The organism is Rickettsiales bacterium (assembly GCA_041396965.1).
In the GTDB taxonomy this organism is placed as follows: Bacteria; Pseudomonadota; Alphaproteobacteria; order Rickettsiales; family SXRF01; genus SXRF01.
On the sequence record JAWKXN010000001.1, the window covers coordinates 1,381,136 to 1,438,806 of the forward strand.

At 38.7% G+C, this 57,671-nt stretch carries 60 protein-coding genes and 2 tRNA genes (2 of these 62 running past the window's edge); 28 read left to right on the forward strand and 34 right to left on the reverse strand.

All coding sequences use genetic code 11. The features are described 5' to 3' along the window. The 5 genes from R3D71_07195 to holA form a co-directional block, all read left to right on the forward strand. Positions 1 to 1,109: the 3' portion of a porin gene (locus tag R3D71_07195; GenBank protein ID MEZ5691433.1), read on the forward strand. 55 nt of this gene lie to the left of the window's left edge; 1,109 of the gene's 1,164 nt are visible here — the last part of the coding sequence; the start codon falls outside the window, past its left edge; the stop codon is at positions 1,107 to 1,109. A 266-nt stretch (positions 1,110 to 1,375) separates the two neighbouring features. Continuing rightward, on the forward strand, positions 1,376 to 1,876 hold the full coding sequence (locus R3D71_07200) for a DUF3576 domain-containing protein (GenBank protein MEZ5691434.1): 501 nt from the start codon (positions 1,376 to 1,378) through the stop codon (positions 1,874 to 1,876). 33 nt (positions 1,877 to 1,909) lie between these two features. Then, on the forward strand, positions 1,910 to 4,438 hold the full coding sequence (gene leuS, locus R3D71_07205; protein MEZ5691435.1) for a leucine--tRNA ligase: 2,529 nt from the start codon (positions 1,910 to 1,912) through the stop codon (positions 4,436 to 4,438). Between the two features lie 17 nt (positions 4,439 to 4,455). Next, on the forward strand, positions 4,456 to 5,076 hold the full coding sequence (locus R3D71_07210) for a hypothetical protein (GenBank protein MEZ5691436.1): 621 nt from the start codon (positions 4,456 to 4,458) through the stop codon (positions 5,074 to 5,076). Further along, the gene (gene holA / locus R3D71_07215) at positions 5,060 to 6,079 is read left to right on the forward strand and encodes a DNA polymerase III subunit delta (GenBank protein ID MEZ5691437.1); all 1,020 of its coding nucleotides are present in this window, start codon (positions 5,060 to 5,062) and stop codon (positions 6,077 to 6,079) included. The genes R3D71_07210 and holA overlap by 17 nt, the downstream gene beginning before the upstream one ends. A gap of 52 nt (positions 6,080 to 6,131) precedes the next feature. On the opposite strand, the gene lipB is transcribed toward holA, so the two are convergent. Then, positions 6,132 to 6,761 (reverse strand): lipoyl(octanoyl) transferase LipB, encoded by a 630-nt coding sequence (lipB, locus tag R3D71_07220; protein ID MEZ5691438.1) that lies wholly within the window; start codon positions 6,759 to 6,761, stop codon positions 6,132 to 6,134. A 103-nt stretch (positions 6,762 to 6,864) separates the two neighbouring features. On the opposite strand from lipB, the gene R3D71_07225 reads away from it, so the two are divergent. Then, positions 6,865 to 6,949 (forward strand) — tRNA-Leu (locus R3D71_07225). Between the two features lie 533 nt (positions 6,950 to 7,482). On the opposite strand, the gene R3D71_07230 is transcribed toward R3D71_07225, so the two are convergent. Then, complete coding sequence (locus R3D71_07230) at positions 7,483 to 7,884, reverse strand: helix-turn-helix domain-containing protein (GenBank protein MEZ5691439.1); 402 nt, start codon at positions 7,882 to 7,884, stop codon at positions 7,483 to 7,485. Positions 7,885 to 8,300: 416 nt separating this feature from the next. Between R3D71_07230 and R3D71_07235 the strand changes: the two genes are divergently transcribed. Both R3D71_07235 and R3D71_07240 read left to right on the forward strand, forming a co-directional pair. After that, on the forward strand, positions 8,301 to 9,158 hold the full coding sequence (locus tag R3D71_07235; protein MEZ5691440.1) for a hypothetical protein: 858 nt from the start codon (positions 8,301 to 8,303) through the stop codon (positions 9,156 to 9,158). A 73-nt stretch (positions 9,159 to 9,231) separates the two neighbouring features. Next, complete coding sequence (locus R3D71_07240; protein MEZ5691441.1) at positions 9,232 to 9,627, forward strand: group 1 truncated hemoglobin; 396 nt, start codon at positions 9,232 to 9,234, stop codon at positions 9,625 to 9,627. A 16-nt stretch (positions 9,628 to 9,643) separates the two neighbouring features. Here the strand turns inward: R3D71_07240 and wbaP are convergent, their stop codons facing one another. Then, positions 9,644 to 11,107 (reverse strand): undecaprenyl-phosphate galactose phosphotransferase WbaP, encoded by a 1,464-nt coding sequence (gene wbaP / locus R3D71_07245; protein MEZ5691442.1) that lies wholly within the window; start codon positions 11,105 to 11,107, stop codon positions 9,644 to 9,646. Between the two features lie 384 nt (positions 11,108 to 11,491). On the opposite strand from wbaP, the gene R3D71_07250 reads away from it, so the two are divergent. Next, positions 11,492 to 11,566 (forward strand) — tRNA-Gln (locus tag R3D71_07250). Positions 11,567 to 11,592: 26 nt separating this feature from the next. Here the strand turns inward: R3D71_07250 and R3D71_07255 are convergent. After that, positions 11,593 to 12,285: a YiiX/YebB-like N1pC/P60 family cysteine hydrolase gene (locus R3D71_07255; GenBank protein ID MEZ5691443.1), complete on the reverse strand. Its 693-nt coding sequence runs from the start codon at positions 12,283 to 12,285 to the stop codon at positions 11,593 to 11,595. Positions 12,286 to 12,427: 142 nt separating this feature from the next. Between R3D71_07255 and R3D71_07260 the strand changes: the two genes are divergently transcribed. The 5 genes from R3D71_07260 (at position 12,428) to R3D71_07280 (ending at position 16,746) form a co-directional block, all read left to right on the forward strand. After that, positions 12,428 to 12,646 carry a cation transporter gene (locus R3D71_07260; protein ID MEZ5691444.1) on the forward strand — a complete coding sequence of 73 codons (219 nt, stop codon included), beginning with the start codon at positions 12,428 to 12,430 and terminating at the stop codon, positions 12,644 to 12,646. Further along, a complete protein-coding gene (locus R3D71_07265) occupies positions 12,618 to 13,331 on the forward strand; it encodes a cation diffusion facilitator family transporter (GenBank protein ID MEZ5691445.1) in 714 nt (237 codons plus the stop codon). Before R3D71_07260 ends, R3D71_07265 begins: the two co-directional genes overlap by 29 nt. Before the next feature lie 345 nt (positions 13,332 to 13,676). Further along, positions 13,677 to 15,101 carry a sodium/proline symporter gene (locus R3D71_07270; GenBank protein ID MEZ5691446.1) on the forward strand — a complete coding sequence of 475 codons (1,425 nt, stop codon included), beginning with the start codon at positions 13,677 to 13,679 and terminating at the stop codon, positions 15,099 to 15,101. Between the two features lie 101 nt (positions 15,102 to 15,202). Next, on the forward strand, positions 15,203 to 16,033 hold the full coding sequence (locus tag R3D71_07275) for a mechanosensitive ion channel (GenBank protein MEZ5691447.1): 831 nt from the start codon (positions 15,203 to 15,205) through the stop codon (positions 16,031 to 16,033). Between the two features lie 17 nt (positions 16,034 to 16,050). Beyond that, positions 16,051 to 16,746 carry a hypothetical protein gene (locus tag R3D71_07280; GenBank protein ID MEZ5691448.1) on the forward strand — a complete coding sequence of 232 codons (696 nt, stop codon included), beginning with the start codon at positions 16,051 to 16,053 and terminating at the stop codon, positions 16,744 to 16,746. Between the two features lie 76 nt (positions 16,747 to 16,822). Here R3D71_07280 and R3D71_07285 read toward each other — a convergent pair whose 3' ends face one another. The 3 genes from R3D71_07285 to R3D71_07295 all read right to left on the reverse strand — a co-directional run bounded on the left by R3D71_07285 (position 16,823) and on the right by R3D71_07295 (position 18,889). Then, entirely contained in the window at positions 16,823 to 17,449 is a 627-nt protein-coding gene (locus R3D71_07285) for a hypothetical protein (GenBank protein ID MEZ5691449.1), read from the reverse strand. Positions 17,450 to 17,484: 35 nt separating this feature from the next. After that, the gene (locus R3D71_07290; GenBank protein ID MEZ5691450.1) at positions 17,485 to 17,712 is read right to left on the reverse strand and encodes a hypothetical protein; all 228 of its coding nucleotides are present in this window, start codon (positions 17,710 to 17,712) and stop codon (positions 17,485 to 17,487) included. A gap of 184 nt (positions 17,713 to 17,896) precedes the next feature. After that, a complete protein-coding gene (locus R3D71_07295; GenBank protein MEZ5691451.1) occupies positions 17,897 to 18,889 on the reverse strand; it encodes a hypothetical protein in 993 nt (330 codons plus the stop codon). Positions 18,890 to 19,071: 182 nt separating this feature from the next. Between R3D71_07295 and R3D71_07300 the strand changes: the two genes are divergently transcribed. The 6 genes from R3D71_07300 (at position 19,072) to R3D71_07325 (ending at position 28,468) form a co-directional block, all read left to right on the forward strand. Continuing rightward, entirely contained in the window at positions 19,072 to 20,022 is a 951-nt protein-coding gene (locus tag R3D71_07300) for a complex I NDUFA9 subunit family protein (protein MEZ5691452.1), read from the forward strand. Further along, positions 20,016 to 21,437 carry an NAD(P)-dependent oxidoreductase gene (locus R3D71_07305; GenBank protein MEZ5691453.1) on the forward strand — a complete coding sequence of 474 codons (1,422 nt, stop codon included), beginning with the start codon at positions 20,016 to 20,018 and terminating at the stop codon, positions 21,435 to 21,437. Before R3D71_07300 ends, R3D71_07305 begins: the two co-directional genes overlap by 7 nt. A 19-nt stretch (positions 21,438 to 21,456) precedes the next feature. After that, complete coding sequence (locus tag R3D71_07310; GenBank protein ID MEZ5691454.1) at positions 21,457 to 22,263, forward strand: hypothetical protein; 807 nt, start codon at positions 21,457 to 21,459, stop codon at positions 22,261 to 22,263. Positions 22,264 to 22,343: 80 nt separating this feature from the next. Continuing rightward, positions 22,344 to 26,900, forward strand: coding sequence for a glutamate synthase large subunit (gene gltB, locus R3D71_07315; protein ID MEZ5691455.1), 4,557 nt, complete (start codon positions 22,344 to 22,346; stop codon positions 26,898 to 26,900). Between the two features lie 144 nt (positions 26,901 to 27,044). Next, positions 27,045 to 28,121 (forward strand): hypothetical protein, encoded by a 1,077-nt coding sequence (locus R3D71_07320; GenBank protein ID MEZ5691456.1) that lies wholly within the window; start codon positions 27,045 to 27,047, stop codon positions 28,119 to 28,121. Between the two features lie 167 nt (positions 28,122 to 28,288). Beyond that, on the forward strand, positions 28,289 to 28,468 hold the full coding sequence (locus R3D71_07325) for a hypothetical protein (protein ID MEZ5691457.1): 180 nt from the start codon (positions 28,289 to 28,291) through the stop codon (positions 28,466 to 28,468). Positions 28,469 to 28,509: 41 nt separating this feature from the next. Here R3D71_07325 and dapD read toward each other — a convergent pair whose 3' ends face one another. From dapD to folK, 6 genes are all read right to left on the reverse strand, one after another. Continuing rightward, positions 28,510 to 29,325 (reverse strand): 2,3,4,5-tetrahydropyridine-2,6-dicarboxylate N-succinyltransferase, encoded by an 816-nt coding sequence (gene dapD, locus R3D71_07330; protein MEZ5691458.1) that lies wholly within the window; start codon positions 29,323 to 29,325, stop codon positions 28,510 to 28,512. 38 nt (positions 29,326 to 29,363) lie between these two features. After that, complete coding sequence (locus tag R3D71_07335; protein MEZ5691459.1) at positions 29,364 to 29,564, reverse strand: hypothetical protein; 201 nt, start codon at positions 29,562 to 29,564, stop codon at positions 29,364 to 29,366. Positions 29,565 to 29,573: 9 nt separating this feature from the next. After that, complete coding sequence (locus R3D71_07340) at positions 29,574 to 30,164, reverse strand: HNH endonuclease (protein ID MEZ5691460.1); 591 nt, start codon at positions 30,162 to 30,164, stop codon at positions 29,574 to 29,576. A 111-nt stretch (positions 30,165 to 30,275) separates the two neighbouring features. Beyond that, entirely contained in the window at positions 30,276 to 31,580 is a 1,305-nt protein-coding gene (locus tag R3D71_07345; GenBank protein ID MEZ5691461.1) for a folylpolyglutamate synthase/dihydrofolate synthase family protein, read from the reverse strand. Next, on the reverse strand, positions 31,577 to 32,332 hold the full coding sequence (gene folP, locus R3D71_07350) for a dihydropteroate synthase (GenBank protein ID MEZ5691462.1): 756 nt from the start codon (positions 32,330 to 32,332) through the stop codon (positions 31,577 to 31,579). The genes R3D71_07345 and folP overlap by 4 nt, the downstream gene beginning before the upstream one ends. After that, the gene (gene folK / locus R3D71_07355; protein ID MEZ5691463.1) at positions 32,325 to 32,855 is read right to left on the reverse strand and encodes a 2-amino-4-hydroxy-6-hydroxymethyldihydropteridine diphosphokinase; all 531 of its coding nucleotides are present in this window, start codon (positions 32,853 to 32,855) and stop codon (positions 32,325 to 32,327) included. The genes folP and folK overlap by 8 nt, the downstream gene beginning before the upstream one ends. Positions 32,856 to 32,916: 61 nt before the next feature. Here folK and R3D71_07360 point away from each other — a divergent pair, with 61 nt between their 5' ends. Continuing rightward, the gene (locus R3D71_07360; GenBank protein ID MEZ5691464.1) at positions 32,917 to 33,762 is read left to right on the forward strand and encodes an aminotransferase class IV; all 846 of its coding nucleotides are present in this window, start codon (positions 32,917 to 32,919) and stop codon (positions 33,760 to 33,762) included. An 80-nt stretch (positions 33,763 to 33,842) separates the two neighbouring features. Further along, positions 33,843 to 35,489: a hypothetical protein gene (locus R3D71_07365; GenBank protein MEZ5691465.1), complete on the forward strand. Its 1,647-nt coding sequence runs from the start codon at positions 33,843 to 33,845 to the stop codon at positions 35,487 to 35,489. A gap of 9 nt (positions 35,490 to 35,498) precedes the next feature. Here R3D71_07365 and R3D71_07370 read toward each other — a convergent pair whose 3' ends face one another. Then, positions 35,499 to 35,702 (reverse strand): hypothetical protein, encoded by a 204-nt coding sequence (locus tag R3D71_07370; GenBank protein ID MEZ5691466.1) that lies wholly within the window; start codon positions 35,700 to 35,702, stop codon positions 35,499 to 35,501. A gap of 41 nt (positions 35,703 to 35,743) precedes the next feature. Between R3D71_07370 and R3D71_07375 the strand changes: the two genes are divergently transcribed. Further along, a complete protein-coding gene (locus tag R3D71_07375) occupies positions 35,744 to 37,045 on the forward strand; it encodes an anthranilate synthase component I family protein (protein MEZ5691467.1) in 1,302 nt (433 codons plus the stop codon). Between the two features lie 39 nt (positions 37,046 to 37,084). Here the strand turns inward: R3D71_07375 and R3D71_07380 are convergent, their stop codons facing one another. From R3D71_07380 to R3D71_07395, 4 genes are all read right to left on the reverse strand, one after another. Next, a complete protein-coding gene (locus R3D71_07380; protein ID MEZ5691468.1) occupies positions 37,085 to 37,747 on the reverse strand; it encodes a hypothetical protein in 663 nt (220 codons plus the stop codon). Between the two features lie 157 nt (positions 37,748 to 37,904). Continuing rightward, positions 37,905 to 38,339: a lysozyme gene (locus R3D71_07385; protein MEZ5691469.1), complete on the reverse strand. Its 435-nt coding sequence runs from the start codon at positions 38,337 to 38,339 to the stop codon at positions 37,905 to 37,907. Between the two features lie 183 nt (positions 38,340 to 38,522). Then, positions 38,523 to 38,792: a hypothetical protein gene (locus R3D71_07390; protein MEZ5691470.1), complete on the reverse strand. Its 270-nt coding sequence runs from the start codon at positions 38,790 to 38,792 to the stop codon at positions 38,523 to 38,525. Next, positions 38,789 to 39,715: a DUF2793 domain-containing protein gene (locus R3D71_07395; GenBank protein ID MEZ5691471.1), complete on the reverse strand. Its 927-nt coding sequence runs from the start codon at positions 39,713 to 39,715 to the stop codon at positions 38,789 to 38,791. Before R3D71_07395 ends, R3D71_07390 begins: the two co-directional genes overlap by 4 nt. 109 nt (positions 39,716 to 39,824) lie before the next feature. On the opposite strand from R3D71_07395, the gene R3D71_07400 reads away from it, so the two are divergent. After that, entirely contained in the window at positions 39,825 to 40,370 is a 546-nt protein-coding gene (locus R3D71_07400) for a PH domain-containing protein (GenBank protein ID MEZ5691472.1), read from the forward strand. A 22-nt stretch (positions 40,371 to 40,392) separates the two neighbouring features. Here the strand turns inward: R3D71_07400 and R3D71_07405 are convergent, their stop codons facing one another. Next, positions 40,393 to 44,073: a glycoside hydrolase TIM-barrel-like domain-containing protein gene (locus R3D71_07405; protein ID MEZ5691473.1), complete on the reverse strand. Its 3,681-nt coding sequence runs from the start codon at positions 44,071 to 44,073 to the stop codon at positions 40,393 to 40,395. Positions 44,074 to 44,150: 77 nt separating this feature from the next. On the opposite strand from R3D71_07405, the gene R3D71_07410 reads away from it, so the two are divergent. Further along, complete coding sequence (locus R3D71_07410; protein MEZ5691474.1) at positions 44,151 to 44,411, forward strand: hypothetical protein; 261 nt, start codon at positions 44,151 to 44,153, stop codon at positions 44,409 to 44,411. Between the two features lie 7 nt (positions 44,412 to 44,418). Here R3D71_07410 and R3D71_07415 read toward each other — a convergent pair whose 3' ends face one another. The 9 genes from R3D71_07415 to R3D71_07455 form a co-directional block, all read right to left on the reverse strand. Further along, positions 44,419 to 44,712: a hypothetical protein gene (locus R3D71_07415; protein MEZ5691475.1), complete on the reverse strand. Its 294-nt coding sequence runs from the start codon at positions 44,710 to 44,712 to the stop codon at positions 44,419 to 44,421. A 272-nt stretch (positions 44,713 to 44,984) separates the two neighbouring features. After that, positions 44,985 to 45,482: a DUF2335 domain-containing protein gene (locus tag R3D71_07420; protein MEZ5691476.1), complete on the reverse strand. Its 498-nt coding sequence runs from the start codon at positions 45,480 to 45,482 to the stop codon at positions 44,985 to 44,987. Further along, positions 45,469 to 45,654: a hypothetical protein gene (locus R3D71_07425; protein ID MEZ5691477.1), complete on the reverse strand. Its 186-nt coding sequence runs from the start codon at positions 45,652 to 45,654 to the stop codon at positions 45,469 to 45,471. Before R3D71_07425 ends, R3D71_07420 begins: the two co-directional genes overlap by 14 nt. A gap of 101 nt (positions 45,655 to 45,755) precedes the next feature. Then, a complete protein-coding gene (locus tag R3D71_07430; GenBank protein MEZ5691478.1) occupies positions 45,756 to 46,607 on the reverse strand; it encodes a DUF2163 domain-containing protein in 852 nt (283 codons plus the stop codon). A 10-nt stretch (positions 46,608 to 46,617) separates the two neighbouring features. Next, positions 46,618 to 47,214, reverse strand: coding sequence for a DUF2460 domain-containing protein (locus R3D71_07435; GenBank protein ID MEZ5691479.1), 597 nt, complete (start codon positions 47,212 to 47,214; stop codon positions 46,618 to 46,620). Positions 47,215 to 47,557: 343 nt separating this feature from the next. Next, positions 47,558 to 48,583 (reverse strand): hypothetical protein, encoded by a 1,026-nt coding sequence (locus R3D71_07440; GenBank protein MEZ5691480.1) that lies wholly within the window; start codon positions 48,581 to 48,583, stop codon positions 47,558 to 47,560. Between the two features lie 3 nt (positions 48,584 to 48,586). Beyond that, positions 48,587 to 50,191 (reverse strand): hypothetical protein, encoded by a 1,605-nt coding sequence (locus R3D71_07445; GenBank protein ID MEZ5691481.1) that lies wholly within the window; start codon positions 50,189 to 50,191, stop codon positions 48,587 to 48,589. Between the two features lie 168 nt (positions 50,192 to 50,359). Further along, on the reverse strand, positions 50,360 to 52,246 hold the full coding sequence (locus R3D71_07450; protein MEZ5691482.1) for a hypothetical protein: 1,887 nt from the start codon (positions 52,244 to 52,246) through the stop codon (positions 50,360 to 50,362). A gap of 248 nt (positions 52,247 to 52,494) precedes the next feature. Continuing rightward, positions 52,495 to 52,854, reverse strand: a complete 360-nt coding sequence (locus R3D71_07455) for a hypothetical protein (GenBank protein MEZ5691483.1) — start codon at positions 52,852 to 52,854, stop codon at positions 52,495 to 52,497. Positions 52,855 to 52,922: 68 nt separating this feature from the next. On the opposite strand from R3D71_07455, the gene R3D71_07460 reads away from it, so the two are divergent. Further along, a complete protein-coding gene (locus R3D71_07460; GenBank protein ID MEZ5691484.1) occupies positions 52,923 to 53,408 on the forward strand; it encodes a hypothetical protein in 486 nt (161 codons plus the stop codon). 1 nt (position 53,409) lies between these two features. Then, positions 53,410 to 54,222, forward strand: coding sequence for a hypothetical protein (locus R3D71_07465; GenBank protein ID MEZ5691485.1), 813 nt, complete (start codon positions 53,410 to 53,412; stop codon positions 54,220 to 54,222). A gap of 12 nt (positions 54,223 to 54,234) precedes the next feature. Here R3D71_07465 and R3D71_07470 read toward each other — a convergent pair whose 3' ends face one another. Further along, positions 54,235 to 54,633, reverse strand: coding sequence for a DUF3168 domain-containing protein (locus R3D71_07470; protein ID MEZ5691486.1), 399 nt, complete (start codon positions 54,631 to 54,633; stop codon positions 54,235 to 54,237). A gap of 151 nt (positions 54,634 to 54,784) precedes the next feature. Between R3D71_07470 and R3D71_07475 the strand changes: the two genes are divergently transcribed. Continuing rightward, complete coding sequence (locus R3D71_07475; GenBank protein MEZ5691487.1) at positions 54,785 to 55,204, forward strand: hypothetical protein; 420 nt, start codon at positions 54,785 to 54,787, stop codon at positions 55,202 to 55,204. Positions 55,205 to 55,216: 12 nt separating this feature from the next. Here the strand turns inward: R3D71_07475 and R3D71_07480 are convergent, their stop codons facing one another. The 5 genes from R3D71_07480 to R3D71_07500 all read right to left on the reverse strand — a co-directional run. After that, positions 55,217 to 55,561, reverse strand: coding sequence for a phage head closure protein (locus R3D71_07480; protein MEZ5691488.1), 345 nt, complete (start codon positions 55,559 to 55,561; stop codon positions 55,217 to 55,219). After that, on the reverse strand, positions 55,558 to 56,109 hold the full coding sequence (locus tag R3D71_07485; protein MEZ5691489.1) for a head-tail connector protein: 552 nt from the start codon (positions 56,107 to 56,109) through the stop codon (positions 55,558 to 55,560). The genes R3D71_07480 and R3D71_07485 overlap by 4 nt, the downstream gene beginning before the upstream one ends. Positions 56,110 to 56,171: 62 nt before the next feature. Then, the gene (locus R3D71_07490; protein ID MEZ5691490.1) at positions 56,172 to 56,324 is read right to left on the reverse strand and encodes a hypothetical protein; all 153 of its coding nucleotides are present in this window, start codon (positions 56,322 to 56,324) and stop codon (positions 56,172 to 56,174) included. Positions 56,325 to 56,462: 138 nt separating this feature from the next. Next, the gene (locus R3D71_07495; GenBank protein MEZ5691491.1) at positions 56,463 to 57,284 is read right to left on the reverse strand and encodes a hypothetical protein; all 822 of its coding nucleotides are present in this window, start codon (positions 57,282 to 57,284) and stop codon (positions 56,463 to 56,465) included. Positions 57,285 to 57,427: 143 nt separating this feature from the next. Continuing rightward, positions 57,428 to 57,671 carry the 3' portion of a hypothetical protein gene (locus tag R3D71_07500; GenBank protein MEZ5691492.1) on the reverse strand. The gene runs 104 nt beyond the window's last position, so 244 of the gene's 348 nt are visible here — the last part of the coding sequence; its start codon lies off the right edge, out of view; its stop codon occupies positions 57,428 to 57,430.

The window sequence follows — 57,671 nt, forward strand, 5'->3', positions numbered from 1 at the left end:
CTTCTGCTGCGAATGCTGCTCAGACTCCAAAAATCACTCTTGGTGGTTTTTCTACCTTCCAAGCAGGATTCACTGGTGAAGATTTAGATACCAACCAACGTTCTGGTGCTTTTCGCTCTGACAATATCATCACTGTTCGTGTTGATGGTAAAAGTGACCACGGTTTCGGATACGGTGCTGGTATAGATCTACGTGCTGATACTTCAGCTTCTGCCGATGCTGCTGGTATTGATTCAGAACGTACCTACATTTATCTTGATGGTAAATGGGGTAAGCTTCAAGGTGGTTCTGATTACGGTGTAACTAAAACCATGAAAATAGACGCTTCTTCTATCGCCCGCGCTACTGGTGGTATAGATGGTGATTTCTACTATTTCATGAACACTGCTGGTACTGCTTACAGCTACTCTACCAACTCTGGTGGTACCGGTCAGGTTATCGCTACTCCTGATCTATTCTTAGATTATGGTACCGGTGTTCTTGGTAATGAAGGCTCTCAAGCAATCAATAAAATCAGCTATTACACTCCACGTTTTGCTGGTTTCCAAGCTGGTGTGAGCTATCTGTTTGACACCACAGCAGGTGATCGTGGTCAAACCCTTAGCCGTACTGATAATACTGCTGGTGAAGCTGAAAACGTATTACTTGGTGCTATCAGCTATGAAGGTCGTTACCAAAATGTTGGTATAGCTCTTGCTGCTACTGGTGAATGGGGTAATGCTGAAAGCAATACTCAGGAAGACCTACGCACTTGGCAAGTTGGTGGTAAGATTGACTTTATGGGCTTCAGCCTAGCTGGTTCATATGGTGATCTTGGTGACAGTCTTCGCCTTAAATCAGCTGGTAATCAAGATGATAACAGCTTCTGGACTGTTGGTGGCGCTTATGAAATCGGACCATTCGGTGCTAGTGTAACTTATCTTGACAGTGAGTTCGATACTGGTGCTACTCATAACGATTTCAGCAACCTATCATTTGGTGTTGATTACAAACTGGCTCCAGGTCTTACTCCGTATGCTGAAGTTAACGTAGTTCAATTTGATCCAACTGGTACAGCTAATGATAACGACGCTACAGTTGTTCTAATTGGTACTCAACTTGCTTTCTAATTTGAAAGTTAGTTAAAAAATTAAAGGGCGGTGTTATCACCGCCCTTTTTTATATGTTCATTTATTGACTACCACCTCTGGCAGTAGTTAATAACTTTCAAAAAATATAGAAATTAACCTCACAAAGAATATTTGAAAAATATACTTATAAAAATAATGTTTTCTATTGCTTGCGGATTTCTTTTTTATAATATAGCGCACATACTCGTATAACTTATCCGTCACTAATTTCTATCCAACCCTATTAAACAACTAGGAGAATACTAATGAAAAAAATATTATATATAATAACTTTTTCAATTATAATCTCATCATGCTCCAACTCCTCACTTGAGTCTCCTACTAGTACTAAGAGTGTTGAAGAAGCCCGTAGGGAATCACGTGGCAAACTAACGGGAGATGAAGGCATATCATTTGGTGGTCCTACAAAAAGTGGAGCTGGTGCCGCCTCTCCTATTGGAGTGAATAGTTTCTTATGGCGCGCTACTATAGACACTCTATCTTTTATGCCATTCATGTCCGCCGATCCTTTTGGCGGAGTAATTATTACTGACTGGTATGAAGATCCAGCCACGAAAGATATAAGATTCAAGGTAAATGCGATTATTATAGATCGGGCACTACGCTCCGATGGTATAAAGGTTACCTTATTCAAACAAAAATTAGTAAAAGGTAACTGGCGTGACATAAAGTCACCACCACAGGATGCTCACAAAATTGAGGATACAATACTTACTAGAGCCAGAGAGCTTAAAATAAAACAATAACAAGAATAAAAAAACTTATAACTGATAAATAATATGACAGATAATAGCCGCTATAATTTTCGTGAGACTGAAGAAAAATGGCAAAAATACTGGCAAGACAATCAAATTTTCAAAAGTAATTTTGAAAGCGAAAAACCTAAATATTATGTTCTGGAGATGTTCCCTTACCCATCCGGTAATATCCATATGGGACATGTCAGAAATTATACTTTGGGTGATGTAATAGCCAGAAGCAAAAGAGCGCAAGGATATAATGTACTTCATCCTATGGGCTGGGACGCTTTTGGACTTCCCGCTGAAAACGCGGCTATCGCTAATAACTCTCATCCCAAAAAATGGACTATATCTAATATAGAGAATATGAGAAAAAAGCTTAAGTCAATCGGGATCGCTTATGACTGGACGAAAGAACTCGCCACATGTTTGCCAGAATATTATGAACATGAACAACTGTTTTTTCTTAAGTTCCTAGAAAACAATATCGCCTACCGTAAAGAATCAGAGGTAAATTGGGATCCTATTGATAATACGGTACTCGCCAATGAACAAGTAATTGATGGTCGTGGTTGGCGTAGTGGCGCGCTAGTTGAAAGACGCAAGCTATCACAATGGTTTTTAAGAATATCTGACTTTTCAGAAGAGTTACTATCAAGTCTTGATTCACTGAAAGAGTGGCCAGATAAAGTCCGTCTTATGCAAGAACGCTGGATTGGAAAATCATCCGGTGCAAGACTAAAGCTTAACATTAAAGATAGCAATTTACACTCTGAAAAATATATAGAAATTTATACAACACGTCCAGAAACAATTTTTGGAATGTCGTTTTGCGCTATCGCTCCATCACACCCTATCGCTACAAAACTAGCTGAGAATAACCAACAAATCGCTGACTTTATCTCTGAATGTAATAGCTTAGGAACTAGTGAGGAAGCAATTGAAAAGGCTGAAAAAAGAGGCATTGATACGGGATTAAAAATTATCCATCCATTTAGCGAACAAGAAATTCCTGTTTATATCGCTAATTTTGTACTTATGGATTATGGAAGTGGCGCTATTTTTGGCTGTCCTGCCCATGATGAGCGTGATTTTGAGTTTGCTACCAAATACGAACTACCAATAATCAAAGTAATAGATGATAATGGTGTCATAATTAACTCGGATATAATAAATGGTCTTAAGGTAACTGAGGCAAAAGAAAAAATAATCAGTGTATTAAAAGAAAAAGACATTGGTGAGGAAAAAATAAATTACCGCCTGCGTGACTGGGGAATATCCCGTCAGCGTTATTGGGGATGTCCAATTCCAATAATATATTGTGATGATTGCGGTATAGTACCGGTACCAGAAAAAAACTTACCAGTTACCTTACCAGAAGATGTAAGCTTTGATAAGACTGGAAACCCACTGGACAACCATCCAACATGGAAACATACTAAATGCCCATCATGCGGTAAAGACGCAAGACGTGAAACCGACACTTTTGACACTTTCTTTGAGTCATCATGGTATTACCTGCGTTATGCTACCCTGCCATCCGAAAATCCTCTTAAAAACGACACTCTTGATTATTGGCTGCCGGTTGATTGCTATATTGGCGGCATAGAACACGCGGTACTTCACCTTCTTTACTCCAGATTCTTTACTAGAGCTTTGAAAAAATCCGCTCTTACCACAATAACCGAACCTTTCAAACGCTTAGAAACACAAGGTATGATCTGTCATGAAACCTATAAGAGCGCAGAAGGAAAATGGCTATCACCAGATGATATATATAAGAGTGATAACGGAGATTTCTTGGAAATAGGCAGTAATAAACCGGTTACTGTTGGTCGTATTGAGAAAATGAGCAAATCCAAGAAAAATACCATAGACCCTAATAATATAATCCAAACTTATGGTGTGGACGCCGCCCGCCTGTTCATGCTCTCCGATAGTCCACCTGAGCGCGACCTAGAATGGACTGACGCTGGTATTGAAGGCGCGTGGCGTTACATAAACCGCCTATGGAAGATAGCTCATAATCATATACAAGATAAGGAAAAATATCTAGAATCCCTAGATGACGAAACAGATGAGTCATATATAAAACTAAAAAAAGCTACCAATAAAACCATTAAAGCGGTTACTGATGATCTTGATAATTTTCACTTTAATAAAGCAATCGCCCGCATTCGTGAACTCACTAACTTGATAGAGAGTATAAAAGTTTCTGCTAAGAACATAAATGCCCAAGATGAGGCGATAAATAGCGCTATTAAACTTATAAATCCTTTCTTGCCACATATTACTGAGGAAATATGGCAGATTTTTGGCAATAAAGATCCGCTTACTAATACAAGTTGGCCGCAAGTAAGTAGTGATTGGCTGATAGAAGACAATGTAACAATAGCCATCCAAATAAACGGAAAGTTGCGTGGGACAATTGATATGGCAAAGGATTCTGATAAAGAAACCATTCAAAGCGAGGCTTTAGCTTTACCAGTCATACAAAATTTCTTACAAGACAAAACTGTAAAAAAGATTATTGTAGTGCCTAATAAAATTGTGAGTATAGTTCTATAAAGGGGGAATACGGCAATATGACCATTAAATTAAAAGCAAAATGGATTTTACCCTTAATATCTATATTACTTCTTACTAACTCATGTGGATTTAAGCCAGTATACAGTAAGAAAAACAATTCTATCCCAGAGGACTCCCCTATAAGTTCTGGCGTTGTGGTATCCGCTAGCGCTGGTGGTGTTATATCTCTTTCTAATAATTCCTCAATAGATCATAGCTCATACACCAGCATGGCAAGGCAATTTACCAATAATCTTGAAGACATGTTACCATCTGTAAACGACCCTAAATATAAATTGGAGGTTAGCATAGTACAATCACGCTCTGGTATTGGTGTCGCTAGAGACGGTACAGCTTCACGCTATAATCTTATTATAAACTCCAGCTATAATTTGATTAGAATAACAGACAATAAAATTATAGATTCAGGAAGCGTAAGCAACGTAACCAGCTACAATAACCCTAATAACCAATATTTCTCTACCTACATCTCGGAACAAGACGCTCGTAAGCGTGGGATTAAAGAACATGCCGAGCTGTACCGTCACCGAATGATGACAATGATAAAGAAACAAGATTCTGAGGATAAGTCTAGCATAGAGAAATATATCCAAAAACAAAATGAAAATAACCGCTAAGCAGATAACCTCTTTCATAGAAAATCCACAAAATAGCTGTGGTTCTGTTCTTATTTATGGCGTAGATAATGGGCTTGTACGAGACAGAAGCCGCTCTATAATAAAATCTGTTCTAGGCAGCATGGCAGAGGACTCATTCGCTAAATCAGAAATAGCCGCCAGCGATTTATCATCTGATCCAGCGAAACTATATGACGAACTATCAGCCGTTAGTATGATGTGTGACAAGAGAGTCATAGTAGTTTATGACGCTACCGATAAAATAACTAAAATAATTGAAGAAGCGGAAAATTACCTTAATAAGGATACGTTCTTAATAATAACCGCCGGAGAATTGCAAGCACGCTCATCGTTACGGGGATTTTTTGAGAAAAGCAAAACCCTCGCCTCCCTCGCATGCTATCGTGACGAAGCCAAAGACGTTCAATCGGTAATACGTCAAAAATTTCAGGAAGCGGGAATAAAATATGATAATGAAACCTTAAATTATCTAGTGAGCCAACTAGGTAATGACCGTTACGTAACCTATCAAGAGCTAGAAAAAATAGCATTATACGCGGCGGATACAAAAGAAATAAACCTAAATGACGTAAAGTTACTAGTAGATTATAACCAAACTACACAGCTTGATGACATAGTAAACTCAGTCGCCGATCGCAATCTAAAGAATCTGGAGGAAAAGCTTACTCAGCATCTAAAAGAGGGCACACAGCCAATCATGTATATACGGTCAATGCAAAGATATTTTAACAAGCTTTATTCAATACGTCTCAATATGAAAGAAAACCAGCAAACAGCTAGAACAGCCGTCGCGGCACTGCGTCCACCAGTATTTTTCAAACAACAACCAATTCTTATTCGCCACGCTGATAGTTGGACTCTTGATAATATCACAAACGCCATAAAAATACTTATAGGCGCTGAGTTAGATTGTAAAACTTCTGATATTCCAGCGATAGAGGCAAGCAGCCGTAAATTAATGAAAATAACTCAAATCAGATAGGTATAACGGGTTTCTTAATCCCTCTAATTCTTCAGTTCTCCTTAGTAAGCATCTAAAACACTTCGGCAAACTTCTTTTTAAGCACCTCATCTACCTCTTTCATTGAAGCGCTAACACCAAGATTACTCATAGAGGTAACACCAAAACCCTTTACACCACACGGTACTATCCCTTTATAATGCTCAAGTTCAGGATTCACATTAAGAGCTATTCCATGAAAAGTAACCCACTTACGAATACGTATACCGAGTGCCGCTATCTTCGCCTCAACCGAAGGGGTATTAACCCACACACCAACTCTACCTTCCCTTATTTGTCCAACAATACCAAATTCAGCAAGTGATGATATAAGCCACTCTTCAAGATTCTTTACAAAATTACGTACATCTCTCTGACCACGTTTTTTTAGATCTAACATGACATACGCTATACGTTGCCCCGGTCCGTGATAGGTTATTTGCCCCCCTCTTCCAGTTTCATATAATGGAAAATCATGAGATAATAAATCACGCATATTAGCGCTGGTACCAGCTGTATATAATGGCGGATGCTCAAGCAACCAAACCATCTCAGAGGCATTACCCGCTATTATATCCTCTACCCTTTCTTCCATAAAGGAAATAGAATCAGGATATGCTACTGGATGTTGTGATATTTTCCATTTCAGCTTGTCTGGTGACATAATTTATCAAAATTCTACGTAATTTATTATACTATACTTGCTAAAATTATAATATTTGCTAGATATTAAACCACATTTTTCTTATGTACCACCTATAATTAATGCGGTCGTGGCGGAATTGGTATACGCGCAACGTTGAGGTCGTTGTGGGGCAACCCATGGAAGTTCAAGTCTTCTCGACCGCACCAACCTATGTTCTTAGAACTTAGGCTAACTTATGTCAGACAGAAAACGAGTTTAGACCGAAAAGATACGCTACGACACCCAAATATAGCAAATCAGAAGCATCAAATTCCCCCACGCTCACTTTATATTCGAGCTAAGATAATTTAATGCAATATAAGTATCCTGATTGATTATATGCAAGAACAACTCCGCGTTATTATGTATAACCGTGCTATTACTTTCTAACTTATTATTCTTAAATTTAGAGCTAATCTTTTTATCTATTTTGGCAATATTTAGAAAATCTTCCCTAACTCTATCAACTGTTTCCATCATTATATTTAATTTTGTTATTTATATACCACATATTCCAACAAATTGTTTGATAAAAGTCAATAAATTTTTCCAATATTTCGTTGGAATATAACAACGAAGAAGAATATGATAAAACTTAAATATAGCCTAATAAAGGAAGCTGGAAGCCTGCGTAAATCTCCACCAACTTACGCTAGCAGTCTTAGGGCACGGATAAAAATCTTTTAATTCAATATGATGACTATTCTTTATTATCATCCTTATTTTTATACTCTTTAAGCAGCTTTTCCTTGAACTCATCATCCTTAATATTAGATATACCATCAAGCATAGTAGTAAAAACCGCCTTTTGAGTCTCACTAAGATTATTAAATTTCTGAATAACTTCATGAGTTTCTTTGTTTTTTATAGCATCCATAATCTCTTCATTAGAAAAATCAACCGTCTCTTCCACTATATCTATAGGACGACAATTCAATGCCTTAGCAAGTCTTACCATCCAGTCCCAAGTTAATTTGCGCTGCCCTTTTTCTAGCATAGATATTTGCTGGTTAGTAGTACCAGCCCTCTCCGCTAGCTGCTCTAACGTCAGACCATAGCTCTCACGTAAGTTTTTTATTTGATTTTTATTGTGAATTTCCATAACACATATTTTGCAACGAACTGTTGATTTATTAAACAAACAAGATGTTGGAAAACAGTTATATTTTTCCAATATTATGTTTGAAAAATAACAGGGTAAACAACTGTGAGACACAGGTAGGAAATCATAGTCAATTGACTTTATTTTTCCCCATAAAAACAAAGCTATTTCGCTCGCTTCACGGCGTAAAACCAACTCTTTCAAAGTAGATTCCCATAGTAACTTGGATAATTATCATCTCAAATTACTATAGAAATACCACAGCGGTATTTATATATACAATTAACAAAAGTCAACTTTTGAAAATATATATAAATTCAACGCAAAATTCTATAGCGACCTATTATATTTAACGGCAAATGGCATGTTAATTGCTCACAATATCTTGATAACTTCAAATCCGTCAGAGGTTCATAATGTCAGTTATACCGAATCAGACAAATTTAACCACATCAGCAAATCACATAGACAAACTGTCAAAAAAACCAACATATAAAGCTGAATCGACAACCAGCAATGCTTTTTCTGATATGCTAAAGATACAATCTGAAAACATTAATAAAACTCTTAAAGATACATCTTCGCATACTATTTATGATAAAATTCCAGATAACGAAAAAAACAATATAGCCGAAACCGAGAAGATAGAATTACATAAATGGAAAAGCGAATACATAAAACGAGGCATAAGTGAAGAACGCAGACAAGAGGTTGAAAAATACACATCGGAATTTGAAAAAATAATATATAAGGCTACCGCACAAAATGGTTATGAAAATCCACAGAAATTTATCCTATCTCTTAGCGACCAAGAGCTAGAGGTATTACAACACCTAAAAGGACTTGCCTTTACTATAAAACCAGAATCCTTAAACAAGGAAGGAGCGTTTAACCTACTAAAATCTCCGAGAAATACAAAGGATTTAGACCATGACGGCTTTGAAATGATAGGAATTGCTAAGACGTGGCATTTTCCACCAGATAATGCCCCTAAAAAAGTTCATGAATCTTGGCACAAAACAACATCTAATCTAAGCGATCGTGATAAAATGCTCCTTGAAAGCAGCTTTCTACCAATTGTGATAGAGAGTGTTCATGGAACTATAGGAACAGCTTACATAGACGATGATAGCAACTACTTAGCTATCGTTAAAAAAGCGATTGAGGCAACAATCGCCAGCAGGCCATACAATACAACAACTATCCAAAGAGAAAACCTAGAAAAAAGACTAGATGGACTTAACCAATTCTTAAATCAGTTACAAAATTATTGAATAATCTACAATAAAAATACCTTAACAATTACTTAATTGATTCCATGTAGAATATCTGTCGTAAGAATATTTTATGAACTTTATCAATCAAATACCTATGTCAAGTCTCTATGAACGTATTGGTGGTGAGAATGCCGTTGACGCGGCAGTAGAGATTTTTTACTACAAAGTCCTAAATGACAATAGAGTAAATCACTTTTTCAAAAATATTCACATATCAAGATTAATGGCAAAACAAAAAGCCTTCATTACCTTTGCTTTTGGCGGTCCTAGTAAATACACATATTGGCAAAGAGGTCTGCGCAACTCCCATAGGGAATCCGTTAAGAATGGAATGAACGACACACATTTTGACATGGTGCTAAAACACCTCACAGACTCTCTGAAAGAAATGATGTATCCTGAGGAAATAATAGATGAGGTAAGAGAAATAGTAGAAGGAACCCGCAAACACGTACTTGATAAATAAGCAGCACGTACGGCCTCTAATAGGCACCACTACGCTTTATAACAGCCGGAAATGTCTTTAACATTATTACTATATCATGCCACAATGACCAGTTCTTCACATACCAGCTATCCATCTGGACTCTCTGCCCGTAGCTTACGTCACTACGACCACTAACTTGCCATAGTCCAGTCACACCAGGGCGAACTTTCTTATAATAAGCTATAGCTTTATCATAATGCTTTATTTCATTTTTTACTATTGGGCGAGGTCCAACCAAACTCATATCGCCACGCAATACATTAATAAGCTGCGGCAATTCGTCAAGACTTGTGGCTCTTAAAAATTTTCCTATTTTCGTAACACGAGGATCATCTTTAAGCTTTTGAGTAGCCTCCCACTCAGCTCTAGCTTGCGAGCTATTCTCAAGATGTTTCTTAAGAATCTCATCACCATTTATAACCATAGAGCGAAACTTAAGACACGGAAAAACCTTACCTTCCCTACCTATACGGTTATGTCCAAAGAAAACATTGCCACCATCAAGCTTTATAAATAACGATACAACTAACATTAGCGGTGATAGTAAAATAAGAGCAAGCCCTGATATAAAAACATCCACTGCCCGCTTTATAAATTGCTGAAAATTACGTCCCGCCACTTTATCCATAGTCAAAAGCGCTGTATTATTATTGATAAAATATTGGTACGACATACCACTAACCGGAAGCCCCTGCACTGATGGAACAAACGAAAATGAAATATCTTCACGATTAAGCTTTTCCATTATCTTCTCCGTGCCAGAAAAATCATGGCTATCCATAGCTATGATTACGTGATCAACCTCATAACTCTCACAAATATTTTTCCACGAACGACCTGATTGTAAAAATACCTCAGGTAGGTTGTTTATCTGAGCGACTACCTTATATCCTAGCTCTCCAGACTGCTCTAACGCCTGCTTTATATTTTCGGCAGCCACCCCAGAACCTACAACCAAAGTAGGTATATAGAAGCTACCACGCTTTAATGAAAATTTCCTAACTAAATATCTAAAACCTATTACAAATGCCGCTGACAACAACCATCCTGATATAATAAATATCCTAGACATATCTTGTTTAGTAACGAATTGTAAAAAACCATCAAGCAACATGGCAAAGCCCAACGCCGCCACTATTTTCTGAACCTCCATCCAAAAAGGCATCGGAACTCTATAATGACCACTAGACGCAAACCATGCCACAATACCACCAGAAACAATTATAAAAGAAGCTATTTGAGAGATACTATAAGTATTAGCGAGAAAAACATCTCCCCGCTCCATAAATAAACTATTAAAAACAAGAGCTAACAAAAACGCTACCGCAAAACCAGCAAACATAGCCACAACATCTGAAATCACATAAAATCTAGCTGTTTTGTTTATATTCCCCCCATAAGAATATAAGCTCTCACCTGTGGCTATCTTATTATTTTTTATCTGTTTTTCTGCTGACATTCTAAATTCCCTAACAAATACTATATTATTTACTAAGCATTCCACCCTATTAGTTAAATTTCATTAATTTATCTCTTTTTAAGAGCCTACGCTTAACATATTTTACATATGCAGACAATGTAATTTATATTGCTTTTTTGTAATGTTGACATTTATTATTATTTTACAGCAAGATAAACATATAACATAAATTACAAAAACATTTATTAATCCAAAAAAATCTAATAATTTAACATATTTTGCTTATAGCGTTACTTAGATGATTGACAAATTGTTTGGTTTAGGCTTCTATACGCAGCCTAACATCAGGGCGTGATACTCCATGTCAATTTGTTATTATATAACAATTGATTAGACTGTCATCTCGTCATATTATTCATGCGTTGGGGCGTAGCCAAGCGGTAAGGCAGCGGATTTTGATTCCGCCATGCGGAGGTTCGAATCCTCCCGCCCCAGCCAAATAAAGACAATCAACTACAAACCACCTAAAACGGCGTGTAATTACTATAGATAAGCTCAAGCTTACTATCACGAAGCACACTAGCTGGAGTTACAAGCTCTTGGTTCATAATAACTTTATTACATTTACTAAAATCCATACCCGCTTCCTGACATAGCGGGTGTTTTTGCCAACGTTGCTTTATTAGTTTTCTGGCCGCCATATTATTTATGTTCAAATCTCCAACCTTCTCCACAACACCAAGCTCTATACCAAGCCCTTCCTTAAAAGCCTTATAAACCAACTCGCTACAATAAATCCTCTCATCATCAAACAGGAAAAAGAAATCATACGGTCTACCATAATACTTACTCGCGGCTTCAAATATACGTTCAGCCTCCTGTGGTTTTAATCCTTTATAGCGTTTTACGGTTAGAAAATTACCTATCCCCTGTTCTATCCATTTATCAATATCAATCTCACGCACAGGTCCGATAGCCTCTATAATAACTGGTTTTCCATCATCACCAATTTTTACTATTCCAACATGAGTATAAACAGTCCCAGAAGCCAACATTATAGCTAAAGTCTGAGGTGAACTTATGGTCTGAAAAACAATATCCCCATTCTTTAACTCTGGCAGCTTAGGTTTTGAATAGGCGGAAACATATACCCAGCACGACACCAAGACTATAAAAGTCAAAATCAATAATAGAGTGTATTTGAAAACTCTTTTCATAATAAAAATTATAAATGTAATTAATAACTATGAATATAGTACCCTATTATCTACCATTATCTATAGAAAAAAAGGATATATTACTATATATTCAAATCATCTCAGCAAATTAATACAAACACTAAATAAAAAACCTTACGTCATGGCATCAGGTTCTAAAAAAGTTATTTTCGCGGCTCTTGCCGGTAATACGTTAATCTCAATAGTAAAATTCATAGCGGCCGTTTACACCGGCTCTTCCGCCATGTTATCAGAAGCTATACACTCTCTGGTTGATACCGGAAATCAAGGCTTGTTGCTTTATGGAATGAAACGCTCAAAACGTCCAGCTGATGAACGTCACCCTTTTTTATGGAGCTGAGATTTACTTCTGGAGCTTCGTGGTGGCTATATTAGTATTTGCCGTTGGCTCGGGAGTTTCCCTATATGAGGGAATTCATAAACTATCCTCTCCAGAAGAAATCTCAAACCCAATGATCAATTATATCGTACTTGGAATAGCCATGATATTTGAAGCTGGAGCTTGGTGGATAGCATACCGTGAATTCAAACTAATAAGAGGAGAAATGGGAACTTTTGAGGCGGTAAGACGCTCAAAGGATCCGGCGTTATTCACCGTGTTATTTGAGGATAGCGCCGCGATGCTTGGTCTTATAGTCGCTTTCATAGGAATAGCGATCGCGCATCATACCGGCGCGGTATGGGCTGATGGAGCCGCCTCAATAGTCATTGGTCTTATACTTGCTGGAACGGCAACCATACTCGCTTATGAAACCAAAGGGTTATTAATAGGAGAAGGTGCTTCTAAAACAGTAAGAGATAGTATAATTAATATAATAAAAAGCCAAAAAGAAATTGAGGGAATAAGCGAACTTCGGACAATGCATTTAGGACCTGATGATATACTTGTGGTCGCTGGAGTTGATTTTACCGACGATATATCAGTTGAGGAAATGGAAAACACCATAAGCTTAATTGAGGTGAGTATTAAAAAAGATTTCCCAGAAATAAAACGTGTGTTTATAGAAGCGCAAAGCAAGCTGTAGGAAAAAATAAAGGTAATTTACTATAAATAAATAGAAAATAATTGACTAAAAAACCTAAATAATAGATAAAACCTTATCAAGTCATATATATGGCTTATCAGTTTTTAGTCGGATGATGTTTGGTATCATCCTGTTTATTTTAATTACACCCTGTTCTGATTCATTGTGAATCATCGTCTTAATACAGGGTTCGGTAATCACCGTTCATATACTATATGTTCTTCTCTGGATTACCGATAATCATCAGTCTTCCTTTAATAGCTTTCATGTTATTGGCTGATGGTTTTAGCTTAGTGGAGTAACCTGATCTATAGGTTTTGCCATAACTAAAGAAAGCGAAGTATTATGATAATAGCCAGTTTTGTTGCTTTTCTTTTATTTTTTACATTGGTTGGTCTTGCCTCAATAATTAAAAGTAAAAATACCACAAATGATTATTTAGTCGCTGGCAACAGTGTTAAACCATGGTTAGTTGGCATATCAGCGGTGGCTACCAATAATAGTGGCTTCATGTTCATAGCGATGATCGGCTATACTTACGCTTCTGGTCTTTCCTCTATATGGGTCATACTACCATGGATATTTGGAGATTTTCTAGCTAGCTTATTCATACATAAACGTCTTAGAGTAGCTACTGGCAAACGTCATATTACGACATTTTCTGGCTTGCTTAGCGATTGGTCAGGACGAGACTATACAATGGTTCGTAAAATAAGCGCTGTAATTATAATTCTATTTCTTGGCACTTACGCCGCGGCTCAGTTAAGCGCTGGCAGTAAAGCATTACATGTATTGTTTGGCTGGAACTATTCAATAGGAGCTATCATAGGCAGCGTAATCGTACTCGCCTATTGTTTCGCTGGTGGTATCAGAGCGTCAATATGGACAGATGCCGCGCAATCATTTGTTATGATAGCGGCTATGGCTTTACTCGCCTTCACCGCGATTAACCATGTCGGTGGGCTTAATGAATTTATCACAAAGCTTAATAATATATCACCTACTTATATGAACTGGTTTCCTGAAGACCTATTATGGGGACCTTTCATAGGCGCTATGTTACTGATAACTAGCTGGACAGTCGCTGGAATCGGAGTAATTGGTCAACCTCATATTATGATACGTTTTATGGCGATGGACAGACCACAAGATATGAAAGCTGTACGGTTTTACTATTATGGATGGTACTTATTATTCACTATATTCACCCTTACAGCCGGTTTTGCCGCGAGAATACTTCTTCCTGAAGCCACAGAAGGAATTAGCTTTGACAGTGAACTAGCTCTTCCTAATCTTGCACAAATGTTGCTTCCTGAAATTTTAATCGGAATGATATTAGCTGGACTTTTCGCCGCCACCATGTCTACCGCTGACTCACAAATTTTAAGCTGCTCAGCGGCACTTACCCAAGACTTAGAATTTGGTAAAGATAATTATATTCTTACAAAAATTGGAACCATATTTGTAACGGTAACCGCCCTTACCATAGCTCTTTACGGAGATGACAATGTATTTTCACTAGTAAAACTCGCTTGGTCAGCGCTTGGCTCCGCTTTTTCTCCGTTGCTACTGGTATATGCGCTTGGAGGAAAACCCACTGAAAAAACCGCTACTTTAATGATGATTATTGGCCTTATCTCTATGTTATTATGGAAATATCTAGGTTATAGCGCGGCGTTATATGAGATATTTCCAGGAATAGTAGCTGGGCTTATAACATATAAAATATCATTCCTTAAAAATAAAATGGCGGTAAAAAACCCAGTATGACTGATAGATTAGTACTTTATAATGCTTTACTCTTATATTTTATGTGTGTATGAAATTACATACAATACTACTAAATACATACAAAATATATGGAGGAAAACATGGATTTCTTAAACAACAAAGACATTAATACTGAACAACTAACTGCCTATATAGCTGAGTATGGTCTTAAAATATTATTAGCTCTTGCCATTTTTATAATTGGCAAATGGGTGGCTAAGAGAATTGTTAACATAGTTAAAAAATCAATGGGTAGAGCGAGTGTTGATGAAATGCTGGTGTCATTCATTGGTAATATAGCTTATGCGTTGATAATGGCGTTTGTGATAATAGCCGCGATTTCAGAGCTTGGTATTGAGACAACCTCCATAGCCGCGATTTTTGCCGCCGCTGGTCTTGCCATTGGTCTTGCCTTACAAGGCTCTCTTTCAAATTTTGCCGCTGGTGTTATGGTAGTTATTTTCCGTCCATTCAGAACTGGTGATTTCGTGGAATTAGCTGGAACATCAGGAGTAGTAAAAGATATAAATATCTTTACCACCACCCTTAAAACTGGTGATAATAAAACCATTATAATCCCTAATTCAGCTGCCACTTCTGGCAGTATAACCAATTACTCAACAGAGGAAAATAGACGTATAGACCTAGTATTTGGCTGTGGTTATAATGATGATCTGAAGAAAGTAAGAAAAGTTCTTGAAAGTGTGGTAGAGTCAAATAGCAAAGTGCTAAAAGATCCAGCCGTTACCATAGCGGTATCAGAACTTGGCGCTAGTAGTGTTGATTTTATCGTTCGTCCATGGGTAAAAACCGCTGACTATTGGGCTGCCCGCTTTGAGATCGTGGAAGCTGTAAAAGAAGCATTTGATAAAGAAGGAATTTCTATACCTTATCCACAGCAAGATGTTCACATGCATCAGGCAAAAAGCTAAATATTACTATATTTTATATGCTAAAAAATAGTAGATTATTAATATTACCATCAATCGTTTTGGTAGCGTTTTTTTCGCTACCAAAACCTGAGGTAAACGCGACCCAAAAAAACACTACCAGCTTATTTGATGGTTTGTCTATATTTGATACGACCGACAAAGTTAGCTCTCTCAAATTAAGAAAAATAAAAAGTACCGCGCAAAGATATGTGGCAGCTGTGGATGTTTTTAGAACAAGATTTAATGAATATCCCGGTGATATTAAAACAGCATCAATGTTTGGTTTGAATGGAGGAAATGGAAATGGTGATGGTAAGATTACAGGAAATGAGACCATCATGTTTTGGAAACACTTGGTGGAATCAAATATTATAATGAACTTCCAAACAGGTAAAACAAAGTCTCCTAATAACAGCGATATAGTTGTTGGATTTGATGTTCCAGAAATAGATGGAAGAGATAACGTTGGATATTTCGTTGGCTACTATACTGACGGTGAACATTCAGGAAACGGTATAGCGTTGGCTACAAAACTACCAGATGGTAACCTAAGTGGAGCGTTTACTCCTAAGGAGGCAAAAGCTATTAACCCTGCTCCAGACAAACATGTTATAACGATAAACGAGCCAAATAGTAAGGATTGTATAGCTGACTCTCAATATAACTTAGCGAGCAACAAAAAATCCTGCATATTAATATACTGGATAAACTAGCGGCAACAATCCATTCTATGCTGACTGCTCTAGCTCCTCTCCCATACAAGGCATAATTAAAAAAGTGTGATGCTTTTTAGAAAGAATTGAGGAAAGCTTTTATAGCTTTTTTCTTTCTATGGAGTTTCAACCCACGGTGGATATTTATTCTTTCCTTGAGGTGAGAGAAGAAGCCTTCTAGATGGTTGGTTGTTGGCGGAATATTCTGTTCTGGAAATTCCTTGTATGTAAATAGCCTGTGCAGATTTTCTTGCACGGAATTATATGCAGAACGCGTCCTTCCGTGCGTAAATCTTCCACCCTTTTTGGCATTCAGGAATCCTTTGTGCTGCTCTGCCAGAGCGTAAAATTGAGCCACAAAATCTTCTGGTTCGGTATTGCATAATTTTTCCATCAACTCCTTCAAATCCTTTGCAGGACGGAGCTTTGGATTATTTCCAGTATATCGCCTTACAATCGCTTTTTGATGGAAAATACACATTTGAATTGGTACTCCACCAAGTGTTTTTCTGATGTTTTCATAAAACCCTTTGCGCCCATCAATGGTCACTGATTTGAAGCAATATCCTGCCTGCACAAGCTCATGCAAAGCTTCACGCAAATGCTTCACTGATTCGGTTTTGATCTCTTGGTAATAAATGATTCTGCTGCCATCATGCGCACAGAAATAGCCATATTCTCTGCCGAAGAAAGACGCATCCATGAGCAGGTTAATCGCTTCTTTTGAGGCAGGAAAAATTAATCCTTCTGCCCACTCAAGAGCATCAAATTCTTGGTGAGCTTGGGGATGGAAATATCAAGAATGCTAGCAATTTCTGCTAGTGTTCGGCGTTTGTGCAGCCAGTCTAAATAGTAACGCTTATAGTCGGTTTTTTTGCCGCGCTTATCAACCCATTGATGTAAGCACAAGTTGCAACGATACCGTTTACGACCACGCAATTTGCCATTGCTTTTTATGCTGCTCAAACCGCATTTTACACAGCGTTTTTAGACACTTTTATAATCCTTTTTTAAAAATACAGTATATCGCATTGTTTTATAAAGCAATTATGCAGATTCTAGCATCACACTTTTTTAATTATGCCCCATACAACTATATCATTCTGGTTTAGGGAGAACAGGAAAGGAGGAGTAATAGCCTATATACCAGCTATACCTCTAAATCTTTGACTATAATTTTATGAGGTTTATTATCTATATCAATATTTATCGTAGTGTGAGTTTTTGAATTATTGAACTTGAAACTACTCACAGCTTTTCCATCAATAACAACTGATGGTTTTTTATAGATACTATCTATCGCCACACTAAAAAAATCTCTATCTTCTTGAGAAGAAACATCAAACACAATTTCTTTATTTTTAACGGACGAAATATCAGCTATATTAATGTGAGTTGGGTACAACACCTCAACCGGATTCTCACTATAGTTTACCGGAACTTCCCACATCTCAACCTCAGCGTTATAAGCGACCGCTGGCTCGCTATCAGCGCAAGAAAAATTCTCTTCTCCCTCCGGTAAAGGAGCGTGCACTATTTCCTGAGCCTGCTCTTGCCTGTCACCTTTATCGAAAGATATTGAGAAAGTTGATTTCTCAGCGTCAACAACTTTTGATTTTCTTGGTTTTCCTGGCTCTTTAACACGTACAGTGTTTACTCTTGTTTTTTGCTTAGTCTTATATTTGTAAATAGTATGGAAATCTTTTGAGCTATTAAAATTGTGATGATAATAGGTTAAAATATCACCATTCACATTGATTACTTTAGCGCCACTTGGAGAGGTAACTACTGAGGTAGTGCCATCAATAGTAAGAGATACATCGTTTATTCCCCTGAACAGCTCACATATATCAATCATCTCCTTCTTATTACCTTTGCTTATGTAAAATTGATAATTTGACATAGCAAGCCCAACTTCACACCAAGCCTCAAAATCATTACCCTTACTATCCACGACATGAACAAATAGATAATCCTCACTAAAAGCTCCACTACCAGAATCAGCCGTAAGTCCAACATTAGTCGGAGGAGGACAAGAGTACAGATAATTATTAAGTACAAGTCTGGTAGGTTTAGCTAATACGCTTCCACTAATAATAAATAAAAATGATATAAAAATAGCCGAAAAAAATCCTAATCTCATAATTCCTCCTATTATCAATGAATTAGCACAAACTCTTGACGAACTAACACAAATTAAAATAAATCTCAAACCTATAAATATTAAATATAAAAATAGTTGTGTTTTCTTACTTTTCGGTTTCTAATAATAGCAAATATTTAGTTCATTAAATATTTGGTTAATTATAGGCAGGATATAAATTTATGGAACAACGGGTAGTAACAATACTCGGTGGGGCTGGTTTTCTTGGAACTTATGTAACCCGTAGACTAGCCTCAGCAGGTTATCGGATAAGAGTTATTTCCAGAAACGCCAACAAAGCTAGTCACCTTTATAGCTGCGGTAACGTTGGTCAAATACATGTAATCTCCAGTGATATAAATTCACCAGAATCATATTCGGATATTCTGCAAGGCTCACACGCTGTAATTAACCTAGTTGGCATATTATTTGAATCGGGAAAACAAAAATTCACGAAAATACACTCTATTGCCGCTGAAAAACTGGCAATAGCCGCCAAAAACGCCGGTGTCAAAAGACTTATACATATTTCAGCTCTCGGTGTTGACCATGAATATGGCTCTGGATACGCTCGTTCAAAAATACTCGGAGAACTGGCTGTTCTTTCAGCGTTTCCTGACACGACAGTGCTAAGACCTAGCGTAATATTCGGAGCGGAAGATAATTTCTTCAACAAATTCGCCAAAATGGCCAATATATCGCCCTTCCTCCCATTAATTGGCGGCGGGAAAACCTTATTCCAGCCGGTATATGTTGATGATGTGGCACGTGCTATTGAAAAATGCCTAGCCGAACCTAACACACAAGGGGAGACTTACGAACTTGGCGGTAGTAAAATCTATAGTTTCAAACAAATTTTAGAATATATAATGGAAGTTACCAATCAAAAAAGAATATTGATGCCACTTCCTTTTAGTGTTGCCTCGTTTATCGCTGCCTTCTTTGAGTATATGCCAAATCCTCCCCTCACTAGGGATCAGGTGAAGTTACTAAAATATAACAATACAGTTAACGATAGCGCTAAGAAATTTGAGCATCTTAGTATATCTCCGACATCTGTTGAGATGATAGTGCCGAAATATCTTTCCATATATAATAAAAATATTAATAAAAATGATTATGCCATATGCTAAAATTTGTTGATACACCACAGAAAAATCCAGAAATAAGAGACGTTGATTCCCGCAAGGAGGATTTTAATGAGATATATAAAAAATTCTCTAAAGAAAAAGCGGAAGAGCAGGCTTCCCGCTGCTCGCAATGTGGTATCCCATTCTGTCAGATACACTGCCCAGTACAAAATAACATACCTGATTGGCTAAAGCTAACCGCCGAAGGCAGGCTTCAGGAAGCTTATGAGACCTCAAGCGCTACCAACACTTTCCCTGAGATATGCGGTAGAATCTGCCCACAAGATAAATTATGTGAGGGGAATTGTGTCATAGAAAAAGGCTACCAATCAGTCACTATCGGCGCGGTAGAAAAATATATAACAGAAACAGCTTTTGAAAATGGTTGGGTAAAGCCAATTTCGGTAAAAGTAGAAACCGGACTTTCAGTTGGAATAATAGGCGCTGGTCCCGCCGGACTTGCCGCCGCTGATATGCTGCGCCGTAAAGGTCACAGCGTGCATGTATATGACAGATATGATCGTATTGGTGGTTTGATGATGTATGGCATACCAGGATTTAAGATGGAAAAAGAAGTGGTTATTCGCCGTCATAAATTACTTGAGGAAGGTGGCATAATTTTTCATCTAAATACTGATATTGGCAAAGATATAAAATTCTCAGAATTACAGAAAAAACATGACGCTGTTTTAATAGCTACTGGCGTGTATAAATATAAAGAGATAGATATTCCTAATTCCAGCCTAGATAATATATCTCCGGCACTTCCTTATCTTATCGCTAGTAACCGCAAAGATCTTGGTGATAATGTTCCTGATTTTGATAGCGGACAATTAAACGCCGAAGGGAAAAAAGTAGTGGTTATTGGTGGTGGTGACACCGCTATGGACTGCGTTAGAACCGCAATTCGCCAAAAGGCGAAAAGTGTCACCTGCCTTTATCGTAGAGATAAAGCGAATATGCCAGGAAGCGCGAGAGAAGTTAAAAACGCTGAAGATGAGGGCGTAGACTTTATGTGGCTATCTTCTCCAAAAGCATTTATTGGTGATACAGAAGTAAAGCAAATATTAGTTCAACGTATGCGCTTGCTCAACAACGACGCTAGTGGTCGCCAATCAATAAAACCAGTAGAAGGTGAGACTTTTACCCTAGACGCTGATATGGTGATACAAGCTCTCGGCTTTGAAGCGGAGGATATACAAGATATATTTGATTCACCAGAACTTATGATAAATAAATATGGGAATGTAAAAATAGATAATAACAGCTTTATGACCAGTATTGATGGAGTATTTGCCGCTGGGGATATAGCGCGTGGAGCGTCTCTTGTCGTTTGGGCGATTAAAGAAGGACGTGACGCGGCAGCGGCAATACACCAATATATAACACTAAAAGCTGATAAAAAAAGCGCGGCATAAATAATATCAGGTATATTATATGAAATTACTTACAGCTCTAATAGCGTTTATTTTTATCCTAAACTTTTCAGAGCTTTCTTACGCTCAATATAATCGCTCAATGTCAGCGGAAGCTACTCAAAAGCTGTTGATAGAAGGCAGAGATGATGATCAGGATAATAAACCGAAAGCTCTTACTTATGAGGAAGCCGCTGGTCTTAACCGTGACTTAGATCTTGACCCGAACATGCAAAGACAGATGGAAAATATTAACAGACGACTATCCACCTCTGATGGTAATTCCGATATAAAGCTTCCATGGATTAATAATAATCTAAACAGTAATGCTGGTAACAATAATCCAGTAGGGTATGGTGCTACTAATAATGGCTATAGAAACCCATACAATGCTAATAACTACGTTCCCAATACCCAAAACAATTATCAAATAAGACCACAAATAGATATTGGCCATTCAATTCCTCCTCCTCCGAACACCACACACGGCACTGGCAGCGGCAAGTCGTATATGAAAAATTATATGGACTTTTTTTGTAATCTTGTGGTTAGGAAAGCTGAAGACGCTAATTTTTGTAATAATGACCAGAAAAAACAAGTATGTAAAAGATTCGTGGACTCTCCATATGAAATAAAGTCTGTTCTTAATGAATCAGTTGGTTGCCACATGAATAGGATAAGATCTATAAACTCCGATTGTCGGGATATAGATACAACGCGCCTTGATTTAATGAAACGCTATTGGCAAGATCGTGAAGCGTTATATACTATATTATTTTTACCAGATATGGCAATAAACGCCGCTATCAAATGCGCTAGTAATAATTAGTAATAAACGTAAAAATATATGGTAAAAGCTAGAAAAAATGCTAGATAATGTTTCTTTGTTATAAATAGGATGTAAAAAATATGTGGTCATGGAATGAGGATTGGAACAAACGGGCTGAATATCTTGAGCAAAAAGGTATGTATAGTTCAAAGGATGAGCATGATGCCTGTGGTGTTGGCTTCATAGCCTCTATTGATGGTCAACCACGCCGCGCCATAGTTGACGCTGGTATTGAAGCCCTCAAATCTATTTTCCACCGTGGAGCCGTTGACGCTGATGGCAAAACTGGTGATGGAGCAGGTATCAACATACAGATACCACAAGATTTTTTCCGTAACCATATAACGCATTCCGGTAGAAAACTGCGTAGTGATAAGTTGGCTGTAGGTATGATGTTTCTACCCAGAAAAAATTACGCTGATCAAGAAACATGCCGAGCTATCATTGAAAATGAGATATTAAAACTTGGCTACCATATATATGGCTGGAGACAAGTTCCCGTACATGCGGATGTGATCGGCGAGATCGCCTCTGATTCACGACCGGAAATTGAGCAAATACTTATCTCAGGCAAGGACGGTATAGATGAGGATAAGTTTGAGCTTGATCTCTATATAATCAGAAAACGTATAGAAAATTCCGTACGCTCTCATTCTATAAATGATTTTTACGTGTGCTCTCTATCCTGCCGTAGCCTCATATATAAGGGTCTGTTCAAAGCCGAACAACTAACCGCTTTCTATCCTGATTTGCTTGATGAGAAATTCATTTCCTCTTACGCTATAATCCACCAGCGCTTTTCTACCAATACCGCCCCCGCTTGGCATAGAGCTCAGCCTTTCCGTATCCTCGCTCATAATGGGGAGATAAATACCGTAAAAGGTAATACTAATTTTATGCGCAGTCACGAGACTACCTTTAGTTGCGAGAATTTTAAGGGTGTTGAGGAAGATATAATACCGGTTATACCAAATAACGCCTCTGATACCGCCGCTCTTGACTCGGTGGTTGAGGTTCTTACCCGTGCCGGACGTGAACTTCCACTTACCAAGCTAATGTTAATCCCACCTGCTTGGTCACGTACTTCTGATATGCCGCAAAAACATAAGGATATGTTTAGCTGCTTAAATGGTATATCTGAACAATGGGACGGACCAGCGGCTATCGCGGCTACCGATGGAAAGTGGATAATCGCTGGAATGGACAGGAACGGTCTACGCCCTATGCGCTACACCATAACGCAAGACAATATATTGATGGTATGTTCCGAAAGTGGCATGGTAAAGGTTGACGATTCTGATATTATTGAACGTGGCAGACTCGGTCCGGGTGATGTTATCGGTATAGATCTCAGAGAAGGAAAGCTTTACAGAGATGAAGAGCTTAAAGATCGTCTATCTGCCCAATATCCTTATAGTGACTGGGTAAGCAACATAATGTGGCTACGGGAACTTATTGAGCAGGAAGATAAAAAGCCATCAAACAATCTGCAAAGGGTAAACCCACCAATTGACCAGAAGAATCTTCGTACCCTACAAAGGGCGAATGGTTATACTCATGAGGATATAGAAGCGATAATCCATCCAATGGCGCGTGACGCTAAGGAAGCAGTCGGCTCTATGGGTGATGATACACCGATTGCCATACTCTCCGGTAAAAAGCGTGGCTTCCACCACTTCTTCCGCCAAAATTTCAGTCAAGTGACTAACCCACCGATTGATAGCTTGCGGGAAAGACGGGTAATGAGCCTATTCACTCGTTTTGGTAATGACGGTAATTATCTATCACTAGAGAAATCTCATAGTGAGATATTAATAGCCGACACCCCTCTCCTGCTTTCTAACGAGATGGATTTTATATCAAAATATTTTACCGATTGTGTCACTAAAATAGATACTTTGTTTGATGTAAATGACGGTGGAAACAGTATAAGAAAAGGTCTTGATAATGTTATAAAACAAACTGAGGAAGCTATACTTTCCGGTAAATCATACATAATACTTACCGATGAGAATGTGGATAAAGATCACGCCGCCATACCTATGATACTAGCCGTGTCAGCGGTGCAGACTCATCTTGTAAAAAGAAAATTACGCAAAAAAGCCTCTATACTCGTCCGTACCGCAGAATGTATTGACGTTCATTGCTTCGCTGTCCTTATCGGTGTTGGCGCGACCACCGTCAACCCATATCTTGCCGAAGCTACCGTTATTGAAAGACACAAAAACGGGCTATTTGAAAAACAGACTCTACAAGAAGTTCTCACTAATTTCCAAGAGGCTATGAGCGCTGGATTGCTTAAAATTATGTCTAAAATGGGTATATCCATAGTAAGCGCCTATCGTGGTGGGGTAAATTTTGAGGCTATCGGTCTATCACGCTCACTGGTCGCTGAGTTTTTCCCTGATTTACCGTCCAGAATCTCTGGTATCGGACTTGCCGGAATTGAAAAAAAGATAAATAATCAGCATAAAAACGCTTTCACGGTAGATGAGAGCGAACCTCTGCCGATAGGCGGTTTTTACCGTGACCGTATGAGTGGCGAGAAACACGCATGGAACGGCAACCAGATACATTTATTGCAAGATGCTCTTAATAAATCATCTTTTATGCTTTATAAAAAATACACTGAGGAAGTATACGCCTCCCCTCCTATATTCATTCGTGACTTACTTGATTTTAACTCACCTAATAACCCAGTTGCCATAGATGACGTTGAATCTGTTACCGAAATCCGTAAACGTTTTATCGCGCCTGCCATGTCACTCGGAGCGTTGTCAGCGGAAGCCCATGAAGTCCTCGCTATCGCCATGAACCGGATGGGGGCTAATTCCAACTCTGGTGAAGGTGGCGAAGGTGAGAATCGTTATAAACCATACGATAACGGTGATAACGCTAACTCAAATATAAAACAACTAGCTTCCGGTAGGTTTGGGGTAAACGCGAAATATCTAAACAGCGCGAATGAGTTACAAATAAAAGTGGCGCAAGGCGCTAAACCCGGTGAAGGTGGTCAACTACCTGGATTTAAGGTAAGCGTGGAAATAGCTAAGTTACGTCACTCAACACCGGGGGTTATGTTAATATCACCCCCACCACACCATGATATTTACTCAATTGAGGATCTAGCGCAGCTTATTTATGATCTTAAACAAATAAATCCTAGAGCTTTAGTATCAGTAAAACTTGTAGCGCAGTCAGGAATTGGAACTATCGCTAGCGGTGTCGCCAAAGCGATGGCTGATAAAATAGTCATCTCAGGTCACTCTGGAGGGACTGGAGCCAGCTCATGGAGCAGCGTAAAACACGCCGGTATCCCTTGGGAGATGGGACTTGCTGAAACCAACCAAGTACTTACCTTAAACCGGATGCGTCATCGTGTTAAACTACAAACTGACGGTGGACTTAAAACTGGACGTGATATTGTCATCGCCGCCATGCTTGGCGCGGAGGAATACGCTCTTGGAACAGGTTCTCTTATAGCGATGGGCTGTATCATGGTGCGTCAGTGCCACAGCAATACCTGTCCAGTTGGTATCACTACACAAAACCCTGAGCTTCGTAAAAGATTTGAGGGTACGGTTGATAAAGTTATCAATCTGTTCAGCTTTATCGCTGAGGAAGTACGTGAAATCCTAGCATCTCTTGGCTTTACCAGCCTTAATGATATTGTTGGACGTACTGACCTCCTATCACAAGTAAATAGAGGCAGCGAAGATCTGGTTGATCTTGATCTTAACAACCTTCTAGCGCAAGCTGATTGCGGAACTCACCCTCGCTATTGCGTCCTTACCTCCAGAAATGAAGTGCCAGATACGCTTGACGCGCAAATGCTTAAAGACGCGCGGGTAGCTCTGGAGCGTGGTGAGAAAATCCAGTTAGGATATACTGTACGCAACACTATGCGAAGCATCGGCGCACGCCTATCATCAATGATACAAAGTCGTTTTGATACAGCAAAACTTCTTCCTGACCATGTGACTCTTAAACTTCGTGGATCCGCCGGTCAGTCACTTGGCGCGTTCGCGGTACGTGGCCTTAGAATAGAATTATATGGTGATTCCAATGACTATGTCGGAAAAGGACTATCTGGCGCTACCATAATCATTCGCCCTCGCCCTTCCAGCAAACTAATTCCACACGAAAACACTATCATCGGAAATACCGTACTTTACGGAGCGACTGAAGGAAAATTATTCGCTTCCGGTCAGGCTGGTGAACGTTTTGCCGTACGCAACTCTGGCGCGATTACCGTTATTGAGGGCTGCGGATCAAATGCCTGTGAATATATGACTGGTGGCATTGCTGTCATACTCGGTAATGTCGGGCATAATTTTGCCGCTGGAATGACCGGTGGTATGGCGTTTGTCTATGATGAGGATGATCATTTTACCGCCCGTGTTAATGAGGATAATGTAGTTTATCAAAAAATCGCTAGTTCTCATTGGGAAAACGCCCTTAAAGAACTTATAGAGGAACATCTAAAAGAAACCGGTTCGCCAAGAGCTGACAGTATCCTCTCTGGCTGGGAGTGGGAACTACCTAAGTTCTGGCAAATCTGCCCGAAAGAAATGCTTGATAAGTTAGAATTCCCACTGAGTGATGAAATAAAAAAAAGCAAAAAGGCTAAGGGCTGACATTATAAACATATAAATCAATACGTTACAAAACATTGCACTAGTAATATAGCTGTAATTAAAATGTAACAACAATTCTGTTTATATAGGTCGTCACTACTGTTATGATACTGCATATATGTAAAAAAATAGAGTATCGTTATCGTGTCATCCAGTGATAAAAGTAGTACAGCTAATATCGCCGATGTTTGGGAAAAGCGTATGCGTGATAACCAAATATCAGGTGAGCCTTACTCATTACCAAACAAGTTTAGGAGAAATCTTACTAATTTATTCACCAAAAAAGGTTTTCATGATGTTGAGTATCTTGGTGTAGATCATTATAGTAAAAGTATTATTTTTGCTCCTAAAGACAATCCTGATGTTGTATTTAAGGTTGGAAAGCTTGACCTAGACTCGGTAAGAGAACCTATGTCTAGCGTAACACAGCCGATTGGAATGTGGGAAGTAAAAGACTATAAAACCGCTGGAACACATGCTAAAATTGAAATACTACCAAGAAAAAGCTTAGAAATAACAAGTGACGGTATAATAGATTACACTAGAAGATCAGCTGAGCAGGAGACTACTCTTTCTCATCAGGAGTTATTGTCACAAAATAATATAGAGCAATATAATAAAGCTGACCGTGCGGAACGCTCGGCACTTACTGAACAAATGAAAAGAAACCTTGGTCTAGTAAAGAAAGACTCTAGACTTACGGAGTTCGCTCCCCAGTTGGAAGCTAATAGGGTTAACTTTGAAAATGGAAAGATTTTACCCACCCTTACACCAAGAGAACAGACACTTGCAGAAAGAAAAGCCATCAGCTCACAAGCAGAAGAAACTAGACTTTTAATAGGGAAAAGGGGTAAGATAGTATCCTTTTTCAAAGGAAGTCCACAGGATAGCATAAGAGAAGCCATTGCACGGGAAATGGAACACCTAAAAGAGCTAAGGGAACAACGTGTAAATGATCTTGCCGCTGCGAAACATAGGTTAAAAGAATTAGGCTTCAAACCTGAATCAATAAAACAAACTACTCAAAAAATAGAAGAAACCGTCACTGAAGCCACAAAAACCGCTGAGGAAAGCTGGCTAAAACGTATTGGTAAAGGTGCTAAGAGCAAAGAATTCTTAATTCCTGCCGCTATAGTCGCAGTAGCAACTGGCAGTTGGGTCGCATATTCTAAAAACAAGCAAGAGCAGGAAGCGGCTCAAGGGTCACAGCATGTCGGATAAAAACCAATAATCGTCGTTTAATAATTAAACAATTGAAACAACTTAGTTTAACAGAAGAACAAGAATTGATACCTATAAATATAAGATTCATATAATCGTAACAAACAAGATTTGATAATTCTGTTAATATCCGTGAGTGAACGATGAAACTATCATATGAGGTTTTTATGACAAATGACAATGGAAATATAAATGACGGCGAAAAAAATCCTATCAGACCGTCCATACTTAACGCGGGAAAAGAGCGTCCTCACTATCAAGCCGAAAATATGGGTAAGCCAACAGAAAAGGTTGGTGACACAACTCAAGCCGAATCTGAAAAAGCCAAAATAAAGCAAACCAGATAAACTACCTATAGTTTTTTCAGTCTTTGATAGCTCTATAAAACCTAATAGCGCAGCAGGTCGTTTATCCCTGTTTTTGAGCGGGTCTTTTCATCAACTCTTTTTACGATAACAGCGCAATATAGGCTTGGAGCATCCGCTGTCTTTCCAGCTGTCGTACCAGAAACCACCACACTATAGGCAGGGACACGACCATACATAATCTCACCACTCTCACGGTCAATAATTTTGGTAGAAGCTCCAAGATACACTCCCATAGAAATTACCGAGCCTTCCTCAACTATAACCCCTTCGGCAACCTCACTGCGCGCGCCGATAAAACAATTATCCTCAATAATTACTGGTTCCGCCTGTAGTGGCTCTAATACACCACCAATCCCAACACCACCGGATATGTGGCAATTATTACCTATCTGCGCGCAACTACCGATAGTTGACCAAGTATCAACCATTGTGCCACCTCCAACATAAGCCCCAACATTTACGAAGCTTGGCATCAACACCACATCTTTATCTATGTAAGCTGAATGGCGGACAATCGCGCCTGGTAGCGCGCGAAAACCAGCAGTTCTAAACTCTTCCTCACTCCAGCTATTAAATTTAGTTGGAACTTTATCAAAATAACGTAATACACCAGACTCCATAAGAGAATTATCATTTAAGCGGAACGACAAAAGAACAGCTTTTTTAAGCCATTGATTAACCCGCCACTTGCCATCAATCTTCTCAGCTACCCGCGCCTTCCCACTATCTAAATCTCTCAAAGCCGTCTCAACAGCTTCTCTAACCTCTCCTTTCGTGGATACACTCAACTCCGCGCAATTTTCCCACGCCGCTTCAATAATATTCTGTAGTGTCATTTAGTCTTTTCCTTATTTTATTAACAACCAACATCTATCTAATCAAGATATTCAAAATAATCTTCTTCTATAATACCCGTACTTATTATCTTTTGCATCGCCCATTCATTTTCTAAAAATAACCTCTCCAATACACCACATAACATAGTGGTATCCTCTGGAAAATCATTTTGTATTGATAATTCATCAGTAATACGTAACGCTATAGCGTATGCCCAATCCTTGTTAGATTCATCCATCAATAAGCTCTACAATTTTTTTTCTACTACAGACAAGAACAACTTTCTTAAGTCCCGCTGCGTCATACTATCAGCGAAATGAGCCATTTTATGATGGTGAGCGCAAACAACCGCAAGATTCCACACAGCGTCTTCCCCTCCCTCAAATAACGGGACAATATGATGAACTTCAATATAAGGCAATCCATCCGCTTTATTGAACGTATTATCACAATCTGGATGCAAGCAATATGTACCAAACCTTTCTTTTGCCTCTTTGACCCATCCCCTATTACGAGAGAATGTTTCTATTACATACTCTCTTTTATTTGGTTCATCACCATATACACTGGCAGCCGACTCATCAAATAACTCTCCTTCTAGCAAAGATGGTTTTCTAAGGGTATATGTACCTCTGTTATCAACAAAGGTTAACACACCTTCTTTCTCTAAAAATTGTAATTGCTGCCGTAGTTTATCAAATGGGTGTTTGTTTCTCTCACTAAAATTTCTAATCTCTGTATCCTTAGATCTCTGAAAATCTTGAAGAGTAAATGTTCGTGATCCCCTATCACTACAATAATCAATTATTAAACTATGTATAAAATCTTTCCATTTCATAAAGCTACTTCCAGATCACCAATATAGTCTACATTCTTCATTCGGCAAAACTAACCTAATAAAAAAATTAGTAAACAAATTATTTAATACAATCATCTGTAAAAAATATTCTCAGCCACTAATTTCCAACACTCTTCCCGCCAGATAAAGCGAACCACATATACAAACAAGAGATTTTCTATTACCACCATCTATTATCTCACCAGATATGGTAAGTAGCGCTTTTTCTATACTCTCACAACTTAAAGAATGAGTACCTAAATCACTAGCCATAGACGCTATGATACTTCCCGCCTGTGTATTACTCTCATTAACTATGGTAACCCCGCAAAGCATTTTAATATGTGGCGTAAGCATAGAAAGAAACTTCTTACTATCTTTACCTTTTATCATTCCACATATCAGATAAATATCATACTCTTCGCTCTTTTCTTTCAACCACTTGCCAAGCATCTGTCCACCTTGATAATTATGTCCTCCATCCAGCCACAACTGAGTATTATTTGGTAACATAGCAATATAAGGGTGGCTATCAAGCCGCTGAATACGCGCTGGCCATATAGTTTTTGTAAGACCACTCTTTATATTAGCTTCACTAATAGAAAATTTATCAGGATATATTTTAGTTATTAGCTCAATACAAGCTGCGGCGGTCGCCGCGTTGTCATATTGATGCTCACCGGCAAGCGATGGCGTAAGCTCAATATTTTTTTCTTCTGAGATATAACGCTCACCATCCACTCTCCACTCTTTGCCAAGCCTGAATAAGGGAACTTCCATCTTTCCAGCGGTTTTTTCCAATATTTCCAATACTTGAGAAAAACCCTGCTTCCCTATTACACATGGCACTTTTTTCTTTATTATTCCCGCTTTTTCAGCCGCTATTTGCTCAATGGTGTCTCCTAAAAACTCCGTGTGATCCACATCAATCGGGGTAATCACCGTAAGTAGTGGTTTTGTTACCACGTTAGTAGCGTCCAACCTGCCACCAAGCCCAGTTTCCAGTAATAATATATCCGCTGGTTTTTCAGCGAACGCTATAAAAGCGGCAACTGTTACCGCCTCAAAAAAAGTAACCTGTTGACGCTGCAATGCTGGTGTCATATGGTGAAATATCTTTTCAACATAGTCATTTTCTATTTCTTTACCCTGAACGATAATCCTCTCACTAAAGTGTACTAAATGAGGAGAAGTGTAGCGATGAACACGATACCCAGCTTCCTCAAAAATATAATGTAAATAGGCGATAAGTGACCCCTTACCGTTAGTTCCCGCCACATGTATTACCGGCGGCAAACTCTTGTGAGGATTACCAAGCATGGAAAGCAAACGCATCACCCTCTCCAGTGACAAATCTATTCCTACCATAAATGGATGGTGCAAACGCTTCAAAAACTGCTCAATCACATCACTCATAAAATTTCCTTATGTCGCTTCACATTATGCACCCGAAGATAATCCACCCCGTTTTCTATCAAAAATTTTGATATTTTTATAGTCTCATCATCAATGTCACCATCTACCGCTTTCACACCCATAAAAGATTTACGCGAATGCCCAACTAATATAGGAACACCAAGTTCCTTGAAGTTGCTAACCCCCTCAATTATCTGATATGACTGCTTGGCTGTTTTACCAAATCCAATACCAGGATCAAAAATAATCCTATCTTTTTTTATACCCTGCGCCTCAAGATCAGAAAAACATCTTTCCGCCCAGCGCAAAACAACTTCCACTGGATCACAATCAACTTCCATAGTAACATTTTTATTAGCCGGAACCGTAAGAGAGTGCATAACCACTAGCTTACAATCAGAATCTTTTACCACATCAACCATCTCAATATTAGCAAGCCCAGATACATCATTTATCCACCCTACCCCTATATTCAAAGAACTCTTAGCTGTTTGTGGATGATAAGTATCTACGCTAACCTTAATATCCACACCTGAAATCAATGAAAGAACAGGCTCAAGCCTTGCCCATTCCTCATCCGCTGGTATAGGAATAGCGTTAGGTCTGGTTGATTCCGCTCCTATGTCTATAATATCAGCCCCATCAGCGACTAATTTTTTTATATTACTCACCGCGTCTTCCGCTTGATAGCTACTTCCTCCGTCAGAAAAAGAATCAGGAGTTACATTTATAATACCAACCAGTTTAGTCATGTAACTTACCAATTTTAGCTATTGTATCACCAAGCTTAAATCCCTTTTCTTTTACAATATCAGCAATAGCCATACCTTTATACTTCCCTTCTTGTGGATACTTAAAATCACCAGCTACTTCTACCATCGGCAGTAAAACAAAATCCCTTTTCAGCATCTCTTTATGCGGAATTCGCAAATCATCTTGCTTTATAACCAGCTCATCAAATAGCAAAATATCTATGTCAATATTACGCGGACTCCAATGACCAAGCTTCACCCTACCCATTTCCTCCTCAATAGCCTTAGTTATAGATATAATTTCGTCAGGTGACATGTCACTAGTAACCACCAATACCATGTTGTAAAACGGCTTATTCCAATCCTCAACCGCTCCTTCCGGCAGTAATGCCACAGATTCAAAGATTGAGGAAATACTCTCTACTAACAAATAGTTAGTTAACTTACTTATAGCAGAACGTAAGTTTTCCATCCTATCTCCAATATTGCTACCCAACCCTAATATTATTTTTTGTTTTTTCATGATTTACTAGCTATAAATATAAGCAAGCAATAATACAATAACCGATTTATTCTTAATAACTATGGATTATCTGATATTCAACGACAAACTGATTAAAGAAGATAAAGCTTGCATATCACCGCAGGATCGTGGTTTTCGCTATGGTGATGGAATATTTGACACTATAATAATAAAAAATAGCAAGCTATATCAGTGGGAGTGGCATCTCGCTAGAATAGAAAAAGGACTCAATGCTGTAAAAATAAATTACAATACTTGTAACCTACAGTCACTATCTAAAAAATTACTAAAAAAAAATAACATAAAAAACGGATTACTGCGTATCCAAATAACCAGAGGAATTGGCGGACGTGGCTATATGCCACAACAAGGAATTAATCCAACGGTTATTATAGAAACTATGGAAAAACCGCAACTTAAGGAAAAATACGCAAGCCTATGGCTCAGCTCTTATAAGAAAATATCTACCGATATGCTACCAGTACAATATAAGCTATGTCAGGGATTAAACTCCACACTGGCACGGATTGAGGCAATAGAAAATGAATGCTTTGACGCTCTTTTGCTCAATAATAAAAATGAGATATGTGAGACCAGTTCCGCTAATATATTTTGGCTAAAAGATAATATATTACATACCCCCTCACTCTCTTGCGGAATGTTAGAAGGAAGTATAAGAGCAACATTAATAAAGCTATACAAAAATGAAGAAGGAAAAGTAAAGGAAGTCGCGGCTACTATAAATGAGCTAAAGTCAGCGGACGCTGTATTCATAACTAATGTGGCTTGGAAGATATTACCAATTATCCAAATACAACCGATAGAACTGAAATGGCAGTATCAAAATGTAATAAAACTTATTGAACCAATAAATAATTTATTGGAAATTGATATAGAAAAAACTTGAAATAAATTACTATTTCACGTACCACCTGTCTGGAGCATAAAATTGTAATTTAATAAATAATTGTCAGGAAGTGAGATAAAATGCGCAAATTATTGGTTATCGTATTAGTAGTCTTTGTAGTTACCGCAGCCGCAGCGCTTGGTATTAGCTGGAATAACCGCGCTACAGCGGTAAAAAAAGATTTTGAGACCGCTCTTGCCAAACTTAATACCGACAATTCATCATTCTCCTATGACTCGCTTGATGTATCGGGATTCCCTCTTAATATGACCGTATCTATAAAAAATCCTCATATCAAAAGTAACATAGGAGACATACTTAAAAATACCAATTTTGATAGAGCTCTTAAAGTGGTTATAGGTGGGTCTGTAAAAAATTGGAATGAAGAGGTAAATCTTGATGGTGTGCTTAGAATAAGTACAAATATATTCTCTAACAAATTTACCAGTTCAATTAATGGAAATTGGCAACAAAAAAGTACCATAGGTGACGAAATTTTTAATATCGTCTCTACCCAATCATCCCCAAGCCAGTGTTCTTTGGAAATAAAGAATGAAAATAGCATATTTGACAATATGTGGGATTTTAGAGTTATAAAATTTGACAATGATTTTCCGCAAAAGATACGCTCGCTGAAATGTCAAAGTGGTAGTTTTGTATCAAACAACGCTGATACAAATGAAAAGATTAGTTCTATGGATAACGCGGATTTTAGTGTTTCATATTCACCAAATAATGGCTCTGAAGGTTTGGGATTGTACATTAAATTCAACAACATAGAATTCACCAAAGCTTATGATAAAATTTATAGTGTTTACATGAAAAACATAGCTCCAAATCAGCCAGTTGTTCCGATGTCATTATATGGCAAACAAAGTGGGGAAATAGATGTGTCTATTAGCCTTAATAATCTTAGTGATTGGAAAAACATTGAAAAATCTCCATTTAACATGCCATTTAACATAAATGTTAATAAATATAACATATCTAACGCCTTGTACGATACTGATGGAAAATTCATCGTACATAGCAAACCCGATGGTGATAATATCAATTTTGGAGTTGATGTAAAAAGTGAAGCGACTACAAATGAACTATTCAGGACTGTGCTTAGAATGCAGTTAAGTGAGACATTGAATCAGATGATAGACAATAAATTATTGAATAAGAAGGACAATGTAGAACAAAAACTAGCTACCCTTACCGAAGAGCAAAGAGCTGGTCTTATTCACTCATTGATTCCTGATTTCGCTTCTCACGGAAAAACTGAGTTTGTGCTTAAGGGAAATGTCGCGGGAACTAAAAATTTTGGTAGCGTTGATGGCAAGCTTTCGTCTTTAGAATATTCCACCGAGCGCTATGGTATAAAAGCTGATGGTTATGTCAAGAAAGATGAAAAAAGCCTACTTCCAGAAGGCGAGCTAAACCTTGTATGTAACAAATGTCCAACCATGATTGATGATATGTATGATTATTATAATCGTATAAGAAACGCTATAAATCTGGTTGATCCTGAGCAACTTTCAGCGGTTCCATACATATCCCCATCTACTGTTCAGGCTGTTAAAAACTTTTTGGCAAATCTGCAAGCAGACCCTGCAAATAAAACAGACCTTAGCTTTAATATACAAAGTAGCGGTACTGTTAACGGCAAAAATGTTGGGCAGATCATGGGGCTATTCAACCAGACGGTGCTTCCTACCTTACAGCAAGCACCAGCTAGATAACACGGGATATTATGTCGTAGAGTCCTCATCCGCTCTTTTTGGAGTGGTTGGGGATTCTCCTTCCGATAGCTCTCTTACATCTACTCTGTGATTTTCTTTTAGAAAATCCACTTCTCTCATTACGTCCTTCATCACCTCAGAAGATAAACTCTCTGGTGGCATGAATTTATTTGCTTTTCTTTTACCAAATAACTTCCTAAATAATGAAAGCATCTATTACCCTTTAATAATGATTTAATAACCGCTAATATAAAATGCCTAAGACACAATATACACCAACAAAACTTAAATGGCAGCATCCTTTAGACATAGCGTCACACATTAATGAGAAAAAGTGGGTATTACTGTATTCAGGAGTAAATACAGGATATTCCGGTCGTCATAGCCTGCTTGCTCACGGACTTAATGAAGAAATAATCAGTGATAATTTCACTGAGTTTGCCAAAAAATTATCATCTGACAAAGAAAAATTCGTTAACGCTTGGTTTGGCTATTTAGGATACGGATTAAAAAACAGCCTAGAAGAATTAGAAAATGATGAGACAGGTTGGCTGAATTCTCCTAACCTATACATGATGAAATTTAATAATATATATATATTTGATCATGAAGAGCAAACGATTACCATGTATAGCAACAGTAAAAACTTACCAGATATGCTATCAAATCCTAAAAAGACCACCTCACCTATCCCACAAGTAAAAAACATATCATCAAATATGACTAATAATGAATATCTGCGGAACGTGGAATATATAATTGATAAAATAAATAATGGTGATTTATATCAGGCTAATCTGACCAGAAAATTTTATGGGGAATCTGAAAAGACACCTGACTACTTGCGGATATTTAGAGAATTATGTGAAGTAAGCCCCGCCTGCTATAGCGCTTTTATAAGGTTGGATGATACGTATACTCTCTCATCAAGCCCCGAATCATTCTTAAATATTAATTCAGAAGGCAAAATAACCAGCCGCCCGATAAAAGGAACCGCCCCACGTAACCTAAAAAATAGCGAAATAGACGAATGGCTTAGAAATGATTTAGAGAATAGCGCAAAAGACAAAGCTGAAAATCTGATGATAGTTGATCTCACCCGTAACGATTTAAGCAAATGCTGTAAAACCGGTAGCGTAAAAACCGAATCTCTATTTGATATTACCAGCCACGCCACAATCCACCATATGTCAAGCACCATAAGTGGAGAAAAAGGGGAGGATTACAGTACTATTGATGCCGTAAAATCAGTATTTCCTCCTGGATCTATGACCGGCACCCCAAAAATAGCGGCGATGAATTTATGTAGCGAATTAGAAAAAGAAGAAAGAGGAATATATAGCGGCACAATCGGCTGGTTTGGTGGCGATGGCAGTTGTGACCTGTCCGTGGTAATACGTACTCTGATTATGAAAGGAAAAAAATTTGAGTTTCAAGTGGGAGGAGCGATCATCGCCGACTCAATTCCCGAGAAAGAACTGGAAGAAACCATAAATAAGGCAAGAGGAGTAATGCTTACTCTTAGTATAGACGAAAATATTATGAAAAACTTGTAAGAATTTCAAACTCAAAACCAAAAAGTCTAAAACTTTAAATTATATCCCCATAGCGCGGTTTTTACCACCAGCGGCAAGAGCAAGGGCAGCAACAGCAGCACCAGCGGCAGTTTTTGCTATAGTGGAAGCCCATTTAACTTTACCTTCATCATCACGCTCAGGGTTAAGAACTTTATTACCAGCATATACCGCGCCAATAACCGCGCCAGTACCACGCATACCTTTTTCAAAACCATTGGCAGAAGGACCAAAATTAGCACCAATACGCGCGGCGGCACCCTCAGCAATTGTATAATTCTTTGAAAAAGTTTTGCTCCTTGCAGCGTTCAACCTATCAGAATGGTGTGAGATCTTTTTTTCCAAAGCTCCCTTTGCTTCATCACTCAGCCCACTTTTAGCAAGTTCTGTCTTCATATTCTCTACGCGAACTGCTTTCTTGGCACCATGCTCAGAATCGGTAACAGCTTTTCCCTCTTGACCTTTTGTAAACGCCTCTTTAATTTTAGCGAAAAAACCATCAGCTGTCTTACTTGCGGCTTTGGCACCTTTACCAGCAGCCTCAGATGTCTTTGCATGAGTATCATGACCTCCTACAGGTTGTTCCTTTCCAGAAAAATCAGCACCCGCTGTCGTAGAATTACCAGGTCCCTTACCAGAATATTTATCTGCCATAGATTTGTTTATATCGCCATCATCACTCATAATGCTCTCCGCATGTAATTTAACTAACTCTATATTCTCAGTATAAACAAAAATAAATTATTGTGTATTACAGTTTTATGAATGTTCTGTTTTTTCTGGATATTATAATGTTACAACATGTTCATAATAGCATAAATTATTTAATTAATCACACTAATTAACTAAAAAACAACAATTTTTCAGCTTCTCTACGTTTTACTAAACCTCTCAGCCTCTTTCCTTTTGAATAGACCCAACGCTTAAACTCACCAGCCGCTAATTCTGTTTCTCCATCATTTAATATCCTAAGTAATGTAGATTTTTCAAAAGCTTGATTGCCGATATTATAAATAAAGCTTACAAGAGCGTCAAACTGACCTTGTGTTATTTCAATCTTAACCAGCCTAGCAATCGTTTTCTCCGCTATCTCAATATCTTTTTTTAGTAAATTCTCTGCAATTTCCTTAGAAATAGTCAGTAAACCCTCTCTTTCCTTACCAGACATAACATGTCCGTAACCAATGGTTAATTTCCCCGCTGGACAATAATATGGCTCTGCCGAAAATCCTTCAAATCGCTTAATAAGCTCTATCCCATTTTTTGATGTTTTCATATTAGCCTTCCCTCACCCTGCCCCTCTTCCAGAGGAAAAGGGAACAAGAAGCACCATCAGCAGACGGTGCCAGCCCTGAGCACCAGTTTTCTCGCACACCCCATGTGCGGTCAGCAGACCGCACGAGCCTTCAGCTTCGTCTCATGTGAAAGACAGTAGTCTTTCACGGGGACAAATTATAAGCTACTTAGACAATCTCTCATCAATATTCTCTACCTTATCCTTAATATCTTCCATATGTTGCCGTACTGATTGCAACCTCTCATCAATTCTCGCTAATTTTTCACCAAATAAAGCGGAGTTTAGTGACTCTTGCTCTAACATCCCAACACGAGCGTTTAGCTGACTCGCCCAAATAAGGGCTGCTGCGATCTGCAAAAATAAAGTTACGAGCAAAGCAATCGGAATACGCTTATCCACCCGCCAATTAACTGATGTTTCTTGCTCTATCATATTGAATACCATTTGTTATTAGTTACTGCCCATAACAACAGCCTACTATCAGCGGCGATAGACAGAGAACTGTTAGCTGACAAATTATTAATTGAATGACCATTTGCCGGATATACATTAAGAGAGTTAGCTGATTGGTTAGCGATAACGAACAACTCTCCCGCCTCTGGTTGTGGAAGAACAACACCTTGTCCCACCGATACTGTAGTTACCTCATTTATAGTTTTAGTAAGAGTAGCGGCATCCGCCTGCGTACTTCCAGAAGCGGAAATACCACTTTCAATGGACTTAAACGCCACCCGCCCACTAGAAGCTATTATTTTCAAACTATCTAGCCATGAAGAACCATTCGCCGATACTTTAAGAGTAAAATTATCATCAGATAGAGTTCCAAACTCCGCCCTTCCCGAAAATCCACTTTGAAATAGGAATGAGGAAACATCTGAGGAATTATTTTTATTAAGCTTTACCTGTATATCGTTACCATTATGGTTAAATAAAATAGCGTCACTGGCAACGGCAAGCTTATTAGTATTGTCCGCTGTCGTGTTAACCCCTAACTTATCAAGATTCTGAAACTCCGTTGGATTGCTAGAAATCACCCAATTACCGCCGTCATAACTATACAATAAATCCTCATCACTTACCCATAAAGTCATACCTTCAAGTGGAGTTATAAACCGCCATATATCATCAAAATAGGTAATGTTACTATCCTGCCCTAACCAATCACCGGTCGCGGATGCAGCTACTATATAAACATCACCAGCAGCGGGAGATACGGGAGGAGTCGCTATAACACGACTTTTAGCGCCACTATTAAGCACCGCGTCAATCCGAGTAATCGCCTGATTAACCGTAATTTCTTTCTGTGCCTGCGCTTGCTCAACAAACGTAATTCCAAGATGAGATGTCGTTGCCATTTCTTATTCCTTATAATACTGATATTAATATTAATACTTTATATATTCTCTATTTTCAGATAGAGTCATGGAAGGTGATATTTTAATCTTTTTTGTAAGAGAGTGATAAATGCCAACGTTAGATGAGGTGTGGAATCAAATAAATTCCTACAAACACAGCTATATTTTCTGGACTAAAAAAGAAGTACGCGCGCTTCCTGAGATATTATCCAGCGATGAACAGGTAAAGGCTGTCACTTCTGGCTTAATGAATAACGCTACTTGGCTTGCGGTTTGCACCAATAAGCGGATAATTTTCTTAAATCGTGGTATGCTGTTCGGGCTTCGCCAATTACAAGTTCCGCTAGAGAGAATCCAATCAATTGATCATGGATTTACTGTATTTTTTGGTTCAATCACCGTTTGGGATGGAGCTAGTGCTTTCCAAATACGAATGGTACTGAAAAGCTCTATCATGCCGTTCGTTAAGGTAACTCAAGAGCAAATGCAGATAGCCCGTAAGAAGTTATATTCAGGTAAAGAAGACAACACACCATCAAACACAGCGGGCATTGATATTGCTTCTCAACTAGAAAGACTCGCCGCCCTCAGGGAAAAAGGACACCTAACCGAAGAGGAATTCCAATCTCAAAAGAAAAAACTACTTGCTGGGTGATAGGAACAAAATATTACCTACTCTACACAACAGCAAGTGCCTCATACCCTCTGCCGACTATCGCTGAAATCTGATATATCCTGACGTTTACGCTATTTTGAACACTGCCAAAATCAGTTATCTGTTGCGCTGCGCTATAACCAACTGACGGGCTGTTAAGTGAGAGAAAACTACGAACCACACTGCCACCATCCATTATCTCCACATCATATAACTCGCTTTGCTCAGCAAGCGGCACATCAACCAAATCCCGCCAATCACCACCCGTGCGGCTTCTTCTCACCCAACTTATGGTAAGATTGCCACCACCATCACGCGCGCCGCTTATATGTACTACACTATAAGGCTTTAATGCCGCTGCCATATAAGTAAAATCTCGCTCTACGCTTTCTGTTATGCTGCCCCCAACACTCACCGCCTTATATTGCCGTTTAAGACCGATTAAATTACTCGCTACTGTTTTTTTAAGTACAGACCCATCAAGCAAAATAAAGCGTTCACCAGCGACATGGCCGGAAATAGCGTATTCTGTCCCCAGCCTGCCACGCAGCAAACCACTCAGACGATATTGTCCTTCAGCGATAAGTTCGGCATTCTTAAATTGAATAATCTCATCACCAAGTAAAGCGGCGTTAGCGCCATTTAATACCGCTATCTCATCCACATTCTGTAATGAAGAGTCTCCAATAAGCACGACATCAACATAATTCTTTTCGTCAAATACCACAGATCTTCCAGTAGCTAAGCCACCCACCACCGTACCAATAACAGCTGGCTCATCAACAGAGATAAATACGGAATAATTATTACCATTATCATCAGAACGATATACTACCGCCCCACCCCAATTATCACCAAGTCCTGATACAGCTACTCTAATAACAGCCGATGACTCACTTTCGCTAGGAAATAATGGCAAATCTAAAAGTTCCATCCTACTTACGGCTATCGCTATATTGGATTGTAATAAGCTTTTATCATCCGCCGAAATATCGCTATAAATATCATAAACCGATACATCCTCAGCGACAGCGCTAACTCTTACCATACTAGGTGAGCCTATATAGGTTGATACTATTCTCATATCATGGGAAGAGCTGGCGGTATTTATGGTAATAATATCAGCCGGATCCATCGCCGCGTAACGTATTGGCAAATCAAAATTATAAATTGTACGCTCTATCCACTCGTTAAACAACGCAATATCAGCTATATTCTTCGCTACCTGATCCGGTATAACCACCGGTAAATCTATAGTAACGCTATCCCTGCTACTCGTTATCTCACGTTGTGAATATTGTGTAGATGTTTGATAATTAGACAGACGATTTAGATAAAGCACATTGATACGCTCTGGAAGCTCTATCTCCTGCCTACGAATAATCTTAAATGAAGTTGCTGATTGCTGGTTATCACTATCTATCAGTAGCCTATCCTCTTCTATACTTAGTGAGCTACTGCCACCCCTTGATACACAGCGCAGTATATAATCACTTTCTACCACATCAAAAAAATAGGCTCTTCTTAAGTCATCAATCGCCTCACGGATAGTTTTTTGTGAAGTAATCACATATCCCTCAAGCTGCTGACTGATAGCGCTTACATCAATATCACTCTCCTCAAGACCGGAGCGCGTGGTCAGATCCAAAACCACCGCCGCTAAATTAGAAATCCCAAATTTACCTTGCAGCCAATGTCCAGTTTTCCAAACTACATCATCATTCCATACATCTGTCAAATCCGGCCAGTAAGGAAATGGTCGCGCGTCCCACGCCCAAACAAACATATGCTCAACCATAGCCGAGTTTTTCCATTGTGACTCGGTTGCCACAACCGCACTACGCTGCGCTCGTAAATCTACCCTACCCTTCGAGTGATAGGGAAACGCGCTACTTATGCTGTCAGGAGCGTAAAATACATTCGGCTGATTAGAAGCGCCGTCAACGCTTGGAAAACCATATTCAGTAAACCATATTTTCTTGGATTGAGGAACCCAACCAGTTGTCTGCGAATCAGGGTTAATATGACTATTTTTCCAAAACCAATCCAAATTCTTCCATGCAAACTGTGGTGTAAGATTTACCTTTGTCGTACGCTCTTCATCACTATAATACCAATCGTATCCTTCACCAGAAGTCCATCCGGCTTTTATCGCGTCTATATCATAAACCGGAGTAACGCTATCAGTAAGCGGGAAATAAGCGTCAATACCAATAAAATCAATATCTGATGATGCCCATAAAGGATCCAAATTATACCAACCATTAGCGTCATGATGATACTCTGACCAATCAGCGGCGTAAGTAACCTTAACTCCACTTCCAACAATTGATTTTACATTCGCCGCAAGACTTACCAGTTCACTTACCGCCGGATAATTACCAGACATATCGGTAATTCCAGTTAAGGATTTTAACTCTGAGCCTATGGAAAAAGCATCCACTTTATCTTTCACTAAGTTCGCGTAATGGTTTATAAATGTATTATAACCATCTGTTTTAGTAAAAAAATTAACAACAGTACCTATGCCTCCACTAAGATCACCACGCCATGGTTTGCCACTCAAATCCATAAACAAAATTGGATAGAACATCACATTATATCCACGTACCTTAAGCTCATCAAGATAGCGTAATATGCTTGCGTCATCTGGCGTACCACCGTATTGAGGTATATTGTTAATCTGAGTTATGAGACGAGCGGTAGAGCGATTATAAGTCGCCGCCGACCAAATATTAGGGCTGGTAGTAGCCCCTTCCTTATATTCAACACCGGGCTTAATACTACATGAAGCTATATCCATATTATCAGCGAACCAAGCGATCACCACCGAAACCCAACCAATATTCGGGCAAGTCTGCTCAAGCTGATTAAGAGAAAGTAGTGAATTCGCTATACCATTTACGTTATGGCTATTAACCGGCTGTATATTGCCCTGCTGCGCCCACTCAGTCCCTACCTGCACACCAGAAACCTTGTTTACTACCTGTGTATCATAGACAAACTCACCAGCGGCCGGAATCATGGCGACCGCGCTAATCATATCTTCTGCCGTCTCACCCTCATAATCAGCGTAAAGAAACTTTTTCTTAACCTCAAAGGTAAAGTTAGGAATCCGGTTTCCATAATCAGCTAAAGGGAAATCCTCAAATACCACATATGCAAGACCACGATAAGCAGGAGTTTTATCTATTCCCTCAATTGATTGAATCAGCGAGTCTGGCAACTGGCTTTCACCACCTTTATAGATACGAATATTATAGCGTGATAGGTCAAGCTGACCAGCGTCCGCCCATATTCTTATGATATCGCTTATCTCACCCTCACAAACAGCTACCGCCAGTGTTACCGAATAGCTATATGAGCTAGAAGTCTGACTAACCTTACCGCCACCACCTTTACCACCGCCCGCTGAACTAGTAGTAGTAACAATTATCTCTTTAATAGGAAGCGACCAGATTATATTTCCAGCAATACGCACTGTTCCATAAATAATTGGTATCATATTACCATATGCCGAGCTTTGCACTGCGAGATCCGCAAGCCTTCCTCCCCTTATCCCGTCAAGTTTGCCATTATTTAGGTTTGAGTCTATTATTCCACCCGCTATCCGCCCTAACGCCGAACCAACCCGCGCGCCAAAAGGCAAACCGGTCGCCGCTCCCGCAGCCGAACCTACGGAACTTAAAATAATTGATGCCATAATTTTTCCTTAAAAATTATTAATCTTATTTTATAAAAAAGCTTGATATATGTATGATAAAACAGTAAGTAACTAAAATGTCAGAAGAACAAAAACCAACCGTAAAACAACAGATAAAAGCATTGGTACAGGAAAATCCATGCACCGCAGGCTCAATAGCATTTGGTAGTGTTGGAGCAGCCGCCGGCAGCTTACCCGGTGCTATTTTAGGAGCAGCAGGCGGTTGTGGAGTTGGTGTCTTGATGGCAGAACATGCGGCAAGTAAAAGAGAACTTGGCGAACTTAACTCACCACAAACTCCTGATAGTTCTATCCGATCAGAAATTATAAAGAAATAATAGATCTTTATTTAACCCGAAAAGCCGCCACTATCCTGTCTTTCCACCATTCATCCAGAATATGCTCAACTACCGCTCGTGCTGGGGCGTAAGCGTGTATTATCGCCTTCTGCCCTTTATATTCACTTACAATAGCTAAATGCTGCGCTCTATCACCAATATTAAGTAACAATATATCACCAACCTCAATCTCATCTTTTGGAATTTCTAGCATTAGAGATGATAGTTTTTTCCTAAGTAAATCAGTATCAGGATAATGTGGATAGTTTGTCTCATCGTATTTTATAAGAGGTAGTCTCAACTCTTTCGCTACCCCAATCAGTAGACCTAAACAATCAACCCCACCTTTATGACATTGGTTTTTTTAAGCCGTCCTTGATGATGAAAAGACGTACCAACCCATGATCGCGCGGCATGGGCAATATTATAATTACTCATAAATTCCGTTATTTATATAGTTTTAGGTGCTTGGGATTTAAGGCTTTTCAAACGTTAGTGAATAAGAAATTGCAAAATCAAAAAAACAAGACCAATAGATTATGTCAGTCCTGAACCATAACTATCAGATTTTCTCTACTCCCGAGATTCTTTGCTATCCTTATCCTTTTGTGGGCGGAAATGTGTACGCATCGTCGGACGGGCGAAAAGCGGACGTTGCCCCATGCTCTTGGCGTATGCCCAGACCAGACCAGCCATAACCACTATAGACATGCCAAACACCCAAATGGTCGCGGCAATCGTTGAGTTACCATGTATACCAATTACCGCCGCCGATACAAACACAGCGACAGCGATAAAAAAACCTAGAACCTGACCAACAATAGAGGTGATTCCATGCACCCTAAGAGCTTGTCTTTCCCATTCATGGCGGTGCTTTTGCTCCATCTCAAACATGGTAAGAATCATCTTAGCGGAACCATCCACAACATAATTATAGCTCTCCAGAACCTCTGGATGCGGTAAAATCTCTACAGTCCTATTCTGATTGCGGTCACGATTACCTCTTTGTTTATAATAACCACCAGTCCTAGTAGGGCGCTGATTCTCGTTGTTACCTTCAATCGTCTCCATTGCTACTTTCTTCCAATTTGCCAATTATGTTTTCAATATCCTGCCCTATGCTTATCCAATCCTTGCGCAAACCCTCAGCGGAATTTTTATATGGATAACGATAGAGCAACGGAGAACTAGTAATTTTCAATACTGAAAATATCCCAACAGTAAAATCTCGTATCACTCTCATGTAGATACCACACCACTCAAATTCATACTCATTTTCATACTATCTTAATAACATTAAAATCATACTGAAAAAACATTTTTTTACTTAATCTATTTTTATATTTATTTTTTTCTAGTTCCCGCTGTCTCTAACATTGAGTCAATACCAGGAACATGTGGTTCACCTCTAAAATTGATAGCGTTACTATAGCGATTAATACAAGTAGATAAAGTTTTATCACAACCTTGTGTCATATTATAACTATCACCAACACTTACCAGATATGGCATAGGTAAAACTAAAATTATCCTACCACCACTAATAAATTCTTTCAATTCCATAGACAAACCAGAATTATCTCCACTGGTAAAACTAATCTTCCCAAAATTATATATTCCACTAGACTCTAAGCGTGTTGAATCAAAAAATTCTTGATTTGAGGTAACAAAAGTTACACTACCAGAAACTGTAAAAGACGCGGCATCCAACTTACAACGGCTATCGGTAAATGACGCGCGACATGAAGCGGAGTACAGCTCACCAAATTTTTGTGAAAGACGCTGCGTAAGCCCTCTTACCTCCACCACAAACTGAGAGGAACGAATCGCTACTTCACCAAGCCACCCTCTTCTAAGCTTCAATTTTCCTTGTGTAAGGTCACTATAATTTACCATAAAAATTTCTATCTCAGCGAAATCATATAGTCCTGCCATTATATCTTTCTCTTCTATATTTTCTGACGACAAAACACCCTCAATATCAAGATTATCAACATTAAGAGAATCTGTATTTTGAATCGCGCTAGGAGTAAACCCACTCGCCGCCTTATATATTACCGACTCAACATTTATGTCCAAATCATGATCCGTAAAAGCAAAATTAACACCATCACGTCTTGTAAGCTTCCAACAAGTCGCAAGGGTAGTCACCTCACCTGCTATATGTAAAGCGAGCTCATTTGAGATATTTTTCATGATTTTTCCTCTAAACCCTAATTTCAACTAATGGAATATCATTCCAACTACTAACCCCATACGAATCAAGGGAAGCTGACAGGCGATCAGTATCAAAACGCACCGGAACATCAAACTCAAAATCAGCGGTAATTATAACACCAACAGCAGGTGCCACTGAAAATTGTACAACACCTGTAGTATCATCAAGCGTGTAAGAGCTAGATACAACACCATCTAAATATACCACAACACTGTCAGATACCGGCTTATTGATCGTTCTATTTTCAATAACACCACCACTATCATATGATTTAATAAGCTGAAAATCAGTTGCCACACCATCACCAGTTCCAATAAGCTGAGTTATTGCTTTATAATCACTCCAGTCCTTAAAACGAAAGCCGTTCGCTCTTCCCTTCCTCGCTCTAAAAAACGCTATGAGAGAATCAAGTTGCGCTTGACTCTTAATACCATGCGCCACGTTATACCTAGCTCGTGCTTGTGCCCAATTTATATTTCTCTGCTCATAACCACCGTTACTTACCACAATATCGGTAAAATATTCAGGTCCTCCTGATGATCCATAAGAAATATCAACAGGAAAACGTGTTTCCACAAATACCATAAAAAAACTCCTGAATTATTGATTAAAATAGATGTTAGGTTCTAGAAGCTAGGAGCTAGGGAACAAGAAGCACAGTAAGTCAGGCTGTGCCATCATCACCTGTCCGCCGAAACTCAAAGAGCGTAGGGGGAAGCAACATGGCAATCGCCTTTGGATACAATGTCACCACGCACGTGGTTAGCGGGGTCTGGTAGGTTACAGATAAATCCAGTGAAAAGCTCTGCTTTTCACAACCGGATGCCGTCATAAAGACGGCATGACAGTGTCATGTTCAGTGCCTGATACCCAAATGAAATCGCCATGCGCCAGTAGGCGGCACGAGCCATCAGCCAGCGAAGCTGTTCTAAACACCAACCCCTTGTGAAGCGTTCACCCCACGAGGAAGCGTGGTTTGCGCTGGTGGTGATAACGGAGTTTGACTATTCACATCATAATTCATATCGCTTGCTTGCCCGTTCACCTTCATGGTAGAAAGCACATATATACCCTCACCGGGATTAAATAGATTCTTTGGCTTCATATGCCCACCATTAATCAGCTCAGCATATTGCGCGTCCACTGTTTTGAATGGGTCATGCGGATCATAAATCATTCCGGTCTGCGCACGAATTGCATCCGCGATACGTGGATCTTGGCTCATTGCCCTTAATTTTGCTATATTCTCATGATCAGAAAGAGCGGCGGCAAAGGTTTTCTCACCGGTATATTTCTCCAATAACTTACTCGCCATTTTACCGTGCTCTCCTTCAAGATTAGAAGCGAGAGCGGCAAATACAACTCCCTGTGGCACATAGTCTCTATTATTCACCATCTCAGCAATCTGTAAATTAATTACTACAGGATCCTGCTTTTGCTCAACTATTTTATCATTATAAATCTGATTTCCTTTATATCCACCGACAATCCCTCCTACAACTGGAAGTAAACCGCCAAATGGCAAAACAAAAGCGGTTATAACACTACCTACTCCTGCTCCAATAGAAACAGAAAGAAACTGACCACCAATATCACCCCAGTCAACTTCCTTATTTACCGCTTTTCTAAATGCCTGATTCTGTCTTTCCAACTGTCTTTTAGCAAGACGTATATCACCTTCATTAAAATATTTTTCCATCTGGACTTTAAGGTTTTCATCATCATAGTGCCGCACCGCGACATCAAGGGCAAACCCCGCTGGTGTAGCCACACGTGCTATCCTATCTAGCACCGGAGAAATAGCGGTAGCCCTTGTTGGCGCGTATTTTTGAATAACATCAGTATTTATTACACCGTTGAGTGTACTAGCACCAACTACCGCACTATGAGCATTCTCAACAATTTTTTGCCTACCAGCTATATCATTTAGCGATTTATCAGGATCAATGGCCATATTCTAAGCCCCCAACTCTAATGCTTTATTAGCACCGGCTGAATTACTAACCAAAGAAGCAGTGTGATCACCAACAACTTGTTTCTGTTGTTGATTATTATTACCTCTTAATGCCGCGACATGTGAATATGCTTGCTTAGCCTGATTTCCCGCCAGCTTCTGACCACCAACCGCTAAGCCACCCGCAACCGCCAAACTGTCTAACTTCTTAAATATACTGCCATCAGCAACCTCACGCATAATCTGACCAGGTGCGACTTTCTGTTCAGCATACTGTGTAGCGAGCTTCTTAACCGATTCATAGCCGCCTTTAACTGAAGCGAGTTGTTTACTGCCAGCAGCTTTAGTTATAAATTCAGCGTATGCGTCCGCCGGTATCGCCTGACCAGCCGCTTGCGCCTTCTTAAGAGCGTCATAATTAGAAAGAACCGTCTCACCAACCAAAGCATTAAGACCAGTAGCTGCCGCGTGTGGAGCCATAAAGCCAAGCATTGACATTTTTCCACGAATAGCAAAAGCAATGTTAACTCCAAGAGCGGCAAGCCCAGCACCTTCTGATACCACAAAACTTTTAAGCAACTTAGAGCGTGCCTCAGCGACCGGTTTTGACACGCTACCAAATAAAACAGCGGCGGTAGAAGCGTCTTTTCCAGTTATATCCTTATTCATTTGCTTAAGAGCATTCAAATTAGCGGTAAATCCTTTCGCCTCACCAAACACCTCCATAGCGCTAGCGGCTATGAAAGAAGCATTCATCGCCGTTGTTAAGACCGGAGCCTTATACATCTGTTTTGGCAGGCTAGCTATACTTTTACCCAACTTCCCAGACTTCCAACCAAGAGCGTTAGCGTGCTTCCCAACAGCTTTTTCTGCAGTATTAATAGCATTGCCAAACTTATTAAGTACTACTTTCTGTCTGGATGACGTATCATAACCACCACTTACAAGCCTCTCCAACTCACCATCAAAAGCTGTCTTTGCCGCCGCAAATTTTTTAGCGTCAACCTTGCCAATTTCCGCTTGTGATAAAATCCCTTTCAGCTCATTCGCATAAGGTTGTAATGTTGTGGGAAGTTCTCCATACTCCCTGAATTTACCAAGAAGTTCAGTAGCATTAGTAAAATGCTTAACGGCACTGCGACTATTTACTTCCGAAGCGACATAACCTAGCCTAGTTACATTAGTTGCTTCGTTAAATTTTTTTCCGGTAAATTTCGCTGCCGAGTTCAACTCTTTACCAACAGTATTGGTAAAATTATTTCTTGGCATTAATTCTTCTACAGTTTTGCTGTTAACGGCTTCTACAAATCCGCCAGTTTTTTTCCCAGCTTTTTTTATAAAATCTATACCAGTTCTATCACCAAACCATTCAACACCTTTTGACGCACTGCCAAGCAGACCAGCTATGATATGCCCGAAACCAGCGACAAACATTCCCACATTCAAGGCACCACCGGTAGCATTACCAACTTTTTCCATTACGCTAGATTCATGCGCTGTCTGTGCCGCGCCAGCCGCATTCTGAACATCATCAGAATCCACAGATGGCTGCTGACCAGCCTGTGGCTTAGCTCCTCTTTGATTTATATAATGAATTTTCGCACTCATACCACGATTATACTATGATGGTAGCGGCTATCCCACTGTTTTTTTATTAATATTATGTTACAGTCAGTCATTTGAAAAATGAGGAAATGTTACAACTAGAATCTACAAGACATATCCACAAGACATATCCTGCCACCTAGAGCCTAGAACCAAGCCCCTAGAACCTTTCTAAGCCAGCCCACCAAGAGCGGCACCATCCGCACGTGAGTCAGCAAGCCGCTGGGCATTGGACAATTCTTCCATACCATCAGGAATATCACGTGCTTTCTTTTTAAGTTCCTCCGGATTAATCTCCGGTTTTTTATGAATTTTTTCTGTCCAATATCTACCACCGCTCATACCACTCGCCACCTGCTCACGAAGAGCGTAGTCACGAACGGCAGAGGTAATATCCCCACCTTTTTCCAGCATAGATTTAGCTTCTTTTTTATCCCCAGCCTCAAATGCCTCTTTAAGGCTGTGAACAGCCTCAATCTGACGATCAGAAAGCCCTACATCTTTTAATTCCTCTGGAGATTTTTCACCAAGCTCCATAGCAGTATTTTTAACAAATTCAAATACATGACTATGCCCATCCTTACGCAAAGGTGCGATTTCTTTTTTAGATAATCCAGCTTTAAGCAAAACATCATCTGAGAACATGGAAGCGAAAACCGCCTTATCATTACCTTTCAACTCATTGAGGGTGGAAGACACAGCACTCATTATGAGCTGCGGATTTTGAAAATCAGCAAGGAACTCATCAAGCGGGGTCTTCTCATGTGAGCCAAAATTCTTCCTCTGCTCATCAATAATATCCTCAAGTTTATCTGATTTAACAAAATGCCTTTTATTCAGCACCTTACCATCACCAACAAAACTCACAAGCGACATAGCATCAAGCTCACGTTTTGAGATTACCTCCCCGATCCGATCAGCGAGAGGTTGCAATTTTTCCATGAGCGCCGGACCTATATCAGATCTTCCTCTATCCTTTTCATTCTGCCGGAAAATCTCTGATACATAAGCCCCAATATTTTCCCCTTCACGAAGCTCACCGCTGTTTATCCTCTCCCTGAGCCCGATAATCAACTCATATGCTGAAGTTTTACCAAGCTCACTCTCTACATCCTTATTTACCTTTTGTTTCAAGAATAAGTTGATTATAGAGCCGGTAGCTACCGCCATTTCCCTACTTTTACCATCAACAGGTGATTCGTGACCACCTACATTCTTACCTTCAATTATTTCTCTTTCTCTTAATCTTTTAGCTTCGTTATAATCATTATAAACTCTTTCCGCGTCATGGTCACTTAGTCCATGAGCTTCTTTTAATCGTTTAAATTGTTCACGTGATTCTCTTTCTTGTTTCATCATTGATTCAAGACTACCCAAGCCACCATTCTCACTACCAAGAGCTTGGCTACGAGCCATTTTTCCTTTTTCATGATTCGCTAGCGCCTTATGATTACCAATAGCGAAATAGCCATTTAGCAACACTGTCGGAAGCTCAGCGGAAGCTCTCTTAAAGCCAAGCTTCATAATCTGGCTCGTCTTCTCCATAGCGGTCTGAATGACTTCATTATTTTTTTCAGCGTCCTTATCTGACTCTAGAACCATCTCTAGATTATCACGAATTTCCCGACGCTCCTTACTCCTATTCCTGATCGCCTGAACCACCTCAACTGTTGGTTGGGCGCCAATCAAAGCGGCAGCTACCGCCCCCGCGCTCCATAAACCTGCTTTATGTGCAGCCTGCAAATTCCCAGCACCATTATGAAATTTTTTATGGAGTTCGTTATAGATATTCCTAGAGTGTTTATAAGCACCACCACTTACAAACTCATTTATTAATACTGGAAGACCACTAGTAACTGTCTGAAGTACCGCCGCCATCTCGCTGGATACCTCAATCCCCATCCAATGGTGTTTCCCGTTCTTCTCCTGAACGGTGACCATAGAGGCTAGTGAGTTAATGTTATTCTGATTTGACTGCTCAAGCTGCTCCTTTGCCTGTTCCGCAAATTGCGAGGCAAGTCCACCCATTCCCCCATTGTTCATATGGTCATAAGACATTCAAATACTTAACCAATAATTGCTATAGTTACTAACACCAATATTAATACCAAAAATTCTATAGGTTCACAGCTTACACCTATAGATGATACATTATAGCAAAAAACTTCTGGCTCTAACCATCAAATTTTTATTACATTTTAATGACGTAAGCAAATTTACTATCAACAAAAACATATACATAATTAACAAAACAAATAATTATCACTCAATACAAAAATATATTTATATATCAAATTGTTAATATCCTATAAATTACGTCTACTCGCTCTTGCTATCTCTTTTGCCAAATCCGCGATAATTTGGTTCTTACTTAAAGATAGTCCTTTATTAACAGAACCAACTGAACCTATAGAGTTTTTTGACGGAATTGTGACAGTTTCATTACCCATCTCCGAGTTATTAACAGGAAACACAGGATTTAACCGATTATTAGATGGCAGCCCCCCGTTGGGCAAATCAAAATGGCTAATAAAATCTTTCAATATATTTTGCGAATCACCACTTTCTATTGAGATTTTTTCTATCCTAGCCAATATTTTTTCTATACGAACCAGTCGCTTTTCAAAAATATTCATGAAATGTTTATCTTTAATTCCTATAGTCATTGTAATATCCTGAATTTTATTGTAATAAACCCGTTATTTTTATAAACGAAGCATAAAAAATTAACCTTATGTCTTTTAAGATACATCTGATAGTAGTGGTGATTATATCTTTGGTATTGTTACTAGCGGCAAAAATGATTGTACCAGCTCCTGAACAAAACACACCAACTCCTGTCAACAACCCAACATCATTATCACCTTATAAGATAGTGATAGAGCGAGCGAGTTGGGGGTTAAACTGTCTTAAAAGTAAATTGTACCAAAAACAAAATAATACTGAAAACAGCTATAATTATTACGATGATTCTAACGATAAAGGTAACAGAAAAGAGAATAATGTCTTGTATCGTGTTTCCCAGCTTTGTAATGGCAAATCTAAATGTGATTTTCCTATAAATACCTATAATCTAGGAGAAGACCCTTTCCCTACTTGTGGGTACAAAATATTACACGTTGAGTATCGCTGCTTTGAGATAGATCGTCTACGCGTCCTCGAAACAAAAAATAACCAGCTTAACATAGATTGTGACGCTATGTTAGGTGACCATCCATAGCATGATTGGTGTCTATATTTTGACTCCATCATTACTTCTAATTGTTTTTATATCCATAGCACTATTTCATCTAGTTGAAAAAAAACACTTCAACAAACATCTAAACAAAGAAGGAAATATTGAGGATATAGAACCTATAAAATCCCTTTTTAATTCACAAAGCGTCAAATCATTATCAATAATATTTTTATCTTTCCTAATTATAGGGCTTTATGACTGGCAGTTAAAAACTCTTCAGAATCAGGTAATAAAGCTTAAATCAAAACAAGAAATAACTAACATAAGCTACAATGAAGCTATAGATGAGTTACAAACATATAAAAAACAGTATGATGAACTATTAAATAAATATAAAACTATTATAGATGGTAAAGTCTCCACAAATAATACTCATAACAACAACACAACCGTTAAAGTAGCTGACAACAAGCCAAAGCAGCCCGATATACAGGATATTTTTGGACAAGATAGTAATGGATACAGTGAACTATCAGAAAATGACAAAATAAAGACCAGCATTGACAAAGTTAAAATATATTATGAAGAGCTTCTAGTGACTCATTTCTTCCTTAAGAAATGCGGCAAAACAAATGATGATAACTATAACCTTATATTCCGAGCCCTACAAAAAGACTTACAATCCCTTAACACTTCTTTTGACATACAAAATGACATATTGACCGCCGCCGTTGGTTCATATCAAGAATTATACTCGGAAAATGAATGTCTGCCAGATACGGTAAACGGTATCTACAAGCAATATAATGAATACATGAAGGACATTTCTAATATGCTAAAAACCACAAAAAAATAGCTATATCTTATCTTAAACTTTGAGTAATATCCTTATCCTCAAAGCGCCATTATAAGTATACCCATCATTTTCCATATTTATATCATGTGATACTATCCGCGCTGATAATATCTCTTTACCAGATATGTTAATAATATTGTTATGAAATTCATCATAAATTAAATCCATTATATCAACCAGCTCCTTGCGCCCTGATTTTCTACTCCATACATTAATCTCAAATATATACTCAACATTACCACCAGATAGCTTATCTAATATATTTACCTGACTACCTCCTATGGTTATAAAGGGAAAATCAGCATCTTGTGGTGGAACGTCAAATATTCCATTCACCAAAGATAATATTTGGCTATTTCCTGATAGTTTTTCGTATATAGCCTTTTGTATTATATGATAATCTATACTCAAAGATACCTCCGTTTCACATCTTAATTCTTTTGCACTGCACAATAATATTATTTATAACAATCCTAATAAGAAAAATTCTCAATCAATAAAAGTTAATAAAAATTAAAAATCTGTCATAAAAATGTAATCATAATATGCTAGAGTAATCCTCATGTTCCATTACTCTAACCTACCAACACATGATGTTAATATTGACACTATGTATATAGTGTTTGAGGATTTTTTTGATCAATACAAACTCATTCTTACTGAGGCTGAGCAATACCTTGAGAAAGTGATCAAAAACACCGACCCTCACTACATAAACGCTTACCAGACATGGAGACACGCTATACATGAACTGCTGGAAGGCTCCGAAACTCTCTCAAAAAAAAATAACATTGAGAATTATGAGGATTTTGTTGAGGCGCTCCACATGTTCAGCTTTGAAAGCACTATAAAATTTCTACGTGATATGTGTAATATGTGCGATATGCGCCTTAAACGTGAATGGGAGAAAGAATTTAGAGAAAGAATTAATCAGCTTCTTTTTTCAATTTCTACCAACAACAAAAAAACACAACTAGCATAGTTCATAATACGTCTAAATAGCCACACCTTCCTCAGCTAATATCTCCATTGTCCCATCAATTTCATTGAAACTAACAACAGACTTTATATTAAACATCTTACCAGCAAAAATAATTCTCATATTATTAGCTATACCATCTCTATGGCGAATTGTTATTCTATACATATTTTCAGACTGTATCTGACCAGCGAAAAATTTCTCTCTACCTTTAAGCTTGTTTCCAGCCGGAACTATTTCCGCCCATAGAACCGCTACATCTTGCCAGTTCTCCGTATATCCTCCAGCGCCATCAGCCACACCCATATCCTGCTGTAATGTTATTCTATAACGCAATCGTGAAGTAATATCTTTTTTCATAAAAGAACCTCACGATATGGCATATATAAAGTAGCGACATTATCAGGAATAATAGTACCCGCTGCCCCTTCTCTATTATTATACATAAATGCTATATCAGCTAATATACCATATTTAATAGGTTGCGGAACATCAGTCGCCACCCCATATCCAGCTTCATAAATTATCTCTATAGAAAAACCGATTATATTATTATCAAATATAATGCGGTTATTAGCGACATTAATATAATAATCTGAAGCGGAAACCACAGATTGACTTAGGTCACGATTAACTATGGTTACACTATTTACGCTGCTTACCGGACACATCGGCAAATATACGCTACAGTCCAAATACTCAGCATATGTAAGTTTCCATGTTTGCGTTATTAGAGACCTTCTCATCCACTCTTCAGCCCTAATTCTTGCTGATACGATTAAATCACCTATAAGAGAATCCTCTAAAGTTGAATCAACCCGTAAATATAATTTAGCCTCAGTAAGATTAATCGGCTCACTTGTCGGCGCGACAACACGCTCAAGTCCATACTCTCTATTACTTGTCATAATATCCCTGTTATTTTATTTATTGATAGTGACGGTGCGCTACCGCCCATCCCCCAAAAACACTAGTTAGAAAAACAACACTTCCTAGCAAATCCACGTCTTATGAAATATTCAGCTAAAATATCAGTAATTTCATACTTATGATTCTTTATAAATAAACGCACAGCGAATCCATCCTCACTGCCATAGCGAGTATGCAACATAATCACTGTCATAAAATTTTCCTAGATTGATATATTCATCCCAGTAAAAGACTATAGCTTTTCACATGAGGCATTGCTGGCGGAACTCTATCTGACTTAACGGGCCTCTTGTCCACTAATGCCTGCTGCCTAATGCCTATAGCCTATTCTCTAAGTATGAATAGACTGAGGTGCTAACGAGCTAGCCCTTCCGGATAATATATCTGTAAATTTTTGATGTTGATGCTTATTTGGCCAGCCATAAGCATGTTTTCCAAAGACCATAGAAAGACCCGCCGCGCTACCAAGAGCGTTAGGAACTTCCCACACCATCGCCATAGTTGATATATCTTTGGCTTTCTTCTCACTTACACCAATTTTTTGAAGAGCTTTACTCATTGTCTTTATATTATCATCGGTGATTTCTGAGCCTTTAGTATTTAAGAATATTAGTGAACCAAGATGCACACCTTCATCTACCGCAAAAATCATCCTTTTTTCGTTACTCCAGTTAATAAACGGAATATGGTCTCCAATCTTTCTTACCCATGAGTCACTAGCTACTGATTTCTGCCTTCCATTACTACCATTAACATTCATTACTTTGTTCATTTTGTCTCTAGCGAAACTTTTAGCGACCATAGAAAGAACCCAAGCACCACCAAAAACTATCAAAGCTTTAGCGTATTTATCCGCCCTTTCATCCTCTGACTTATTACGGTCTACCTTGCAATCTTCTATGCTACATTTATCCAACCATTTTTCTATGGTTTTCTGGTATGGTTTTATAACAACATTAGAAAGAGAATGTGATACTTTATTGAGATATTTCTCAGGTATCAATTTATCGGCAACAGCGACCGTGCCCAGAGACACAGCTGTAGAAGCTCCTTCAGCCACAACAAAACCAAGCGACTCCAAACCAACCGACCGCCTAGCGGTTTGTTGACCTGAAACTTTTGCTATATCACTATTTTCCGTAGAAATTGCCAATTTAACATCACCTTAGTTGAACATAAACACAATAACCCATTCATGATAATAGCATAATTAGACAACAGATTTTATGAAGCTTTTATGAAGGTTACGGTAAAAAATAACCATATATTACAATTCGTGATATAGAGTATCAGAAGTTAATTTTCTTTTTGTTCAGCCACATAAGAGGTTATATTCTTTGTCACTTCATTTATATTAGATGAATCCTTAACATCAAGCATAGCCTCATGATTAAAGCCATACTCTTTAGTCATCTTTTCTTTAACTTCTTCAGAGGGTTCTCCGATACCAGCCTCTATAATAATACCGTATTCCTCAGGGTAAAAAATCCCACTTTCCTGAGCTTTTATAAACTCCTCAAGCCTATCCGCGCGCACCGCG

What these genes read in the sequence shown, in the direction of transcription:
- R3D71_07200 (MEZ5691434.1), top strand. Translation starts at nt 1,376, where the DNA reads ATGAAAAAAATATTATATATAATAACTTTTTCAATTATAATCTCATCA.
- leuS (MEZ5691435.1), top strand. Translation starts at nt 1,910, where the DNA reads ATGACAGATAATAGCCGCTATAATTTTCGTGAGACTGAAGAAAAATGG.
- R3D71_07210 (MEZ5691436.1), top strand. Translation starts at nt 4,456, where the DNA reads ATGACCATTAAATTAAAAGCAAAATGGATTTTACCCTTAATATCTATA.
- holA (MEZ5691437.1), top strand. Translation starts at nt 5,060, where the DNA reads ATGAAAATAACCGCTAAGCAGATAACCTCTTTCATAGAAAATCCACAA.
- lipB (MEZ5691438.1), bottom strand. Translation starts at nt 6,761, where the DNA reads ATGTCACCAGACAAGCTGAAATGGAAAATATCACAACATCCAGTAGCA.
- R3D71_07230 (MEZ5691439.1), bottom strand. Translation starts at nt 7,884, where the DNA reads ATGGAAATTCACAATAAAAATCAAATAAAAAACTTACGTGAGAGCTAT.
- R3D71_07235 (MEZ5691440.1), top strand. Translation starts at nt 8,301, where the DNA reads ATGTCAGTTATACCGAATCAGACAAATTTAACCACATCAGCAAATCAC.
- R3D71_07240 (MEZ5691441.1), top strand. Translation starts at nt 9,232, where the DNA reads ATGAACTTTATCAATCAAATACCTATGTCAAGTCTCTATGAACGTATT.
- wbaP (MEZ5691442.1), bottom strand. Translation starts at nt 11,107, where the DNA reads ATGTCAGCAGAAAAACAGATAAAAAATAATAAGATAGCCACAGGTGAG.
- R3D71_07255 (MEZ5691443.1), bottom strand. Translation starts at nt 12,285, where the DNA reads ATGAAAAGAGTTTTCAAATACACTCTATTATTGATTTTGACTTTTATA.
- R3D71_07260 (MEZ5691444.1), top strand. Translation starts at nt 12,428, where the DNA reads ATGGCATCAGGTTCTAAAAAAGTTATTTTCGCGGCTCTTGCCGGTAAT.
- R3D71_07265 (MEZ5691445.1), top strand. Translation starts at nt 12,618, where the DNA reads ATGAACGTCACCCTTTTTTATGGAGCTGAGATTTACTTCTGGAGCTTC.
- R3D71_07270 (MEZ5691446.1), top strand. Translation starts at nt 13,677, where the DNA reads ATGATAATAGCCAGTTTTGTTGCTTTTCTTTTATTTTTTACATTGGTT.
- R3D71_07275 (MEZ5691447.1), top strand. Translation starts at nt 15,203, where the DNA reads ATGGATTTCTTAAACAACAAAGACATTAATACTGAACAACTAACTGCC.
- R3D71_07280 (MEZ5691448.1), top strand. Translation starts at nt 16,051, where the DNA reads ATGCTAAAAAATAGTAGATTATTAATATTACCATCAATCGTTTTGGTA.
- R3D71_07285 (MEZ5691449.1), bottom strand. Translation starts at nt 17,449, where the DNA reads ATGGATGCGTCTTTCTTCGGCAGAGAATATGGCTATTTCTGTGCGCAT.
- R3D71_07295 (MEZ5691451.1), bottom strand. Translation starts at nt 18,889, where the DNA reads ATGAGATTAGGATTTTTTTCGGCTATTTTTATATCATTTTTATTTATT.
- R3D71_07300 (MEZ5691452.1), top strand. Translation starts at nt 19,072, where the DNA reads ATGGAACAACGGGTAGTAACAATACTCGGTGGGGCTGGTTTTCTTGGA.
- R3D71_07305 (MEZ5691453.1), top strand. Translation starts at nt 20,016, where the DNA reads ATGCTAAAATTTGTTGATACACCACAGAAAAATCCAGAAATAAGAGAC.
- R3D71_07310 (MEZ5691454.1), top strand. Translation starts at nt 21,457, where the DNA reads ATGAAATTACTTACAGCTCTAATAGCGTTTATTTTTATCCTAAACTTT.
- gltB (MEZ5691455.1), top strand. Translation starts at nt 22,344, where the DNA reads ATGTGGTCATGGAATGAGGATTGGAACAAACGGGCTGAATATCTTGAG.
- R3D71_07325 (MEZ5691457.1), top strand. Translation starts at nt 28,289, where the DNA reads ATGACAAATGACAATGGAAATATAAATGACGGCGAAAAAAATCCTATC.
- dapD (MEZ5691458.1), bottom strand. Translation starts at nt 29,325, where the DNA reads ATGACACTACAGAATATTATTGAAGCGGCGTGGGAAAATTGCGCGGAG.
- R3D71_07335 (MEZ5691459.1), bottom strand. Translation starts at nt 29,564, where the DNA reads ATGGATGAATCTAACAAGGATTGGGCATACGCTATAGCGTTACGTATT.
- R3D71_07340 (MEZ5691460.1), bottom strand. Translation starts at nt 30,164, where the DNA reads ATGAAATGGAAAGATTTTATACATAGTTTAATAATTGATTATTGTAGT.
- R3D71_07345 (MEZ5691461.1), bottom strand. Translation starts at nt 31,580, where the DNA reads ATGAGTGATGTGATTGAGCAGTTTTTGAAGCGTTTGCACCATCCATTT.
- folP (MEZ5691462.1), bottom strand. Translation starts at nt 32,332, where the DNA reads ATGACTAAACTGGTTGGTATTATAAATGTAACTCCTGATTCTTTTTCT.
- folK (MEZ5691463.1), bottom strand. Translation starts at nt 32,855, where the DNA reads ATGAAAAAACAAAAAATAATATTAGGGTTGGGTAGCAATATTGGAGAT.
- R3D71_07360 (MEZ5691464.1), top strand. Translation starts at nt 32,917, where the DNA reads ATGGATTATCTGATATTCAACGACAAACTGATTAAAGAAGATAAAGCT.
- R3D71_07365 (MEZ5691465.1), top strand. Translation starts at nt 33,843, where the DNA reads ATGCGCAAATTATTGGTTATCGTATTAGTAGTCTTTGTAGTTACCGCA.
- R3D71_07370 (MEZ5691466.1), bottom strand. Translation starts at nt 35,702, where the DNA reads ATGCTTTCATTATTTAGGAAGTTATTTGGTAAAAGAAAAGCAAATAAA.
- R3D71_07375 (MEZ5691467.1), top strand. Translation starts at nt 35,744, where the DNA reads ATGCCTAAGACACAATATACACCAACAAAACTTAAATGGCAGCATCCT.
- R3D71_07380 (MEZ5691468.1), bottom strand. Translation starts at nt 37,747, where the DNA reads ATGAGTGATGATGGCGATATAAACAAATCTATGGCAGATAAATATTCT.
- R3D71_07385 (MEZ5691469.1), bottom strand. Translation starts at nt 38,339, where the DNA reads ATGAAAACATCAAAAAATGGGATAGAGCTTATTAAGCGATTTGAAGGA.
- R3D71_07390 (MEZ5691470.1), bottom strand. Translation starts at nt 38,792, where the DNA reads ATGATAGAGCAAGAAACATCAGTTAATTGGCGGGTGGATAAGCGTATT.
- R3D71_07395 (MEZ5691471.1), bottom strand. Translation starts at nt 39,715, where the DNA reads ATGGCAACGACATCTCATCTTGGAATTACGTTTGTTGAGCAAGCGCAG.
- R3D71_07400 (MEZ5691472.1), top strand. Translation starts at nt 39,825, where the DNA reads ATGCCAACGTTAGATGAGGTGTGGAATCAAATAAATTCCTACAAACAC.
- R3D71_07405 (MEZ5691473.1), bottom strand. Translation starts at nt 44,073, where the DNA reads ATGGCATCAATTATTTTAAGTTCCGTAGGTTCGGCTGCGGGAGCGGCG.
- R3D71_07410 (MEZ5691474.1), top strand. Translation starts at nt 44,151, where the DNA reads ATGTCAGAAGAACAAAAACCAACCGTAAAACAACAGATAAAAGCATTG.
- R3D71_07420 (MEZ5691476.1), bottom strand. Translation starts at nt 45,482, where the DNA reads ATGGAGACGATTGAAGGTAACAACGAGAATCAGCGCCCTACTAGGACT.
- R3D71_07425 (MEZ5691477.1), bottom strand. Translation starts at nt 45,654, where the DNA reads ATGAGAGTGATACGAGATTTTACTGTTGGGATATTTTCAGTATTGAAA.
- R3D71_07430 (MEZ5691478.1), bottom strand. Translation starts at nt 46,607, where the DNA reads ATGAAAAATATCTCAAATGAGCTCGCTTTACATATAGCAGGTGAGGTG.
- R3D71_07435 (MEZ5691479.1), bottom strand. Translation starts at nt 47,214, where the DNA reads ATGGTATTTGTGGAAACACGTTTTCCTGTTGATATTTCTTATGGATCA.
- R3D71_07440 (MEZ5691480.1), bottom strand. Translation starts at nt 48,583, where the DNA reads ATGGCCATTGATCCTGATAAATCGCTAAATGATATAGCTGGTAGGCAA.
- R3D71_07445 (MEZ5691481.1), bottom strand. Translation starts at nt 50,191, where the DNA reads ATGAGTGCGAAAATTCATTATATAAATCAAAGAGGAGCTAAGCCACAG.
- R3D71_07450 (MEZ5691482.1), bottom strand. Translation starts at nt 52,246, where the DNA reads ATGTCTTATGACCATATGAACAATGGGGGAATGGGTGGACTTGCCTCG.
- R3D71_07455 (MEZ5691483.1), bottom strand. Translation starts at nt 52,854, where the DNA reads ATGACTATAGGAATTAAAGATAAACATTTCATGAATATTTTTGAAAAG.
- R3D71_07460 (MEZ5691484.1), top strand. Translation starts at nt 52,923, where the DNA reads ATGTCTTTTAAGATACATCTGATAGTAGTGGTGATTATATCTTTGGTA.
- R3D71_07465 (MEZ5691485.1), top strand. Translation starts at nt 53,410, where the DNA reads ATGATTGGTGTCTATATTTTGACTCCATCATTACTTCTAATTGTTTTT.
- R3D71_07475 (MEZ5691487.1), top strand. Translation starts at nt 54,785, where the DNA reads ATGTTCCATTACTCTAACCTACCAACACATGATGTTAATATTGACACT.
- R3D71_07480 (MEZ5691488.1), bottom strand. Translation starts at nt 55,561, where the DNA reads ATGAAAAAAGATATTACTTCACGATTGCGTTATAGAATAACATTACAG.
- R3D71_07485 (MEZ5691489.1), bottom strand. Translation starts at nt 56,109, where the DNA reads ATGACAAGTAATAGAGAGTATGGACTTGAGCGTGTTGTCGCGCCGACA.
- R3D71_07490 (MEZ5691490.1), bottom strand. Translation starts at nt 56,324, where the DNA reads ATGACAGTGATTATGTTGCATACTCGCTATGGCAGTGAGGATGGATTC.